This is a genomic window from Marinobacter sp. F4216 (assembly GCF_019931195.1).
GTDB classification, from domain to species: Bacteria; Pseudomonadota; Gammaproteobacteria; order Pseudomonadales; family Oleiphilaceae; genus Marinobacter; species Marinobacter suaedae.
Genome location: NZ_JAIOUO010000007.1, coordinates 115,344 through 173,014, shown reverse-complemented (window position 1 = coordinate 173,014; position 57,671 = coordinate 115,344). Strand labels below are relative to the sequence as shown.

Annotated in this window: 51 protein-coding genes and 2 tRNA genes (2 of these 53 cut by a window edge); 22 read left to right on the top strand and 31 right to left on the bottom strand. The window is 56.3% G+C overall.

What is annotated here, in order from left to right; all coding sequences use genetic code 11:
* A protein-coding gene (locus K8I84_RS14615; RefSeq protein WP_223795515.1) for a hypothetical protein crosses the window boundary here: on the bottom strand, window positions 1–56 show its 5' end (the start). 523 nt of this gene lie to the left of the window's left edge; only the first 56 of its 579 coding nucleotides appear in the window; it begins with the start codon at window positions 54–56; its stop codon lies off the left edge, out of view.
* A gap of 1 nt (window position 57) precedes the next feature.
* Window positions 58–303: a PilZ domain-containing protein gene (locus K8I84_RS14610; protein WP_411722688.1), complete on the bottom strand. Its 246-nt coding sequence runs from the start codon at window positions 301–303 to the stop codon at window positions 58–60.
* A gap of 203 nt (window positions 304–506) precedes the next feature.
* On the opposite strand from K8I84_RS14610, the gene K8I84_RS14605 reads away from it, so the two are divergent.
* Window positions 507–1,523, top strand: coding sequence for a Fe(3+) ABC transporter substrate-binding protein (locus tag K8I84_RS14605; protein ID WP_223795513.1), 1,017 nt, complete (start codon window positions 507–509; stop codon window positions 1,521–1,523).
* Window positions 1,524–1,637: 114 nt separating this feature from the next.
* A complete protein-coding gene (locus K8I84_RS14600) occupies window positions 1,638–3,326 on the top strand; it encodes an ABC transporter permease (protein WP_223795512.1) in 1,689 nt (562 codons plus the stop codon).
* Between the two features lie 20 nt (window positions 3,327–3,346).
* Here K8I84_RS14600 and K8I84_RS14595 read toward each other — a convergent pair whose 3' ends face one another.
* Window positions 3,347–3,832 (bottom strand): YiiD C-terminal domain-containing protein, encoded by a 486-nt coding sequence (locus tag K8I84_RS14595; RefSeq protein ID WP_223795511.1) that lies wholly within the window; start codon window positions 3,830–3,832, stop codon window positions 3,347–3,349.
* 126 nt (window positions 3,833–3,958) lie between these two features.
* The gene (locus K8I84_RS14590; RefSeq protein ID WP_223795510.1) at window positions 3,959–5,626 is read right to left on the bottom strand and encodes an AMP-binding protein; all 1,668 of its coding nucleotides are present in this window, start codon (window positions 5,624–5,626) and stop codon (window positions 3,959–3,961) included.
* Between the two features lie 253 nt (window positions 5,627–5,879).
* Here K8I84_RS14590 and K8I84_RS14585 point away from each other — a divergent pair, with 253 nt between their 5' ends.
* The 5 genes from K8I84_RS14585 to K8I84_RS14565 all read left to right on the top strand — a co-directional run bounded on the left by K8I84_RS14585 (window position 5,880) and on the right by K8I84_RS14565 (window position 12,044).
* Window positions 5,880–6,854, top strand: coding sequence for an ABC transporter substrate-binding protein (locus K8I84_RS14585; RefSeq protein ID WP_223795509.1), 975 nt, complete (start codon window positions 5,880–5,882; stop codon window positions 6,852–6,854).
* Between the two features lie 76 nt (window positions 6,855–6,930).
* On the top strand, window positions 6,931–7,833 hold the full coding sequence (locus K8I84_RS14580; RefSeq protein WP_223795508.1) for an ABC transporter permease: 903 nt from the start codon (window positions 6,931–6,933) through the stop codon (window positions 7,831–7,833).
* A gap of 9 nt (window positions 7,834–7,842) precedes the next feature.
* Window positions 7,843–8,637 (top strand): ABC transporter ATP-binding protein, encoded by a 795-nt coding sequence (locus tag K8I84_RS14575; RefSeq protein ID WP_223795507.1) that lies wholly within the window; start codon window positions 7,843–7,845, stop codon window positions 8,635–8,637.
* A 544-nt stretch (window positions 8,638–9,181) separates the two neighbouring features.
* A complete protein-coding gene (locus tag K8I84_RS14570) occupies window positions 9,182–11,320 on the top strand; it encodes an adenosylcobalamin-dependent ribonucleoside-diphosphate reductase (protein WP_223795506.1) in 2,139 nt (712 codons plus the stop codon).
* Between the two features lie 28 nt (window positions 11,321–11,348).
* Window positions 11,349–12,044: an NrdJb gene (locus tag K8I84_RS14565; RefSeq protein ID WP_223795505.1), complete on the top strand. Its 696-nt coding sequence runs from the start codon at window positions 11,349–11,351 to the stop codon at window positions 12,042–12,044.
* Window positions 12,045–12,146: 102 nt separating this feature from the next.
* Here the strand turns inward: K8I84_RS14565 and K8I84_RS14560 are convergent, their stop codons facing one another.
* Window positions 12,147–12,377: a ChaB family protein gene (locus tag K8I84_RS14560; RefSeq protein ID WP_223795504.1), complete on the bottom strand. Its 231-nt coding sequence runs from the start codon at window positions 12,375–12,377 to the stop codon at window positions 12,147–12,149.
* A gap of 217 nt (window positions 12,378–12,594) precedes the next feature.
* Here K8I84_RS14560 and K8I84_RS14555 point away from each other — a divergent pair, with 217 nt between their 5' ends.
* Window positions 12,595–13,839 carry a permease gene (locus tag K8I84_RS14555; protein WP_223795503.1) on the top strand — a complete coding sequence of 415 codons (1,245 nt, stop codon included), beginning with the start codon at window positions 12,595–12,597 and terminating at the stop codon, window positions 13,837–13,839.
* Between the two features lie 169 nt (window positions 13,840–14,008).
* The gene (locus K8I84_RS14550) at window positions 14,009–14,584 is read left to right on the top strand and encodes a hypothetical protein (protein ID WP_223795502.1); all 576 of its coding nucleotides are present in this window, start codon (window positions 14,009–14,011) and stop codon (window positions 14,582–14,584) included.
* 87 nt (window positions 14,585–14,671) lie between these two features.
* Here the strand turns inward: K8I84_RS14550 and K8I84_RS14545 are convergent, their stop codons facing one another.
* Window positions 14,672–15,028 (bottom strand): RidA family protein, encoded by a 357-nt coding sequence (locus K8I84_RS14545; RefSeq protein WP_223795501.1) that lies wholly within the window; start codon window positions 15,026–15,028, stop codon window positions 14,672–14,674.
* A 155-nt stretch (window positions 15,029–15,183) separates the two neighbouring features.
* Window positions 15,184–17,268 carry a dehydrogenase gene (locus K8I84_RS14540; RefSeq protein WP_223795500.1) on the bottom strand — a complete coding sequence of 695 codons (2,085 nt, stop codon included), beginning with the start codon at window positions 17,266–17,268 and terminating at the stop codon, window positions 15,184–15,186.
* Window positions 17,269–17,427: 159 nt separating this feature from the next.
* Between K8I84_RS14540 and K8I84_RS14535 the strand changes: the two genes are divergently transcribed.
* The gene (locus tag K8I84_RS14535; protein WP_223795499.1) at window positions 17,428–18,441 is read left to right on the top strand and encodes a class I fructose-bisphosphate aldolase; all 1,014 of its coding nucleotides are present in this window, start codon (window positions 17,428–17,430) and stop codon (window positions 18,439–18,441) included.
* 3 nt (window positions 18,442–18,444) lie between these two features.
* On the opposite strand, the gene K8I84_RS14530 is transcribed toward K8I84_RS14535, so the two are convergent.
* From K8I84_RS14530 to K8I84_RS14500, 7 genes are all read right to left on the bottom strand, one after another.
* The gene (locus tag K8I84_RS14530; RefSeq protein WP_223795498.1) at window positions 18,445–19,437 is read right to left on the bottom strand and encodes an MBL fold metallo-hydrolase; all 993 of its coding nucleotides are present in this window, start codon (window positions 19,435–19,437) and stop codon (window positions 18,445–18,447) included.
* Window positions 19,438–19,545: 108 nt separating this feature from the next.
* On the bottom strand, window positions 19,546–20,523 hold the full coding sequence (locus K8I84_RS14525; RefSeq protein ID WP_223795497.1) for a tRNA dihydrouridine synthase: 978 nt from the start codon (window positions 20,521–20,523) through the stop codon (window positions 19,546–19,548).
* Between the two features lie 23 nt (window positions 20,524–20,546).
* Window positions 20,547–20,663, bottom strand: coding sequence for a hypothetical protein (locus tag K8I84_RS14520; RefSeq protein WP_302910643.1), 117 nt, complete (start codon window positions 20,661–20,663; stop codon window positions 20,547–20,549).
* A 126-nt stretch (window positions 20,664–20,789) separates the two neighbouring features.
* Window positions 20,790–22,682, bottom strand: a complete 1,893-nt coding sequence (gene htpG, locus K8I84_RS14515) for a molecular chaperone HtpG (protein WP_223795496.1) — start codon at window positions 22,680–22,682, stop codon at window positions 20,790–20,792.
* A 226-nt stretch (window positions 22,683–22,908) separates the two neighbouring features.
* Complete coding sequence (locus K8I84_RS14510) at window positions 22,909–23,343, bottom strand: PaaI family thioesterase (RefSeq protein ID WP_223795495.1); 435 nt, start codon at window positions 23,341–23,343, stop codon at window positions 22,909–22,911.
* The gene (locus K8I84_RS14505) at window positions 23,340–23,810 is read right to left on the bottom strand and encodes a PaaI family thioesterase (RefSeq protein WP_223795494.1); all 471 of its coding nucleotides are present in this window, start codon (window positions 23,808–23,810) and stop codon (window positions 23,340–23,342) included. The genes K8I84_RS14510 and K8I84_RS14505 overlap by 4 nt, the downstream gene beginning before the upstream one ends.
* A 34-nt stretch (window positions 23,811–23,844) precedes the next feature.
* Window positions 23,845–24,573: a DUF599 domain-containing protein gene (locus tag K8I84_RS14500; protein WP_223795493.1), complete on the bottom strand. Its 729-nt coding sequence runs from the start codon at window positions 24,571–24,573 to the stop codon at window positions 23,845–23,847.
* A gap of 202 nt (window positions 24,574–24,775) precedes the next feature.
* Here K8I84_RS14500 and K8I84_RS14495 point away from each other — a divergent pair, with 202 nt between their 5' ends.
* From K8I84_RS14495 to K8I84_RS14485, 3 genes are all read left to right on the top strand, one after another.
* On the top strand, window positions 24,776–26,047 hold the full coding sequence (locus tag K8I84_RS14495; protein ID WP_223795598.1) for a M48 family metalloprotease: 1,272 nt from the start codon (window positions 24,776–24,778) through the stop codon (window positions 26,045–26,047).
* Window positions 26,048–26,204: 157 nt separating this feature from the next.
* The gene (locus tag K8I84_RS14490) at window positions 26,205–26,753 is read left to right on the top strand and encodes a hypothetical protein (protein ID WP_223795492.1); all 549 of its coding nucleotides are present in this window, start codon (window positions 26,205–26,207) and stop codon (window positions 26,751–26,753) included.
* Window positions 26,750–27,937 carry an iron-containing alcohol dehydrogenase gene (locus tag K8I84_RS14485; protein WP_223795491.1) on the top strand — a complete coding sequence of 396 codons (1,188 nt, stop codon included), beginning with the start codon at window positions 26,750–26,752 and terminating at the stop codon, window positions 27,935–27,937. The genes K8I84_RS14490 and K8I84_RS14485 overlap by 4 nt, the downstream gene beginning before the upstream one ends.
* 168 nt (window positions 27,938–28,105) lie before the next feature.
* On the opposite strand, the gene K8I84_RS14480 is transcribed toward K8I84_RS14485, so the two are convergent.
* From K8I84_RS14480 to K8I84_RS14470, 3 genes are all read right to left on the bottom strand, one after another.
* The gene (locus K8I84_RS14480) at window positions 28,106–30,010 is read right to left on the bottom strand and encodes a DUF3604 domain-containing protein (RefSeq protein WP_223795490.1); all 1,905 of its coding nucleotides are present in this window, start codon (window positions 30,008–30,010) and stop codon (window positions 28,106–28,108) included.
* A gap of 147 nt (window positions 30,011–30,157) precedes the next feature.
* Complete coding sequence (locus K8I84_RS14475; protein ID WP_223795489.1) at window positions 30,158–32,644, bottom strand: ABC transporter permease; 2,487 nt, start codon at window positions 32,642–32,644, stop codon at window positions 30,158–30,160.
* Window positions 32,644–33,363, bottom strand: a complete 720-nt coding sequence (locus K8I84_RS14470) for an ABC transporter ATP-binding protein (RefSeq protein ID WP_223795597.1) — start codon at window positions 33,361–33,363, stop codon at window positions 32,644–32,646. Before K8I84_RS14470 ends, K8I84_RS14475 begins: the two co-directional genes overlap by 1 nt.
* Before the next feature lie 69 nt (window positions 33,364–33,432).
* Between K8I84_RS14470 and K8I84_RS14465 the strand changes: the two genes are divergently transcribed.
* Window positions 33,433–34,062 (top strand): arylesterase, encoded by a 630-nt coding sequence (locus K8I84_RS14465; RefSeq protein ID WP_411722686.1) that lies wholly within the window; start codon window positions 33,433–33,435, stop codon window positions 34,060–34,062.
* 13 nt (window positions 34,063–34,075) lie between these two features.
* Here the strand turns inward: K8I84_RS14465 and K8I84_RS14460 are convergent, their stop codons facing one another.
* Window positions 34,076–35,080, bottom strand: a complete 1,005-nt coding sequence (locus tag K8I84_RS14460; protein WP_317848219.1) for a YheT family hydrolase — start codon at window positions 35,078–35,080, stop codon at window positions 34,076–34,078.
* A 137-nt stretch (window positions 35,081–35,217) separates the two neighbouring features.
* Between K8I84_RS14460 and K8I84_RS14455 the strand changes: the two genes are divergently transcribed.
* Window positions 35,218–35,293 (top strand) — tRNA-Asn (locus K8I84_RS14455).
* Window positions 35,294–35,348: 55 nt separating this feature from the next.
* Here K8I84_RS14455 and K8I84_RS14450 read toward each other — a convergent pair.
* A complete protein-coding gene (locus K8I84_RS14450; protein WP_223795488.1) occupies window positions 35,349–36,638 on the bottom strand; it encodes a M18 family aminopeptidase in 1,290 nt (429 codons plus the stop codon).
* A 116-nt stretch (window positions 36,639–36,754) separates the two neighbouring features.
* Between K8I84_RS14450 and K8I84_RS14445 the strand changes: the two genes are divergently transcribed.
* A complete protein-coding gene (locus K8I84_RS14445) occupies window positions 36,755–37,237 on the top strand; it encodes a hypothetical protein (RefSeq protein WP_223795487.1) in 483 nt (160 codons plus the stop codon).
* Window positions 37,238–37,348: 111 nt separating this feature from the next.
* Entirely contained in the window at window positions 37,349–37,981 is a 633-nt protein-coding gene (locus K8I84_RS14440) for an outer membrane beta-barrel protein (protein ID WP_223795486.1), read from the top strand.
* 2 nt (window positions 37,982–37,983) lie between these two features.
* Here the strand turns inward: K8I84_RS14440 and rlmKL are convergent, their stop codons facing one another.
* Entirely contained in the window at window positions 37,984–40,158 is a 2,175-nt protein-coding gene (gene rlmKL, locus K8I84_RS14435; RefSeq protein WP_223795485.1) for a bifunctional 23S rRNA (guanine(2069)-N(7))-methyltransferase RlmK/23S rRNA (guanine(2445)-N(2))-methyltransferase RlmL, read from the bottom strand.
* A 319-nt stretch (window positions 40,159–40,477) separates the two neighbouring features.
* On the opposite strand from rlmKL, the gene rmf reads away from it, so the two are divergent.
* Window positions 40,478–40,690, top strand: coding sequence for a ribosome modulation factor (gene rmf / locus K8I84_RS14430; protein WP_223795484.1), 213 nt, complete (start codon window positions 40,478–40,480; stop codon window positions 40,688–40,690).
* A gap of 206 nt (window positions 40,691–40,896) precedes the next feature.
* On the opposite strand, the gene K8I84_RS14425 is transcribed toward rmf, so the two are convergent.
* Window positions 40,897–41,934 (bottom strand): quinone-dependent dihydroorotate dehydrogenase, encoded by a 1,038-nt coding sequence (locus K8I84_RS14425; protein ID WP_223795483.1) that lies wholly within the window; start codon window positions 41,932–41,934, stop codon window positions 40,897–40,899.
* A gap of 410 nt (window positions 41,935–42,344) precedes the next feature.
* On the opposite strand from K8I84_RS14425, the gene K8I84_RS14420 reads away from it, so the two are divergent.
* Complete coding sequence (locus tag K8I84_RS14420; RefSeq protein ID WP_223795482.1) at window positions 42,345–43,499, top strand: cation diffusion facilitator family transporter; 1,155 nt, start codon at window positions 42,345–42,347, stop codon at window positions 43,497–43,499.
* Window positions 43,500–43,505: 6 nt separating this feature from the next.
* On the opposite strand, the gene K8I84_RS14415 is transcribed toward K8I84_RS14420, so the two are convergent.
* The gene (locus K8I84_RS14415) at window positions 43,506–45,005 is read right to left on the bottom strand and encodes a RimK family protein (RefSeq protein ID WP_223795481.1); all 1,500 of its coding nucleotides are present in this window, start codon (window positions 45,003–45,005) and stop codon (window positions 43,506–43,508) included.
* A gap of 195 nt (window positions 45,006–45,200) precedes the next feature.
* Here K8I84_RS14415 and rimI point away from each other — a divergent pair, with 195 nt between their 5' ends.
* Complete coding sequence (gene rimI, locus K8I84_RS14410; RefSeq protein ID WP_223795480.1) at window positions 45,201–46,319, top strand: ribosomal protein S18-alanine N-acetyltransferase; 1,119 nt, start codon at window positions 45,201–45,203, stop codon at window positions 46,317–46,319.
* 1 nt (window position 46,320) lies between these two features.
* Here rimI and uvrB read toward each other — a convergent pair whose 3' ends face one another.
* Window positions 46,321–48,381, bottom strand: coding sequence for an excinuclease ABC subunit UvrB (gene uvrB, locus K8I84_RS14405; protein ID WP_223795479.1), 2,061 nt, complete (start codon window positions 48,379–48,381; stop codon window positions 46,321–46,323).
* A 195-nt stretch (window positions 48,382–48,576) separates the two neighbouring features.
* Here uvrB and K8I84_RS14400 point away from each other — a divergent pair, with 195 nt between their 5' ends.
* A complete protein-coding gene (locus K8I84_RS14400) occupies window positions 48,577–49,761 on the top strand; it encodes a pyridoxal phosphate-dependent aminotransferase (protein ID WP_223795478.1) in 1,185 nt (394 codons plus the stop codon).
* A gap of 70 nt (window positions 49,762–49,831) precedes the next feature.
* A tRNA-Asn gene (locus K8I84_RS14395) sits at window positions 49,832–49,907 on the top strand.
* 75 nt (window positions 49,908–49,982) lie between these two features.
* Here the strand turns inward: K8I84_RS14395 and pyrF are convergent.
* The 8 genes from pyrF to hisC form a co-directional block, all read right to left on the bottom strand.
* Window positions 49,983–50,690, bottom strand: coding sequence for an orotidine-5'-phosphate decarboxylase (pyrF, locus tag K8I84_RS14390; protein ID WP_411722687.1), 708 nt, complete (start codon window positions 50,688–50,690; stop codon window positions 49,983–49,985).
* A gap of 29 nt (window positions 50,691–50,719) precedes the next feature.
* On the bottom strand, window positions 50,720–51,889 hold the full coding sequence (gene lapB, locus K8I84_RS14385; protein ID WP_223795476.1) for a lipopolysaccharide assembly protein LapB: 1,170 nt from the start codon (window positions 51,887–51,889) through the stop codon (window positions 50,720–50,722).
* The gene (locus K8I84_RS14380) at window positions 51,889–52,191 is read right to left on the bottom strand and encodes a LapA family protein (protein WP_223795475.1); all 303 of its coding nucleotides are present in this window, start codon (window positions 52,189–52,191) and stop codon (window positions 51,889–51,891) included. The genes lapB and K8I84_RS14380 overlap by 1 nt, the downstream gene beginning before the upstream one ends.
* A 55-nt stretch (window positions 52,192–52,246) precedes the next feature.
* Window positions 52,247–52,543: an integration host factor subunit beta gene (locus K8I84_RS14375; protein ID WP_007154691.1), complete on the bottom strand. Its 297-nt coding sequence runs from the start codon at window positions 52,541–52,543 to the stop codon at window positions 52,247–52,249.
* A 137-nt stretch (window positions 52,544–52,680) separates the two neighbouring features.
* Complete coding sequence (rpsA, locus tag K8I84_RS14370; RefSeq protein WP_223795474.1) at window positions 52,681–54,372, bottom strand: 30S ribosomal protein S1; 1,692 nt, start codon at window positions 54,370–54,372, stop codon at window positions 52,681–52,683.
* 129 nt (window positions 54,373–54,501) lie between these two features.
* Window positions 54,502–55,182, bottom strand: coding sequence for a (d)CMP kinase (gene cmk, locus K8I84_RS14365; RefSeq protein ID WP_223795473.1), 681 nt, complete (start codon window positions 55,180–55,182; stop codon window positions 54,502–54,504).
* A gap of 2 nt (window positions 55,183–55,184) precedes the next feature.
* On the bottom strand, window positions 55,185–57,410 hold the full coding sequence (locus K8I84_RS14360; protein ID WP_223795472.1) for a bifunctional prephenate dehydrogenase/3-phosphoshikimate 1-carboxyvinyltransferase: 2,226 nt from the start codon (window positions 57,408–57,410) through the stop codon (window positions 55,185–55,187).
* A gap of 1 nt (window position 57,411) precedes the next feature.
* Window positions 57,412–57,671 carry the 3' portion of a histidinol-phosphate transaminase gene (hisC, locus tag K8I84_RS14355; protein WP_223795471.1) on the bottom strand. The gene runs 865 nt beyond the window's last position, so the window shows 260 of its 1,125 coding nt (coding positions 866–1,125); the start codon falls outside the window, past its right edge; its stop codon occupies window positions 57,412–57,414.

Genomic DNA, 57,671 nt, shown 5'->3' with positions numbered 1-57,671 from the left:
GAAGCACACCCCTGCAATACCAGGGGCACCATTAACAACACACCGCGATTCATCATGTCATCCATCACTCAACGTCAAGCCGTACCCATCGTTGGTCCGACGAACTAACTCCATAGACACGACCGGCACAGGTATTGGCAACCCCTGCACCTGGACAGTCACGCTGTACCGGATCCAGGATTCGACGTCCTGCTCTTCAACGACGATAAACACTCCACCATCAGAGATAGCCCGGGTCGTGGAAGCGAACTCATCAAACTCCGGATGCACGACCTTCACTCTTGCATTCATTCCGGCACGAATGTGCTGCCTTAGCTCTTGGCACGACCCAGAAAAGTCCTCTCTTTTCCTGATAGTTATAAAAACGTCCGAAGCATACAACCATTTCAATCAAAAATTGCGAACGAACGCTTGACTTAACAATGAACCTAAATGAGAATTGTTGGCGTTTCCAATTAACCACTCATACGACGGCTAGACAACGTCATGAAGTCAAGGAACCCGTTATGAAAAAGACCCTAGCGGCAACTGCCCTCGCGGCCTTTACAGCCCTTCCAATGGCCGCCTCTGCGGATGGCGAAGTCAACATCTACTCTTACCGCCAGGCTTATCTACTGGAACCACTGCTCGACGCTTTTAATAAAGAAACCGGTATCGAAGCCAATGTCGTATTCGCCAAGAAGGGGCTGGCAGAGCGCCTCGAGCGCGAAGGCAGGAACAGCCCGGCAGACGTGGTTATGACGGTGGACATTTCGCGGATCAACGAACTGGTCGAGCGGGATCTGGTTCAGGGTGTCGAAAGCGAAATCCTCAACCAGAACATTCCGGAGAACCTGAGACATCCGGAAGGCAAGTGGTATGCCCTCACCACCCGCGGTCGCCTGATCTTTGCGTCGAAGGGCCGTGTTGAAGAAGGCGAGATTACCACCTACGAGCAGCTGGCCGATGACAAGTGGGAAGGCCGGATCTGTACTCGCAGTGGGAAGCATCCCTACAACATTGCCCTGTTCTCCTCAATGATTGCCCACCACGGTGAGGCTGAGACTGAAAAATGGCTCCAGGGCGTAAAGGAAAATCTGGCGCGCAAACCCCAGGGTGGCGACCGGGACCAAATCAAGGCGATTGCCGAAGGTGTTTGCGACCTATCCATCGGTAACAGCTACTACTATGGCAACATGCTGCAGGACGAAAACCAGCGAGAGATTGCCGAGCAGGTTCGACTGGTGTTCCCCAACGCAGAGGGCCGCGGCACCCATGTAAACATCAGCGGTATTTCACTGACCAAGAGCGCTCCTAACAGGGAGAACGCCATCAAGCTGATGGAATTCCTCTCTTCCGAGAAGGCTCAGCAGGTATATGCAGAAGCAAATACCGAATACCCCGCCAACCCTGACGTCGCGCCATCCGGCATCGTCACCGAGTGGGGTTCCATCAACCCAGACGCTCTGTCCCTGCAGGAGATTGCCAACCACAGGGAAGCAGCTGTGAAGATGGTTGACCGGGTTGATTACGACGGAGAGTAATCGGCGTTACCCCTGCCGGGCAACCTACGGGCGGCCCGGCAGCTCAGTCATTGCAGCCCTGCAACGACCTGTCTACAATCCCCTCTCCGCTCACCCAGACCAGCCAGGATCACTATGACAGAGGCCGTTTCCAGCACAGACACTGGGCTACACCAGCCCCTGCTGGCCAAACGCACCTCCCGCCGATGGCTGTTCTCCGCTCTGCTAACCACCGCCATTGTGGCGCTGCCAGTATTATCAGTTATTTTCCTGGCCTTCTTCCCCGAGGAAAATATATGGCCTCACCTGCTGGAAACCACGCTACCGCGCTACCTGATCACCACTATTGAGTTGATGCTTGGTGTCGGGGTCCTAACCCTCGTTATCGGACTAGCGACGGCCTGGACAGTAACCATGTGCGAATTCCCGGGGCGAAAGTTCTTTGAATGGGCGCTACTTCTTCCATTTGCCGTCCCCGCCTATGTGATTGCCTACGTCTACACCAGCCTGCTTGACTACGCTGGCCCTGTACAAACCACCCTGCGGGAATGGTATGGCTGGAATAATGCCAGCGACTATTGGTTCCCAGAGATTCGGAGTCTCGAAGGCGCCATATTGATGATCGGGTTGGTGCTGTATCCCTATGTATACCTGCTGGCCAGAGCGGCATTCCTGGAGCAGTCGCCCTCTTTATTTGCCGTCAGCCGCAGCCTCGGACACTCAGCCGTCAGTACTTTTTTCAAAGTAGTGCTCCCCATCGCACGACCGGCGGTCGCCGTTGGTTTATCACTGGTACTGATGGAAACCCTGAACGACTTTGGCACCGTCGACTTCTTCGCCGTACAAACCCTCACCGCAGGATTGTTCGACACCTGGATGAACCTGGGTAATCTGGGTGGTGCCGCGCAGATTGCCACCACCATGCTCGCCTTCGTCGTCATACTGGTGACTCTGGAGCGCTACTCGCGCCGGCGCCAGCAGCAATTTGCCGCACGCGATAACCGCGACCCCATCCAACGATTCACCTTGTCTGCCCCGAGGCAATGGATTTGCGTTCTGGTATGCCTTGTACCAGTCCTCTTTGGCTTCCTGATCCCCGGAGGTACACTCGCGTTTTATGCCTGGGACTACTTCGAGGAGAGCTGGAATCCGGACTTCATACAGAACACCCTTAACAGCCTCTTCCTGTCTGGAACTGCGGCCATCACCACCCTGTTAATTGGTATCACACTGGCGTACAGCCGACGCCTTCACAATACCCGAAGCATGAAAATCCTGATGCGGCTTTCCAGCCTTGGCTACGCGATGCCCGGCGCCGTGCTCGCCGTCGGCGTTATTGTTCCACTGGCAGGGTTCGATAACTGGCTCGATAGCTGGTTCCGGGAAGCGTTCGGGATCAGCACCGGCTTATTACTGAGCGGGTCTGCCTTTGCCGTTGTATTTGCCTACACCGTACGGTTCTTAGCAGTATCGGCCGGAAGTGTGGAAAGCGCCTTGCAGAAGATCACCCCAAGCATGGATATGGCATCCCGCTCCCTGGGCCATTCGCCTGGAAAGACCCTGATAAGGGTACACCTTCCAATGTTGCGAGGAACACTGCTAACAGCTGCGCTCGTGGTGTTTGTGGACTGCATGAAGGAATTGCCTGCCACGCTGATCCTCAGACCATTCAATTTTGAGACTCTGGCAACCTACGTTTACCAGTTTGCCTCTGACGAGCGCCTCTACCATAGCGCGCTGCCGGCGCTGATCATTGTCCTGGCAGGCATCATTCCGATTATTCTGATGAGCCGGTCCATTTCCAATACCCGCTCCATCGGGTAGCACAGGTTTTCACTCCGCAGCTAGCCGAACAACTTAGAGCGGGCGTCCTGCACGACCAGCCTGGCCTCAAGTACGGCAACGGCATCGCTGGCTGGCCGCCTGTGAGGGTGGCCGCAATGCACTTCGGCAACGAGATCCAGGCGACCCTTCCCATAGCGCGCAAGGCTTTTCCGGAAACGATCGGACACCTCACCCCCTGGCAGACGACAGATAACGTAGAAGTCTGTATCTACCGGCAATAGGTAGTCGATACTCCCCTTCTGTATAACGACAACACCATCGAGCCCCAAATCCGACAATACCAGTTCCGTCAGCCCCCACGCGCCGGTCACAGCGACCGAATAAACGCTACCTCCGAAACCTGTTCCCTGATGGTTTCGATTTGGCAACAGCGGTGCGGAAACAATAAGGGTTTGTCCGTCCCAGAACTCCAAACGAACGCCGAGGGTCCGGGAAATTGGAATCTGATCATTTATCCGTCGTTGAAGAAGATCCAGCTGACTCATACAACCTCCCTGAACAAGCATTCAGCTTATGTCGCCTCCCGCAAACGACCAATGAGACTTATGTCGCCCTCCACAAAAAAGGCCCGACAATGCCGGGCCTTTTATCTTCCAATATCGATTATCTCATCACTGCCAGATAACCGGCTGACGTTTGGCGTACCAGGCGTCCACCTTCTCCTGATAGGCATCTTCCACCACGTTGCGCTTGAGCTTCATGGTCGGCGTCAGGAAGCTGTTCTCCACGGACCACTCATCACTCACTACCGTGATAAACGCCAGCTGCTCGTGAGGATCAACGCTCTTGTTTACTTCTTGAATCAGGTTCTTGAAGCTGGCTTCCAGATCCTTTCGGAAGCTCTCATCAGCGGCCCTCGGACGAACCTCCTCACCCAGAACCACCAGCGCATGAGGTTGAGTCTGGTTGGCACCCGATACACACACCATCTCAATCGCATCGTGAGACATCAGGCGGTTTTCAATCGGGGCCGGCGCAATGTACTTGCCCTTGCTGGTTTTGAAGATTTCCTTGATGCGGCCTGTCAGCTTCAGACGCCCCAGTTCATCCAGCTCACCTTTGTCACCGGTTTTCAGATACCCATCGTCGGTAAAGGTTTCCCGGGTTTTCTCTTCATCCTTGTAGTAGCCCATCATGGTGGCCGGGCTCTTGACCAGAACCTCACCGTCTTCGCTGATTTTCACATCAACGCCGGGCAAAGCCTCGCCAACGTAACCGGTCCGTGAGCGCCCCGGACGGTTCATGTGGGAATAGGCGAAGTTCTCAGACATACCGTAGCCTTCAAGCAACTCCAGCCCCAGCGCTCGATACCAGTCCAGAACATCGTTGGACAAAGGCGCAGAACCACTGCCGGCCAGCTTGACCTTATTCAGGCCAAGACCCTTGAGAATCTTCTTCTTGATCAGCCTGCTCACGACCGGCATGCGCATCAGACGCTCAAGCTTCTGCTTGGGAACCTTCTGCAGGACACCGTGCTGGAATTTCACCCACAGGCGCGGCACAGAGAGGAACAGCGTTGGGCGGGCGCGCTGGAGATCCTGAACAAAGGTATCGAGAGATTCGGCAAAATAAAGCTCGAAGCCCGCATAGAGGGAGCCCAGTTCAACGAAGGTCCGCTCGAACACGTGGGCCAGGGGCAGGTAGGAAAGCATGCGCTCTTTTGGCCCCAGGCTGAGAACCTGAGTCCCGCCGGCAGCGGCAAAGGCCATATTACGGAAACTCAGCATCACCCCCTTGGGTCGACCAGTACTGCCTGAGGTGTAAACGATCGTGGCCAGCTCATCCGGATCTCGCTGAGTTTTGCCCTCAAGCGGAGGGTAGGACGCAACGATATCATCCCAGCTCAGGAAATCATTGGGCGGACTGAGAGGATAGGAAATACAACGGACAGACTCCGGAACGCCCGGCTTCATCATGTCCCAGTCGTCCAACTTGCCGACAAACAGAACGTCACACTCGGCGTGGTCCAGAATATAGTTGACCGTATCGGCGTTCAGCGTGGGGTAAAGCGGCACAGAAATATGGCCCGCCATCCAGATCGCCCAATCCGTCATGATCCACTGGGCACAATTCTTCGAGATCAGACCAATCCTGCTTTTTTCCGGCAGATTGAGAGACTTCAGATACGTTGCAACCCGGCGGGCTTCATCAACCGCACGACCCCAAGTGTACTCTACGACCTTTCCATCGCCGATTGGCTGAGTCATGTAGAGGGAATCGCCAAGTGTGGCCTCCCTTTGGTAGACCAAATCCAGTGGGAGTCTGTTAGTGGTGTCCATGAATCTTCCTTGTATTCGTCCGCTAAAAATAAGTTCTGTAAGGGTTTGTTATAAGACGTTCGTAGGGTATTTGATCACAGCCTGAAAGCGCAAAATGTGATGAAGCCAGAAACTATTCAATTTAACCACCCCATTACAAAGCCGCTACCAATCCCTGCCCCCAAGCCTCAGAGGCTGTGGTAAACTTGCGCCCCGTCGTCGTTCTGAAGTTTTGTAAACCCAACCAACCAGACAAGAATTCGGAGACAGGCACATGGCCAAAAAAAACCTGCGCACCCTGATCGGTGCCTCACTGCTTGCAGCTGCAAGCCTGGTGCAAGCCCAGGAAGCTCGTACCGTTGCCATCACCCAGATCGTTGAACACCCTGCCCTGGACGCTGTTTATCAAGGCGTAAAGGATGAACTGGCGGAGCGTGGCTATAAGGAAGGCGAGAATCTGACCGTGATGCACGAGAGCGCACAGGGTAATTCAGCCATCGCAGCCCAGATCGCCCGAAAATTCGTTGGTGAAAGCCCCGACGTCATTGTGGCCATTGCCACCCCGTCCGCTCAGACGGTCGCAGCAGCAGCGCGTAACATCCCGGTGGTGTTTTCTGCAGTGACCGACCCGGTAGCGGCCAAACTTGTAGCCAGCCTGGAAGCTCCCGGCGCTAACATTACCGGCGTGTCCGATATGCTACCCATCGAAAAACACATCGACCTGCTGAAGCGCGCCGTACCAGATGCCACTCGAATTGGCACCGTCTACAACCCGGGCGAGGCAAATGCCGTTTCCCTGGTAAACCTGTTGGAAGAACGCCTCAAAGCCCGCGGACTGACGCTGGAGAAGGCCGCCGCCACCAAAACCTCCGAAGTGCTTGGGGCGACCCGCTCCCTGGTTGGTAAGGTTGATGCCATTTACCTGACCACTGACAACACCGTGATCAGTGCGGTGGAAGCTGTCATCTCCGTGGGTGAGCGCACCGACCTGCCGGTATTCGCTGCGGACACGGCAACCGTCGATCGTGGTGCGGTCGCGGCCCTTGGCTTCAACTACTACAATCATGGGCGCCAGACCGGTGCCATGGTCGCGCGCGTGCTTGAAGGTGGCGACACCGCCAGCATGCCCGTTGAAACCATGGAAACCCTCGACCTGTTCGTAAACCTGGATGCCGCTAAAGGCATGGGCATGACCTTGCCGGAAGATCTGGTCAAGGAAGCCCAGAAAGTTATCCAGAACGACGAGTAAAATCCGAACAAAAACGGGCGGAGTCCCATTACTGGGGCCCGCCCGTTTTTTTATTTACAGATAGTGATACAGACCCATGCTCAGTGAAATCGCACTCTACGGCGCCATTGAAACGGGCCTCATATACGGCCTGGTAGCGTTCGGCATCTACATCTCCTTCCGCGTGCTCGACTTCCCGGACCTGACCGTGGACGGAAGCTTCCCGTTGGGCGCAGCGGTTGCCGCCATGCTCATTATCAACGGCTGGAACCCCTGGCTGGCAACGGGCGCCGCCGTCCTGGCCGGCATGGCTGCGGGAGCCGTTACAGCCTTGCTGAACGTAAAACTGAAGATTCTGAACCTGTTGGCCTCCATCCTTACCATGATTGCGCTTTATTCCATCAACCTGCGCATCATGGGCCGCCCCAATGTGGCGTTGCTGAGCGAGGAAACGGTACTGACGCCATGGTACGACCTGGATCTAGCATTCCATCAGGTGCCGGTGCTTCTGTTCATTATCGTTGTGATGATCTGCCTGGTCCTGATGTGGCGCTTCATGAAATCCGAAACCGGCCTCGCAATGCGCGCCACCGGCGCCAATGCACGCATGGCCCGGGCCCAGGGCATTGCAACCGGCGCAATGATCGTACTGGGGATTGCGATTTCCAATGGCCTCGTCGGCCTGGCCGGCGCGCTGTTCGCCCAGAGCCAGGGCGCTGCTGACGTCACCATGGGCGTGGGCGTTATCATCATTGGTCTCGCATCCCTGATTGGCGGTGAAGCGGTAATCACCCCCTCCTCCGTGCTTCGCGCCCTGTTCGCCTGTGTCATTGGCGCCATCGTTTACCGACTGGCCATTGCCTTCGCTTTGAATGCAGACGTTCTCGGCCTGCAGGCGCAGGATCTCAACCTGATCACTGCCATTCTGGTTACCCTGGCGATCGTTCTGCCGGGCGTTCGCAGCTCCGTAGCCAGCAAATTCACCCGCAATAAGGCCTGAGGAGGCATCATGATTAGTGCAAGCGATCTCCGACTGACCTTTGGTAAAGGCACCCCACTGGAAAACCCGGCGCTGCGGGGCATGAGCCTGACCGTCAACCAGGGTGAATTCGTAACGGTTATTGGCAGCAATGGCGCTGGCAAGTCGACCTTCCTGAACGCGCTGTCCGGCGAGGTAATGGTGGACAGCGGTGAAATCATCGTCGATAACGTTGATGTCACCCGACTGCCAACCCATAAGCGCGCGGGCATGGTGGCGCGAGTGTTTCAGGATCCCCTGGCGGGAACCTGTGAAGCACTCAGTATTGAGGAGAACCTCTCCCTCGCCATCAAGCGCGGCCAGCGGCGGGGCCTGACGGCTGCGGTAAAGAAGCAGTACATGGAGCAATTCCGGGACAGCCTGTCCTCGCTCAAGCTTGGCCTGGAAAGCCGGCTCGGTGACAAAATGGGCCTGTTGTCCGGCGGTCAACGTCAGGCCGTGAGCCTGCTGATGGCCAGCCTGACTCCATCGAGCATTCTTCTCCTGGATGAGCATACTGCCGCGCTGGATCCGAAAACCGCCGCTTTCGTTCTGGAGCTGACCACCAAAATCATCGATGAGCAGAAACTGACCGCTTTGATGGTGACCCACAGCATGAAGCAGGCGCTGGAAGTGGGCACGCGTACCGTGATGCTTCACCAGGGACAGGTTGTTTTCGACATTCAAGGCAAAGAACGTGAAGGACTGGAAGTGAAAGACCTGCTCGGTCTGTTCGAAAAACAGCGCGGCCTCGAAGTGGATGATGACAGCCTGCTTCTTGGCTGACCAGAGCCTGAAGAGCGCTGAGGCGGGAGATTCTCCCGCCTTTTTTATAGGTGTGGCGGGCCCCCCGGTGTACAGCTCAATGTAACGATAACCCCTCCCTTTGTTGGATATTTTTTAACCACAACATGTAGTGGTTTTTACGATCAGGCCGGGAAGCCAGATGCCATCTGGTGTTTCAGACTTGCAAGCTCTCTTCGATTTATTTTTTTTGTTTCCAGCCGGAGTTCAATAGGTCTGACCTTCTTCACAGACCACTATATCCTGTTATACTTTCTCCCATCATGACCCATATATAGGGCCAGCAGCATTTCCGGACACAATCCTCAAACTCGCTGCAGAGACGGCACAGAGCCGACCGGCCCACACGATCCGGACCAGGATCATCGCCCGAGACGAGCCTTCCAAACCCAATATGTTGTGGTTTCGATTGCTGTCGGGCAACGAAAGATCGAACTTACTTGAAGTTAAAAGGGGTGCAGTACGGTCCAAGGTCGTACTGCCAATAAGAAACGCGTTACAGACTGGCATTATCAAAGGGGTGGCAATGAACGCTAAGGCACAAGCTGTGGTTACGACAATTCCGATGCAGGAAGCTTCGCTGGACATCTGGGGCAGCAAATACCAACTGAAAACCAAAACCGGCGAACCGGTCGACAAGGACATCAACGCAACCTACGAGCGTGTTGCCAAGGCTCTGGCCGAGGTCGAAAAGAAAGCGGACCGCACCAAGCACATGAAGGACTTCATCTGGGCCCTTCAGAACGGTGCCATCCCGGCTGGCCGCATTACCTCCAACGCAGGCGCGGAAGCCCACAAGCCGGCGACCTCCACCATTAACTGCACCGTTTCGGGTTCTATCAACGACTCCATGAACGACATTCTGGAGAAGAACCACGAAGCCGGCCTGACTTTGAAAGCCGGCTGCGGCATTGGTTACGAGTTCTCTACCCTGCGCCCGAAAGGCGCGTACGTCGCGGGTGCTGGCGCCACCACCTCTGGCCCGCTGTCCTTCATGGATATCTTTGACCGCATGTGTTTCACCGTGTCTTCTGCCGGTGGCCGCCGCGGCGCGCAGATGGCAACCTTTGACGTTCACCACCCGGACGTGATCGATTTCATCCAGGCCAAGCGTGAAGATGGTCGCCTGCGCCAGTTCAACCTGTCGCTGCTGATCACCGAAGACTTCATCGAAGCCGTTCGTAACGGCGACGACTGGCACCTGTCTTTCCCGGTGACCCAGAAGGAAGTGGACGACGAGCAGCTGGACCTGACGGACACCACCCAGTTCGTTTACCGTGACTTCCCGGTGCTAGATGGCTACGTCACAAACGACGAGGGCAAGGTAGCATGCCGTATCTACCGCACCCTGAAAGCCCAGTTCATCTGGGACACCATCATGACCTCTACCTATGACTACGCCGAGCCAGGCTTCATCCTGATCGACAAGGTCAACCAGATGAACAACAACTGGTTCTGCGAGGACATCCGCGCCACCAACCCGTGCGGAGAGCAACCCCTGCCTCCTTATGGCAGCTGCCTGCTGGGCTCTGTGAACCTGACCAAGTTCGTGGACTACCCGTTCACCGACAAGGCCAGCTTCAACTACGAGAAGTACCGCAAGGTGGTGGGCATCTTCACCCGCATGCTGGACAACGTGGTAGAGATCAACGGCCTGCCGCTGGAAGAGCAGCGCCACGAGATCACCCACAAGCGTCGTCACGGCATGGGCATTCTTGGCCTGGGCTCCACGCTGGCAATGCTGCGTATGCCGTACGGCTCCAAAGAGTCCGTGCAGTTCACTGAAGAAGTTGTTCGTGAAATGGCGGTAGAGGGCTGGCGCCAGTCCCTGACTCTGGCCGAAGAAAAAGGCGTTGCGCCGATCATGGACGAAGAGTTCGAAATCACGCCGAAGATGCTGCGCAAAGCTCCGGAACTGGCCAAAGACGGCTACAAGCTGGGCGACAAGGTGAAAGGCCGCGTTCTGCACGCCAAGTACAGCAAGTACATGCAACAGATCGCGAGCGTTGAGCCGAAGCTGATTGAAGAACTGGCGGAGAAAGGTGGTCGATTCACTCACCACACGTCTATCGCGCCGACCGGCACCATCAGCCTGTCACTGGCCAACAACGCCAGCAACGGTATCGAACCGAGCTTCTCGCACCACTATGCGCGGAATATCATCCGTGAAGGCCGCAAGACCAAAGAGAAGGTAGACGTATTCTCCTTCGAACTGCTGGCCTACCGTCAGCTGGTGAATCCGGGCGCCATGCCGTTTTCTGACGAAGCCGACAAGAAACTGCCCGAGTACTTCACCACCTCTGACGACGTGACGCCCCAGCAGCACGTGGACATCCAGGCGGCGGCTCAGAAGTGGGTAGATTCCTCGATTTCCAAGACGGCCAATGTTCCGACAGACTTCGCCTATCAGGATTTCAAGGACATTTACCTGTATGCCTATGACAAGGGCCTGAAGGGCTGCACCACCTTCCGCTTCAACCCGGAAGCGTTCCAGGGCGTACTGGTGAAAGAGAAAGACCTCGAGAACACGATGTACGAGTTCACCCTTGATGACGGCAGCAAAGTCACCCTGAAGGGCAACGAGCAGGTAGAATATGACGGTGAGATGCACACCGCTGCTAACCTGTTTGACGCGCTGAAAGAAGGCACTTACGGCAAGTACTGATCTGGGAACCCGACATAGGAACACGAACATGACAGTGAAAATCAGCAACAAAATCGTCGGCTACCGAGTCAAGAAAGCCGACGCTGAGAGCAACGCAGCAGCGGCACCGGATCAAACCGAACAGGCTCCGGTGAAGATGAACGAAAACATCGAGCGTCCTGATTTCTTGTTGGGCACCACCTACAAGATCAAGCCGCCGGTGGCAGAGCATGCGATGTACATCACCATCAATGACATCCTGCTTAACGAAGGCACGGACCACGAAAGCCGTCAGCCCTACGAAGTGTTCATCAACTCCAAGTCCATGGAGCACTTCCAGTGGGTTATCGCCCTCACCCGCGTTATCTCTGCGGTATTCCGCAAGGGTGGCGACGTAACCTTCCTGGTGGAAGAGCTGCGCTCTGTGTATGACCCCAACGGCGGCTACTTCAAGAAAGGCGGCGTATTCATGCCGTCACTGGTTGCCGAAATCGGCGCCGTGATCGAGAAGCACCTGAAGGCGATCGGCCTGTTGGAAAGCGAAGAGATGAGCGAAACCACCAAGCGCATCCTCGCCGAAAAGCGCGCCGAGTTCGAAGCCAGCCAGAGCTCCGCCACCAACGACGAGAAGAGCAGCGACTACCCTGCCAACGCCACCATGTGTGGCAAGTGCAGCACCAAAGCGGTCATCGTCATGGACGGCTGCGCCACTTGCCTGTCCTGCGGAGACAGCAAGTGCGGCTAAGCTGAACGCCTTGCGCTGAAAAAGGCCCGGAGCTTAATACTTCCGGGCCTTTTTTATTGGCTAACCGGAACGCTCAGGGCCTTTGATACCAGGTCAACTGGGTTAGTCCCCGTCCCGTACCCATCGATCACCTTCCTTGTGATATTCATTCTTAACGGCCGCCCAGGCAACCTTATGCGCGGTTTCCTCACGACCTGCCCCGCCCCTCCGGTCGGACGGGTCCTTGTATTCCTCCCACGCCGAGTTAAACGCTTTTCGGTAAATCTCCTGGGCGTGCTCGGGCAGGTTGTCTTTCACCCCTTTGGGCAGTTCGGAGTTCCGATCATAGGGCATTGTTCCGGCTCCTCTTTGTCTCCCATTCGGGAAGGGTTCTTGAAATCAATTTGACGGATTGACAGCAGCGACAGTAAGCCACACAAGGCCAGCCCTGACTGAGGACGAGCTCATCCTGTACTGAAGCACTTGCCCCTGCCAAGTTCAAAGTGTTCATAGATGTGGTTTTCCACGTCTGCTAGGGTGAATGGCACACTTTCCAGTACTTGAGTCCGATATGCAGAACTTCCTTCAGCTATGGAGTGAAGCGGCAACGACCAGTCTTGGGTTCTTCTGGATGGCCCTCTGGGCATTCATTCTGGGGTATCTGATCAGCAGCCTGATACAAGTTCTGATTACACGAAAGCGCATGCAGCAGGCGATGGGCAAGGACGGTCCACGCAGCATGCTTCTCGGAACGTTTTTCGGATTCATCTCCAGCTCCTGCAGCTTCTCGGCTTTATCCACCACCCGCGCAATTTTCGATAAAGGCGCCGGCCTCGCGCCCTCAATGGCTTTCATGCTGGCATCAACCAACCTGGTCATCGAGCTGGGAATGGTTATCGCCATATTTCTTGGCTGGCAGTTTGTGGTGGGGGAATACGTCGGTGGGATCATCCTGATTCTGGTCACCTGGTTTCTTATCCGGATCACTCGTCCCCGCCGCCTGGAGGCCCAGGCCCGCAGGAAACAGGATTCGGAACAAGAAAACGGAGATAACCAGGATCTCACCTGGAAAGAAAAACTGAAGAGCAAGCAAAGCTGGCAGAACATCGGTCAGACGTATGTCATGGAATGGCAGATGGTCTGGAAGGATGTACTTATTGGGTTTACGGTCTCTGGGATCATTTCCGCCATGGTACCGGAGAGTTTTTTCCAGGCTCTGTTCCTCGGTTCTGGCAACGAAGATGCCGCCAATCCGGGCTTTCTTTCGGTGCTCGCCCAGACCCTCATCGGTCCGGTGGCCGCCTTTTTCACCTTTATTGGCTCCATGGGGAACATTCCTCTGGCGGCGGTGCTGTTCGGGCAAGGTGTCACCTTTGCCGGCGTAATGGCATTCATTTTTTCAGATCTGGTGGTTCTGCCCGTCCTGCGTATCAACGCAAATTACTATGGCTGGAAAATGGCCCTGTACATCCTTGCGCTCATGCTGGCCGCCATTGTTTTCGCCGCTCTGACGATGCATTACGCGCTGGCATTTCTCGGTTTGCTACCGGACTTCAGCTCAGTCACCGCCCCGGGAGAGCGCGAGTTCTTCCAGCTGAACTATCAGTTTGTACTGAACCTTATTTTTCTTGCGATCAATGTGGGATTGATTTGGTTGTGGCACCGGGCCAAACATGCCCGCAACAAACATGACCACGGACACGAGCACCATCATCATGATCATGGCTCGCCGTCACTGACCGACAAGGTTCTGTCGGTGCTCGTGGTAATGGCGATCATCTGGCTCACGGCTGGTGTGACACTGACAGCACTCTGAGGGATTTCCTTTCCCTGTGACGAGTCGCAATAGGCTCAAAATTTCTCGACTTTACGCGCCCACATCGCATTCACGGGATAACAACTTCTGAAATGGAGCGTAATTTGCGCCCCACACCATCGCTACCTATAGTTTGGGTCCGATATCAGCCTCCACGGAGGTCATCGAAATGCGCTTTCTAATTGTCTCCGCAGTGCTTCTGGCACTGTTCAAGATTCCCCTGGCCATCGCGGACGATGGCGTCGGTCCCTGCAACGAAAATTACTATTTCAACTGTGACGAGGATGGCAATTGTACGTGCCTTCCCCTGCAGCCCATTGACGGAACTTTCGCCGTTGATTCAATAGACATGCTGCCGGGTGGGCAGGTCGCCAGCGAGGGGGGCAATCTCTTTGCCGTGTCGCCCGGCGATCAGGTAGAGGTGATTGCGGACTTTGTTCCCGTAGAAAATTCGGTGTGCACAGTTGAGATTGCCAGTTCAATCAACGCCCCCAATGGCACCGCAATCGGTGGGCGAACGTCCCGACTGGATTTCATCGCGCCATCGAGAATTCATAATTTCGCCGCACTCAACCAGAGATGGGTGAAAGTCAAGTTCTCGGCCGAATTCCAGGCAGGCTGCAAGTCCCGGGAGATTCACAGTTTCTCAGCCAAGGCGGCTGTCATTGCCGGCGGAAGTGGCATAGTGCGCACCCAGAGTGGTTTGCGCTTGCAGGGCGGGAACTTCGCTGAGCTGTTCGACTAGAGCCGTAAAACTTTCCACACCGATGATAGAACACCACTCACTGCGGATGCCTGATCCAAGTTCAGGCATCCGCAGTGAGATCGGTAATCAACCGTTGGCCGCTGCCACCACCGACATTTCAACAAGGATTTCGGGCCGGGCCATCCGCGCTTCCACGCAGGCGCGCGCTGGTTTTGGGTGATCCTTGATCCAGGCATCCCAGACCGCGTTCATGGCGGCAAAATCCTTCATATCGCGGACATAAATGGTGACGGACAAAATTCGGTCCACAGCACTGTCGGCGTCTGCCAGAAGGTTTTCAATCTTTTTGAGACACTCCTTGGTTTGCCGCTGAATATCCCAGTCTGCCTCACCGGCGGTCTGGCCGCACAGATACACGGTCCCGTTGTGTTTAACAATACGGCTCATTCTGTCTGTGGAGTGAATGCGCTCAATATCTGACATGGGTGCTCCCCCGTTGGCTGAGTGTGAAATGGAAGCGCAAGTTTACACCGGTGCCGTCCATGTAACCATTTCACCAGGAGGCAGACGCAAAGAAGGCAACAGGTACATCACGAACCTGCTGCCACTACGTAAGAATGATTGATACGTCGGGTCCACTACACCTTCGCTTTCTTCCGCAACGGCGCCTTGGCTGGCTTATCCTTTTCCGCTGCCAGCGTACGTACCCGATCGAAATCTTCTGCACTGAACACGCCATTCACGCCGGAGATGGCTGCCAGCTTCATGCCGTGCTTCAGGCCCATCTTGTAGATTTCCCGCACCTTCTCCCATTCGATGTTTCGGCCCAGAGTGAAGTTCTCGAACCGCCCTTCCAGGGCCAGCACGATGGTTTCCGCCAGGCAGGCATAGGCAATACCCTCTGGCAGGCCGATGTCTTTCATTCTGACATGGCCCGGCAGCTGAATTTCACCGGATTCAATCACCAGAACATCCGGGCGTTTGGCCACGTCTTCAGCGGGGATATCCAGCGGGCGAGCTACGTCAGTGATTACGCAACCGGGCTTGACCTTCATGATATCCAGAATCCGCTTACCCGCTCCGGACGTGGCAGTCACGATCATATCCATGTCAGCCAGGTGCCGATTGGCTGAGCCGGCAATATGGACGATGGCGCCGGGCGTTTCAGACTCGATGCTTTCTTTCAGCGCCAGCAGCTTGGCGGGCTCGGGCGCCGCCAGATAGATCTCGTCCGCAGCCTTGGCCAGCAGGCGCGCACATACGGAGCCGATGGCACCGGTGGCTCCGACCACCATGGCCTTGCCCGCCATTTTTCCGTTCTTGCCAACACTCACACGGCCGATTTTCTTCACGGCCTCGTGAGCTGCCCACAAGGCACCGGAGGCGCTGTAACTGTTACCCGTAGTGATTGGCAGCGGAGCGCGTTTGGCCACGGTGATGCCAGCATCCCCCACCACCTTGGTGAAGGCGCCGAGACCCATGACCTGAGCCCCAAGCTTTCTAGCCAGCCTGGCCGCCTGCAACAGACGTTTGTAGGTAAACTCCGGATCGTGGGCCATGATTTCTTTTGGCGTTCCACCCACGGTAATCAGCCAGCCCTCCACTTCGTCCCCCGTGGGAGAGGCAATACCCGTTACCTTGGAATAGATAAAAGGCGGCGTGTAGGCGATCGCCTTTTCAACCAGGTTCATCACCCCTTTTGGCGAAACTTCGGCAATCCAGTCCAGCGGTGGGGTCTTGGTCAGGTACTGCTGGGACAGGGGATGAATAACGAAGGCAAACCGGTTCACCCGGCGGTACTCATTCGGGTAGATGATTCGTGGCTCGATGCCGAGTTTCTGGATGACACTCAGATAATCATCGGCCCCCAGCTGCTCGGGGGTGCGTGCCAGCGAGGCGCTGATCAAGGCCTCCATCACGTTGGTTCCTACTGGCCGCCCTTCCAGCCAGGGACTGTAGTCCACCACCATGGCCACATTGCGGGCCTTCAGCCAATCAAGGGCAGAATCGGTTACGCGGGAAGTAATGATCGTCTTGCCATCCAGCTGCTTCTGCCCCATGCCCTCGAGGTCAGCGATGGACGCGACAATGACATGGGCAGACTCCACTGCCTCACTGAGCGACGTCTTCACCATGCCTTCTGCAAGGCGATAAAGCGGGTTATGAAGCGCAATTTCCACCGCACGGGCGGCCGCCGGCCGATACATAAACGGCGAAGTAATGCGGGTATAGGTTTCCAGATGGCTGAGGGACGTCAGCAGGTACGGAACACCGAAATCGGTGTAGGGATCGGCGAAAAACAGATTGTCCGTATGTTCCGCCAGCGCGCGGGCAATGCGGTAACTGGCCTGGCCGTTAAAACACAGAATCCGCGCGTTATCAAAGAAATGGCCCAGTTCTGACTGGGTGTGGCGAACCGCCCACTCCTGTAGAATCCCACGTAGGCCAGCACCGGTGGTAACCGGCTTGTCCGGTATGCAGTCTTCCAGGCGCGCTGTGTCCGGATGAAGGATCTGCTCTTTACCGACCTGGTAATGGTCGTGAATCATGCTCAGCCCTATCGCGTCAGCCTGTTCACGCACTGAGTCCAGAATGGATTCCGCGCGTTCCAGGTCGCCGTCCGACCCCAGACGAATCACCCGGAAAGGCTGGCCCAAAAATTCCGTTTCAAGCTGATAGTCGAACTCCGATGATCCCTGGCTGACGCTGACAACCGTTTTCATAGTGCTTACCTGTCCCTGAATTGTTTGTTGTGCTGACCGAAGGGTAATCCACTGCGCTGCTTCTTTCCTTTGCTCAGATCAAATTTCACCCCTTTCAGATAGGTCTACAATGAAAGCGAAAATTCGATTACCCATTTGCCTCACAAGCAAGGAGCTGGCATGACCATCCAGGAAGAGCTTGCATCAACCATCGAGGATCTCGTGGGCCCGGATCGAGGGATTCTGGCCGCCGACGAAAGCGCACCGACCATCGAAAAACGTTTCCGCGCCATTGACGTGGAATCCACCGAAGACAGCCGCCGGGAATACCGCAGCCTGATTCTGTCTGCCCCGGGGCTCGGAGAGTTCATCAGTGGCGTTATTCTGTTCGAGGAAACCCTCGGTCAGTCGAGCCTGGAGGGCCAGCCCATACCCGAGCTACTGAAGAGCCAGCACATTGTACCGGGCATCAAGGTGGATAAGGGCAAAAAGCCAATGGTCAATGCGCCCGGTGATGAAATTACCTTTGGGCTGGATGGGCTGAACGATCGGTTGGAAAGCTATAAGGCTCAGGGTGCCCGCTTCGCCAAATGGCGTGACGTGTTCCATATCTCCGACACCCTGCCCTCGCGATGCGCCATTGAAGCGAACGCCGAAGTGTTGGCCCGCTACGCTGCCGTGTGCCAGTCCTGCGGAATCGTCCCCATTGTCGAGCCCGAAGTACTGATGGATGGCCACCACAGCATCGAGCGCTGCGCCGACGTGAGCGAAGAGGTGCTTCGTGCAGTATTCAACGCACTTGCACGGCACAGAATCCAGCTCGAACACATGATTCTGAAACCGAGTATGGTGACGCCTGGAAAGGCCAACCCTCACGCTGCACCCAGCGAGGTGGCTGACGCCACGCTCACCATATTCAAGCGGGTGGTGCCAGCGGCGGTTCCCGGAATTTTCTTCCTGTCCGGTGGGCAAACGCCAGAAGAAGCCACGGCCAATCTGAATGCCCTTAATAGTCATGGCCCGCAACCCTGGGCGCTCAGTTTTTCCTACGGCCGGGCACTACAGGAACCCGCCCAGAAAGCCTGGGCAGGCAAATTGGAAAATGGCGAAGCGGCTCAGGAAGCCTTGCTGAAGCGAGCCCGCCTGAATAGCGGCGCCCGCTCTGGCAAATATCAGGCCGCGCTTGAGGGCTAGCCCCTAGTCGCACCCTTCCGTGCAACGACCATTGCCGTCAAAGGCCATGTTCCTGCCACTCAGAGGCACGTGTACGGGCACTTGGACCATCTCGCGGAACCGGGCGGTTCGGGTGCCCTCGATGACGGCACCGCCTGAGGTCGCCGCTTCATTGGCATGGGAGGCAATCACCGCTTTCGGTTTGATCAGGTCATTGATCACGTAAGCGGCTTCTTTAGGCCCGGTGGTATAGGTATCGCCGATGTTCATCACCACCAGCTCAGCCCCGTAATGATCCCTGACCACCAGCTCCTGCTCGGCGGTAATCCCGGTATCCCCGGACAGGTAGACGACCAACCCATTGGTGAACGTCAGAACATAGCCGGTGGGCGGCCCCACACTGGCACCCACGCCGGCCGCTTTCAGATGTTCTGCCAGCGGACCAGTCAGGAAGGAAGGCGCTACACCGTTACTGTGAACGGCAGGTACGGTGGTCATGGCGACCTCGCCAACTTGAACCTCGGCCCCAAATCGAACCAGCATCGAATTCGCAGGATCGCCCCCGGCGCTCTTCAGCTTGGCAGCAAAAAAGGCGGGCATTTCGCTACCAGTGACAATTTTCGCCCCTTTGCCGACGGCGATATCCACGGTATTGGATTGGGGCAAGGTTGCTACAGAAGTATCCGGCGCGCCGCAACTTCCCTGATTGGCCTTGGCAATACGACGATCACCCACGTGGTCCCCGTGCATGTGGGAAACGAGCAGCACATCGATATTGCCGAGCCGTGGGTCATCAGGTCCCGCTACCGTCCGGCCGGCGTCGTATAGAATCCGGGTACCATTTGGGTCCTCAAAGATCAGGGCGCGGTCGCGCCCGCAAAACTCCCCTTCGTGGCTTCCCAAGGGGGTAACAGTGACCACCCCGTCATCGGCAAGTACACTGGCACTGAATATGCTGATCAGGCATGCGGCAGCAGCGACGAACCCATTGCTTCTTCGGGTCGATCGTGTAGACATCGGTTTCTCCTTCCAGTCCTCGAAATGTGCCCATCGTCGGGTCACGACGCACAGTCGTTTACTTCCAATGTAGTTGGCAAATAGGGGCTGGAGGGAAAATAACGAAGCTCAGGCGGCTTCGATGGAAGGATCAGATCTCTGCACGCCTTGCTCCAGGCAAGCCAACATCGGGGTCACCTCACGGATCTTCCGGGCCTGAGGCCACAGGCTTTCGGCTTCATTAAAGCCCTGACGAAGGAAGTTCATCCATTGCTTTATGCGGCCTGTCACGTAGCGATCTTCCAGCCAGCCCTGAAGCACCTCGGCGTATTCACGCACCAGCGCCACCGCTTCGGCCCAGGTCATATCCGGGATGTCTTCACCAGCCTGACTGGCTTTGATTTTGCGAGCCAGATCCGGCCGTGCAATCAGGCCCCGACCGATCATCACATCGTCACAACCGGAAACTTCTCGACAACGCCAGTAGTCGTCCACAGTCCAGATGTCACCATTGGCAATGACGTGGCTCTTAACCGCCTCACGGACCTTGGCGATTTCTTCCCAGTAAGCAGGCGGCTTGTAGCCATCCACCTTGCTTCGGGCATGAATGACAATCTCCGCCGCGCCGGCCGCTTCCAGCGCCTGGCCGCAGGCTACGCCCATGGAGCGGTCATCGTATCCCAGCCGCATTTTGGCGGTCACCGGAATATCAGCGGGTACGTGCCTGCGCACGGCTGCGGTGATGTCATGCATGAGTTCAGGCTCACGCATCAAAACACAGCCACCCTTGTGGCGGTTCACGGTCTTGGCCGGACAACCGAAATTGATGTCCACCTGGGATGCGCCCAATTCCGCTGCCCGAGCGCCGTGAAGCCCCATCTGTTGCGGATCGGAGCCCAGTAACTGAAGCGCCACCGGCGTACCGACCTGCGTCAGAGACCGGTTATGAAGTTCCGGAGCGTACTTGTAGAAAACCCGGGGCGGAAGCATGCCATGGGTGACCCGGACAAATTCGGTCACGCAGCGGTCGATGCCACCGACGGTCGTAAGTACTTCTCGGATAGGTGCATCAACAAGCCCTTCCATCGGGGCAAGGATGATTCGCATGTCGGCTCCGGACTGATCAATCTTTAAGCGGGGCCGGCATTGTAGTCAGTTTGAGGAGTGGATAGAAGAGTACGCGGGTAGCGACTTTTACGTGGAAAGCTGCCCCGCACACCATCGTGCAAGGCAAACGTTGACAGGATTCGGGCCGGGAAGCGGACGGAACGCCCGTCCCGGGCCCTGGGTGATCAGCCTGAGCAGCGCCCTGATAGAGTTTTTCCCACTCATCAGGGCAATCCTCAGGTCCACCGCGATTTGCTGCCTACCACTTAGTTAGCCAGTTCCAGCAGCAGACGGTTCAGGCGAGTAACGTAGGCACCCGGATCTTTCAGCTGCTCGCCGCTCGCCAGTGTGGCCTGATCCAGCAGTACGGCTGCCAGTTCACCGAAGCGCTCGTCGCCCTTTTCACTTTCCAGGCGCTGAACCAGCGGATGCTCTACGTTGATTTCGAAGATCGGTTTGCTGTCCGGCACCTTCTGGCCAGCCGCTTCCATGATCTTCTTCATCTGGGCACCCATGTCGAACTCGCCAACCACCAGACAAGCCGGTGAATCGGTCAGACGATTGGTCGCACGAACGTCCTGGACCTGATCTTCCAGCACCTTCTTGATGCGCTCCAGCAGATCCTTGTGCTCTTCAGCCGCAGCTTCCTTCTGTTTCTTGTCCTCTTCGGTTTCCACCTCACCGAGGTCAAGATCGCCACGGGCAACGTCCTGGAACTGCTTGCCGTCGTATTCGCTCAGGTAGCCCATCATCCACTCGTCGATTCGATCGGACAGGATCAGGACCTCAATGCCCTTCTTGCGGAAGACTTCCAGATGCGGGCTGCTCTTGGCGGCCGTAAAGTTGTCAGCAGTGATGTAGAAGATCTTCTTCTGGCCATCTTTCATGCGGCCAATGTAGTCGTCCAGAGACACGCTCTGGGTTGCTTCACCGGTGTGGGTGGATGCAAAGCGCAGCAGGCCAGCGATTTTCTCGCGGTTGCTGAAATCTTCCGCCGGGCCTTCTTTGATAACGGTGCCAAACTCGCCCCAGAACTTCTGGTATTCCTCAGGATCCTTCTTGGCCAGCTTGGACAACATATCCAGCACACGCTTGGTCAGCGCGGTGCGGATGCTCTCCACGGTGCTGTCGTTCTGCAGGATTTCACGGGAGACGTTCAGGGACAGGTCGTTGGAATCCACCACACCCTTGGCAAAGCGCAGGTACAGCGGCAAAAACTGCTCGGCGTCGTCCATGATGAACACGCGCTGAACATACAGCTTCAAGCCACGGGGCGCCTCACGGTTGTACAGATCAAACGGTGCACGGGCCGGGATGTACAGCAGGCTGGTGTAGTCCAGCTTGCCCTCAACCTTGTTGTGGGACCAGGTAAGCGGGTCCTCGAAGTCGTGAGCAATGTGCTTGTAGAACTCTTTGTACTCTTCGTCCTTGATCTCGGTACGCGGCAGTGTCCACAGAGCGGTCGCGTCGTTGACGGTTTCGTCTTCGTCCTTCCTGTCTTCTTCCTCGGATTCGGACTTCATCACCACCGGGAAGGAGATGTGGTCGGAGTACTTTTTCACAAGGCCGCGCAGGCGGTAGCCATCGGCAAACTCGTTTGCCTCACTCTTCAGGTGCAGAACGATTTCGGTACCGCGCTGCTCACGGTTAACCTGCTCGATGGTGAACTCGCCATCGCCCGCAGATTCCCAATGGACACCTTCGCTGGCGTCTGCACCGGCGCGCCGAGTGAACACCTCTACCCGATCCGCGACGATGAACGCGGAGTAGAAGCCCACACCAAACTGACCGATCAGCTTGCTGTCTTTCTTTTCGTCGCCGGAAAGCTGCTTGAGAAACTCCGCTGTACCGGATTTGGCGATGGTACCCAGGTTCTGAACCACGTCTTCTCGACTCATGCCAATACCGTTGTCCGCAATGGTTACGGTGTTGGCGTCTTTGTCATAGGAGAGACGGATTTTCAGTTCGGAATCGCCTTCGTACAGGCTGTCATCCTTGAGCGCTGCAAAACGCAGCTTGTCTTCGGCGTCGGACGCGTTGGAAATCAACTCCCGAAGGAAGATTTCCTTGTTGGAATACAGGGAGTGAATCATCAGGTGAAGCAGTTGCTTCACTTCCGTCTGAAAACCAAGCGTCTCTTTTTTGGACTCAACCGTCATGGCGTCTTTATCTCCTGACTTAATGCACAGTTCAGAAAAAGCGGTTACAGGAAGGCTGCTTGAAGGGAGCCACCGCGGGGGCACAAAGCGCCTTGCGACAGGATTTCCAGACAATTCGCAGCAACCTTTCCGTACCCGCTTCAGTACGGATTCATTACCTTGCTGCAAAAAGTGGGGTCATGCCGGCGCATTTCAAGCCCCTGCAAGAAGGGGATTTGATAGAGATTCAACCTTCAATGAGGAAATGAGCCCGGGCGGTGGCTATCGGTTGGGAACGGGATTTCTGCCAGGCGGTAATCATCACGTTGGCGACCCGATTGCCCTGGCGGGTCAGTCTACATTCGGCGTAGGTTTCACGGTCCAGCCCGGCGCGCAGGTAATCCAGAGAAAAATCCACGATTCGGGGCATCCGGGGCGTTTCCTGGGACATCATCAGATAAAAGGCTGCCGACAATTCCATGAAGCCACCAATCACACCACCATGAATGGCCGGCAAGATGGGGTTGCCCAGGTTCTGCTGCTTCCTGGGCAGACGGAAAATCAGGTCATCCCCGAAGCGATCACATTCCAGGCCGATGAACCGGGCGTAGGGAATGCTGCTCAGCATGCGTGAGAAATCGCCAGTATCCCGGGTGTACTGCAGAAGTTCCGCGTCGGTCATACTTCACCTCCGGTAATCAGGTCCCGGTAACCCTTGGGAGTGGCTTCCTTACCGATGCGCATAAAGGTACCGACGCAGTTGGCAATCGTTTCACCACCTTCCTGATAGGCCTGACAACGGGTGAAGATGATGTTGCGGGTCACTTTGTAGGTTTCAGCCCGGGCATAGACCGGCTTTCGCGGTTCAGCCGGGCGCATGTAATCCACCCGAAGATCCAGAGTTGGGCAAAGCTCAAATTCGTCCAGCGCACAAATGATGACGGAGCCGGAGGCGGTATCCATCAGGGTAGTAATAGCACCACCGTGGATGACGCCGGTTTCCGGGTTGCCGATGATACGGTCACTATAAGGAAGGCAAAGCACCAGCTCCCCTTCCTTTGCGTCTTCCACACTCAGCCCCAGTTCACGGGCCTGATTCAGTGTTTCAATAAACCGGGTTACCCGGTCTCTGCGAGTATCATCGTTCATTCAGGGCCAGCCTGTTGGTACTTGAAGTTTGGAATTACTGATTCGAGTCTGTTGCCGCGGGCGATGGTTCTTCGAACACCTTTCCGGACCGCAATGCCGTCAATGCATCCGAACAGAATTCCCGCCGATACAGCACCACAACCACCAGGGTTGAGGACGCCATAAACACCACCGGGTGAATAAACCAGCCAACCACCGCCAGCGCGTAGTAATAGGAACGCAATCCCAGGTTGAAGGCATCACCGGCGAGGTTACAGATGTTACCGGCGCTGCGGGCAAACGCTTCACGGGCCGCGGGGCTGGTTTTGGTATCGTCCGGAGGCGGCGCACTGCCCACCATCACCGACACGAAATTGTACATCCGCATAGACCAGGTGAACTTGAAGAAGGCGTAGATGAATACCACCAGCAGGATGACCATCCGCAGCTCCCAGACCTCCCGGGTTGGCAGTGTGCCGAACGGCAAGGTGCTGAATACCTCCATCACCTCCTGGGTATAACCCAGCGCGGTAATGATACCGGCCAGGATCAGCAAGCAGCTGGAGGCGAAAAAGGCACCGTTCCGTTCCAGATTTCCCACCACCGAGGCGTCCGCGATTCGGTTCTCACGGCGCAGCATCACCCGCATCCAGTCCTCGCGATACAGGTCCAGGGTGTTGGACAGGCACGGACGATCACCGGCCCGGCGCTTGGAATACTGGGTATAGCCCACCCAGCAGGTCAGAAACCAGAGCAATGCTATGAGTTCAAGGACAATGCCCATGATGGCCCCACGAATAATTGAGCGGAACGAAAGTGCGCAAGAACAGTCAGTTATGATACGCGAAGGGGAATATTGTCACCACATTCTATGGCCTGACACACAGTCGTCCCTGCCCCTTCCTGTGGTATAACATCATGGCACACCACGAAAGGGACAACGTACCCGCTGACGGATCAAAGGGGAGTTTTACGTGATTCACTCCATGTTTTTTCGCTGCCTTGGCCTCGCCATTCTCGCACTGACACTGACTGGCTGTGCCAAAAATCCGGTTACCGGCGAAAGCCAGCTATCTCTGATCGCCGAAGACCAGGAACTGGCGATGGGCGCGGAGCAATACACACCCACGCAGCAGACCCAGGGCGGCCAGTTCTATCTGGATCCGGAACTAACCCTTTATGTTCGCGACGTTGGCCAAAAACTCGCCCGCGTCAGCGATCGACCGGATCTGCCCTATGAGTTTGTTGTGTTGAACAGCAGTGTACCCAACGCCTGGGCCCTGCCCGGCGGGAAAATCGCCATCAACCGGGGCCTGCTCGCCAAACTACAGGACGAAGCCCAACTCGCCTCGGTCCTCGGCCACGAAATCGTACATGCAGCGGCACGCCACAGCGTCCAGCGTATGCAGCAAGGAATGCTGATCAGCGCGGGAGTCGCTGGTCTGGGGATTGCCTTGTCGGACAACGAGTGGGCTGGCTTGCTCATGGGTGGCGCCGCGGTCGGAGCGCAGCTGGCCCTGGCCCAGTACAGCCAGGGCGATGAACTGGAATCCGACTATTACGGCATTCTTTACATGCGCCGTGCCGGCTACGATCCAACCGCCGCTGTGGAACTGCAGCAGATTTTCTTTGAGCTGTCCAAGGGACAGAATCCGGACTTTATTCAGGGCCTGTTTGCCACCCACCCGCCATCGGCTGCCCGGGTAAAGGCCAATCAGGTACTGGTGAACAAAGTGGGTGCCGGCGGCTACCGTGGCAAGGATGTGTATGACCGAAAACTGGCGACGCTGAGAAAACTCCAGCCCGCCTACGATGCCCATGACAAGGCTCGTAAACTGGCTTCGGAAGGCAAAACCTACGAAGCCCTGGAGGAAATCACCAAGGCCATCAAACTGGCACCGGACGAAGCCCTGTTTTACTCCCTGCGCGGGCAGATTTATAAACAGCAGAAAAAGCCGGACCAGGCTTCCAAGGATTTCGACAAGGCGGTCTCCCTTTACCCGGAAATGTTCCTGTATCGCCTCTACAACGGCATGAACGCCCTGGAATTGAACAATCTGGACGAGGCCCGTGAAAACCTGACCCAGGCGAACCGGGTGGTTCCGACATCCATCGGATTCTTGCGAATGGGAGACGTTGCTGCCAAACAGGGCAAAAAGGATGAAGCCGCCGGTTACTACCGCAAAGCGGCCGAAGCCGGCGGTGACGTAGGCAATGAAGCCAGGCAGAAACTGGAAAACCTGAGTCGACAAGGATGACCGACCGACAAAAAACCGAGGCCCGAAAGCCTCGGTTTTTTTGTGCCTTGCTCATCAGTTTGCTGAGGTGACTCACATTCACTGTTATGCTCTGCATTGACATTTAGAGCAATAACTCTAAAAATCAGAAAAGACCAACAACCAACGGAAAACGGCAATGCTCACAAAACGGATTCAGCCGATGATCTTCCAGGCTCGCCGACTCTACGTAGAGGTTATGTTCCAGGTGATGGGACGCGCCCTGCAGGCGGTCAGCGAAGTGGATAAAACGGTTAACAAGGAAGCCGCAGCCCTGCCCGACGGGTTTCTGTTCGAAATGATGGTGATGCCCGATGGCGCACGCCTGATCGTCGAACACACCGGGCTTGGGCGCTTCAAATACCACGGGGATTCAGCGCCCCGGCCAGTGGATCTTTCCATCCAGTTCAAGCACATCGCCCATGCGTTTCTGGTGCTCTCCTTCCAGGAAAAAACCTCAGTGGCCTTTGCCAATGACCGGATGCTGGTGGATGGTGATATCAGTTACGCCGTGCGCATGACGCGGGTTCTGAACCGACTCGAGTCGTTCATTTTGCCGAAGCTGATTGCTGAACGTGCTGTGAAGGAATACCCCGCAGACCTCGGCCTGCCCGAAAAACTGATCAGCGCCGCCCGAATCTACCTGAAAGTTGCAACTAACTTCGTCGAGACCGTGAGAGCATCATGACCAACAAATATTACGAATTCTTCTGCCCGGTCAAAGTCATTGCCGGAAAGTCCGCCCTTGAGCACATCCCTTACGAACTGACCGGCCTGGCGGCCAAGCGCCCGATGATTGTCACCGATAAAGGTGTTCGTGCGGCAGGCCTGCTGGACCCGGTGATTGCAGCCTGTGAAGAGAGCGGTCTGGAGATCGTCAGCATTTACGATGACGTTCCACCCGATTCATCCACGTCTGTGGTCCGCGATATCGCCGGCGTTTACCGTCAGGAAAAGTGCGATTCCATCATTGCCGTCGGGGGTGGTTCCGCCATTGATACCGGCAAGGCCGTCAATATTCTGGTCTCCGAAGGTGGAAACGACCTCTCCAAATACACTGGTGCAGGCGTTCTGAAGCATCCGCTCAAGCCCTTCTTTGTGGTGCCCACCACCGCTGGAACCGGCTCGGAAGTCACCGCTGTGGCAGTCATCACGGACGAATCCAAGGGCGTGAAGCTGCCCTTCTCTTCCTCGTTCCTGCTGCCCAACGCCGCGATCATCGATCCGCGCATGACCTTGACGCTGCCAGCGCACATTACCGCTGCAACCGCCATGGACGCCATGACCCACGCCACCGAGGCGTTCACCTGCATGGCCAAGAACCCGCTAAGTGACGCCTACGCGACCGCTGCGATCAAGAAGATCAGCCAGTCCCTGCTGCAGGTAATGGACAATCCGAAAGACGCCGAGGGCCGCCTTGAACTGGCTCAGGCATCGACCATGGCTGGTATTGCGTTCTCCAACTCCATGGTTGGCCTGGTGCACGCCCTTGGCCACGCCACGGGCGCGATCTGCCACCTGCCCCACGGCCTGTGCATGAGCCTGTACCTGCCTTACGTGTTGGAGTTCAATCTGGAAGATATTCGCGAGCCACTGGGCGAGTTGTTGCTGTACCTGGAAGGCCCGGAAGTCTACGCCAACACCCCGGCCAGCCGCCGTGCAGAAGCCAGCATCTCAGCGATTCGCAAGTTGCGCGACCAGCTTTACCGCCATTGCAAACTGCCACGCACACTCAAAGAGACTGGCAAAGTTGATGAGGCCCAGCTGGACCAGATTGCCGAAATGGCACTGGATGACGGCTCCATTATGTTCAATCCGAAAGAAGTCACCCTGGACGATGCCAAAGCGGTCCTCCGACGCGCCTGGGCATAATCACCAACGGGTCCGCTTTACGGAGTAGCCCGCTGAAAAGAAAAACCAGCGACTAAAATCGCTGGTTTTTTTGTCTTACTGAACAATTTCTTTCCCGCAAACATTACTGCCTTTAACAACTATTGCCCAAAACCAGTCCTTGGCAATTCGTCCATGCGGTCCCGATCTTTAACCCTCTGGCGTGTACCAGATGGGCGATGAGTAAGCCCGGTCAATCACTTCCATCGCGGTTCCTTCAGGCATTTCCACATCAAAAAACTTGGCGTCGTAGGCGGTCCATCGGGGCGTGGGGATTTCAAGAACCCGAATGTAGTAAACAGCCCGCTGATCAGGATCAAAGTCAGGATCCATCCAGTGGCCAGCCAGGAAGGCATCGCCAATATTGTTGGTGTAGGTCGCCTCGGCCACGTTGACGGTGTTGCCCACATCGCCATCACAACGATCGTCACTCACCTCTCGACCGTCTGCACAGGCGACATCCCAGATTTTCTCCATGGTCTCGCCATCCGTGCCTATCCAGCCTTTGACCATCTGAATCCGATCCAGATTGGCGCCGTCCGGATCACGCAATGCCCGAACCAGGAAGGTGGGCGCTTTAGCACCGTCTGGGGCGGTTCTCAGGTCACTGCCCATGGGAACGCCTCTGGAGTATCCCTGAGTGGCAAAGTCCGCCAGTTGAGCCTCCTCTGGTTCGAAGTCCCATCCTGCAAACATACGCAGGCGAATCCGCGACCCGGTCGTTGCAAAAACTTCCTTACGCAGCATGGCGTCAAAAATGGCTTCTCGGGTGTTTTCTGTCGCCCAGACGCCCATCAAACCAGCTGCAGACAAATCCGTCGCATAGATATTGAGCTCTGGATTTTCTGCCTCGATCAACACATCTTCAAAACGATGCTTCGAAGGCTCCACAATGTGGGCCTTACCGAACCAGTTGTCCTCACGGGTGGTTGGCAGTGCGGTATGGTTGTCGGTCGCTCCAATCATGCCAAACTTGAAAGGGTTAACGCCGAGTTCTTCCTCGTAGGCCAGGCCCCGAATCAGCGCCGGGCGTGCATACTCTCGCGGTAGCATGTCAGGTTCCTTCGGTTCCGAACCCGTAATGTTCCCGGCATCAAGAAGCTCCTGACCGGCAAACTCATCGTCGGGCGAAACCAAGGGATGCGCTTCTCCTGTTCCCTTGGCCTGGGTCATCTCGTAGAGGGGCTCCCAGCGCATACGACGCTTGGCGTAGTCCGCATCCAGCTCATCACCGGACAGGGTGACATCGTCGAACATAAATCCATTGGACAGGTTGCCGTTGTGGGGAATCGCGAGCATGGATCCGCCGGTTTCATCCTCATAGGCCTGCATGTATTTCCAGAGCGCTTCCGGGTCGTCGCTATCGTAGGCAGAGAACGGAACCACATTCATGGCACGCTCTTTACCGTCCCGGAAAACCACGACGCGGTGCAAATTGTTGCCTTTGGGCTGCGAAGTCCATTCAAACCCGACAAAGGTGGTGAACACACCGGGTTGGTAGAAGTGATCTGCCCGTGTTGTAGCTGAATCCCACGCAATCCGCTGCATCTTGATGCTATCGATGCCATCGGTCCCCTCTGCAGTCAGGCGCAACCAGTCGATAAACGCGTCATAGCCCTTTCCGGACTTAACCAGCTTATACCACTCCCGACCCTTCTCAGTGTCCTGAACAACGGGCGCATCCTGCCGGATAAACTCGGCGAGGCCAAAATTCTCTGCGTGGTCGGCAAGGACAATAAAATCGAGGGGGCGATTCAGCTTTACCGGGTACCCAAGATGGCTGATAACCTCCTCGCCTCGCGAAAAGCGATAGGCCTCTTCAGGTCCCAGGGTGGCCCCTGCCATTCCGGCATCGGTAGACCAGGAAGAATGAAGATGGGTATCACCGAAATACACGTTCTGGGGAAAGTCCTGCCCCACAAACGGGGAATAGGACTTCTGGATGGCGGTGTTTTCCCCTTCGGGTGGGCGTAAATCCTGTGCCAGTAAAGCCGTTGCGGGCAGGCAGGTTAATGCGATGGCTGAGAACAATCGAAAGCAGGGTGAGCGCTCCATGGCTGCTGTCTCCAATCTGGTATCAGATTAAGACTAGCAGCACCTGAAGAGAGCGCATGATTGAAGCGAAGTTGGCCTGGATTTACACCCCGCCCGAGCGGGGTGCGACCGTTCGGGAGCCAGGCCGAGAACAAATGAAGTCCCGTATTATTCCAGCCGGCGCAGTAACAGCATCGGCGATACATTCAGCACAGGCCCCAGTTGCCAGCGACCAAACAGCGCCAGGACCATCGCACTGACCAGCGGTACTGAAATCACAATTGGCCAATGCCACTGGAAGCTGCCCTCGAACATGCCATATTGCAGTGCCCAGACCGCAGCCTCGGCTGCAGCAACCCCGATTAATCCCGCGAAGCCACCCAGCAGCGCAAATTCCATCATGGTACTGCGTACCAACAGGGACTGACGGCCACCCAGGGTTCGCAACAAGGCGCCTTCGCGCTGTCGATCTTTCAGCGTGGCACTGACCACCGCAGCCATTACCACCAGCGCCGCCGCCAGTATGAGAGCGAGTATGGCCTCAATCGCCCGGGTCACCTGACCGACAATCAGCTGTATACGCTCGATGATGTGGTCAATCTCCAGCACTGAAATCGTTGGGAACCGACGGGAAAACTCGTTCAGCGCCTGCTTACCCTGGTCCGGCAGGTAAAAGCTGGTTATCCAGGTGGCCGGCATATCCGTCAACCCGCCGTTGGGAGGAAACGCCATATAGAAATTGGGTTTCATGCTGTCCCACTGGACGGTACGGATACTGGTCACCGGCTCGGTCACTTTGGCCGAGCCAATAGTAAAGGTCAGCCGATCACCAATCTGAAGTCCGAGCCGTCCGGCGAGCTGGGATTCAACGGATACGCCCTCCGTCTGTCCCTCCTTGAACCAGGCACCCTCGATGATTTCGTTATCCGCTGGCAACGAGGCCATCCAGGTCAGATTCAGCTCCCGATTCAGCGCATTGATGCGCTCGTCCTTACTGACCGCCTCCTTAACCGGTCGGCCATTCAGCTCCGTCAACCGGCCCCGCACCATAGGATAGAGTTGGCTCAGAGGCTGGCCGTTTTCCTGCCAGTATTCGCTTACCTCTTCCACAGAGCCCGGTGATATGTTGATCAGGAAATGGTTCGGGGTATCCTCTGGTAACTGCGCCTGCCAGTCATCCAGCAGCGAGGAGCGAACCAGAACCAGTGTCGCCGCGAGCATCAGCGTCATGGAAAAAACCGCCATCTGGGAGAGGCTCGCACGACGGTGACGATACAAACCTACGAGCGCCAGACGCCATGCGCTGCCGCCGCCTTTCACATGACGAAGCAACGCCATTAACGCCCATCCAACCAGGCCAAGCACCGCCAGCAACAACACCAGGCCACCTAGCAGGGATACCACAAGAACCAGTTCGCCAGCATAGAGCCAGACCAGCCCGAACACCGCGAGAATGGCCACTACAATGTCCGGAATCGCCTCTCGACCACTCTCCCCAGGCTGACTCCGCAATACCCGCATGGCGGGTACTTGCCTAAGCCGCCGAATGGGCGGATACGCAAAAGCAAACAGAGACACCAGCGCAGTCAGTAAGGCAGGCGCTAACGCAGCGGGATCAAGGTAGAAATCCACTGGCCGCTCCAGCACATCACTGAGTATTCGGGTCAGCAACCAGAACAACGGAAGAGCGACCAAAAGCCCACCGACGACACCAGCCAAGCCCCACAAACCGAGACGGCGAAGGTAAAGCCTGCCAATGCCGGCGCCATTGAGCCCGAGAGTCTTTAGCAGTGCGACGGTATCTCTCTGGGACAGCGAATATTGTCGACTGGCGACCGCCACGGCCACCGATGCCAAGAGAACCGCCAGGCTTCCACCCAAGAGAAGGAATCGCTCGGCTCGCTGGAGTGAGCGGGAAAAGGTTTCTCCGTCCCGAACCCCTTCCCATTCGTGACTGGGGTGAAGCTGGGGTTTCAGCCACTCGTGGTACTCGTCCAGAACCGGTTCCTCGCCAGCAAACAGGTAAACATATTCGACCCGGCTACCTTCCTGAATCACACCAGTCGAGGGCACGTCGTCTACGTGCATCATCACCCTGGGCGCCAGCGCCGAAAGCCGAAAACCGCCGTCCGGTTCGCGGATCAGTAGTCCAGACACCGTCAGGCTGCGACTACCCACATCCAGTGAATCGCCAATCTCCAGCTCGAGCAAACGAAGCAGTCGGGGATTGATCCACACTTCACCGGGAGCTGGCCCGCCACTGGCCAGTGTTCGGGTACCGTCTGGTGAGGCCTGGAATTCAATTTCACCCCGCAGCGGGTATTCGTCACTGACGGCTTTGACCGACACAAGCTGGAAGCCCCCGGTGCCAAACACCATCGTGGAGAATTCGATCATGCGTCCTGTTTCCAGGCCGCGGCGGGTTGCCTCATGCATCCATTCCGGGGGGATTTCCCGGCCGTTTTCTGCCTCCAGTTGGCGATCCGCCGCAAGGAAGGAACTGGCGGACGTCACCAACGTGCGCTGAAGCTGGCTGGCAAAGAGGGCAATGGTGGCCACAGTGGCTACGGCAATGATCAGTGCCACCAGAACCACCCGTACATCCCGCTCGCGCCAATCCCGGCGCACGGACATCAGTTTCTCAGCGGCAACCATCAGTCAGCGGCCTCCCGGGCCGATCCCGGCTCTGTCAATTCGCCCGCCTCGATGTGAAATTGACGGCCACAGCGTGCCGCCAACTGTTCATCGTGGGTCACCATGACCAGGGTCGTGCCCTGTTCCCGGTTCAGGGCCATGAGCAGGTCCGAAACAGACTGGCCGGTTCGGTTATCCAGATTGCCCGTCGGTTCGTCGGCAAACAGGACGACTGGATCCGACGCAAAGGCCCGGGCGATGGCCACCCGTTGCTGCTCGCCGCCGGACAGCTGGCGGGGCGTATGGCCCAAGCGCTCCCCCAGGCCAACACGCTCAAGCAACTCCCTGGCGCGGGCTTCGGGTTGTTCGATACCCGCCAGTTCCAACGGGAGCATGACGTTTTCCAGAGCCGTCAGGGCCGGCAGCAACTGGAAAGACTGGAAAACAAACCCGACTCGTCGTGCCCGAAGTTGTGCCCGCGCATCCTCACTCAGATCACTGATGACCGAACCATCGAGTTCGACCTTTCCTTCACTGGGCGTATCGAGGCCCGCCAGTAATCCCAGCAACGTGGTCTTCCCGGAACCGGAGCGGCCAACAATCGCCACCGACTCGCCACGATTGATTTCCAGATTGACCCCCTGCAAGATCGTTAACGTATCGGTTTCAAGGCTGACCCGATGGGTCAGGTGGGACACCTTGAGCATGGGCTGCCTCTGGTCGGAATTGGGATGGGCCATCTGATTCACGAAAACTCCCGGTTTTGAAAACGAATGTATTGAACGCCACACAGAGTAAATAATATTTCTATGAATACGGCACAAGTGACCGCCAGATCAATAGTTTTTCTCCTGTTCATGTGTTTCGTTGCTCCGCTCTCCGCCAGCGCGAACACCATACTCATCCTTGGCGACAGCCTGAGCGCCGCCCACGGTGTGCCCACGGAGCGGGCCTGGGTACAGTTGCTGAAGAAACGGCTGGACGACGATGGCCTGCCCCAGTGGCAGGTGGTGAATGCCAGCATCGGAGGCGAGACAACTGACGGCGGTGCCCGTCGTCTACCCGGGCTGCTGGAGGAGCACGATCCGGACGTGGTGGTCATTGAACTCGGCGGAAATGATGGGCTCCGGGGGTTTCCGCCTAACGTCATCGAGTCGAACCTGGCGGATATGATCAGTCGGGTACAAGCATCAGGGGCTGAAACTGTGCTGGTCGGCATGCAAATTCCGCCAAATTATGGCCAGCGGTACACGCAGATGTTCGCCGACATTTTCCCGAAGCTTTCTGAGCGTTTTGACACCGCACTGGTGCCCTTTTTCCTGGATGGCATCTACGACCAGGAAGGCTTTATGCAGGACGACGGCATCCACCCAACCGCCGAGGCCCAACCCCGCCTACTGGACAATATTTGGCCCGCCCTGCGCCCCAGACTGGACTGAGGTCCGACGGACCTCAGACTTCATTTTTAAGGAAGGATATGGCTCGGCGCTCTGACCAGTAGTAGCCGTCCCGGGCGTGTTCGACGAAACCGACATGCCCTCCCCAGCGGGGATACTCTGCCCTTACATAGCTGCCCAGCACGCTTCGCGCTTCCGGGAAACAATGCCTGGACAGGAACGGATCGTCAGCGGCGTTGACCATCAGCGCCGGCACACGAATGTCCTTGAGACGTGGCAAGGCGGATGCCTGAGCCCAGTAGTCGTCGGCGTCCCGGAAGCCGTGCAAGGGCGCCGTGTAGAGATCATCAAACTGGCGGAAATTCTGAATCTTCTCAAAGCCGGAAATATCGATGATTTCCGGGTATCTTTCGGCCTTTACCTGCATTTTGGTCTGAAGATCCTTCAGGAATCGCCGCATGTAGATCTTCCGGCTTGGCCGGGCGAGTACTTCCGCGCTGCCAGCGAGATCACAGGGCACAGAGTAGGTCACTGCGCCACAGATACGACTATCAACCCGTTCGCCCTTCTGAGCCAGGTACAGCAGCGTCAGATTGCCGCCCATACTGAAGCCAGCCAGAGAGATTTTCCGATAGGACTTGAGAAGGACATGCCCCAGCACTCGCTCCAGATCTTCCGTGGCGCCGCTGTGGTAGAAACGGGGCTGCCGATTCATCACGCCGCCACATGAGCGATAATTCCAGGCCAGCACATCCCAGCCCGCACTCATCAGAGCCCGAGCCAGGCCAAGCACGTAAGGCCGACGGCTATGTCCCTCCAGGCCGTGGGAAATGACAGCGAGGCGGTCGCTGCCCTGCCGGTACCAGTCGAGCTGGAGTTCGTCGTCGTCATCCGTGGCCAACGCTTCCCGGTGGGGCTCGGTCAGGCTTACCGTTCGGAACAACGTAGGCCAGACCGATTGCACGTGACCACTGCGTAGCCAATGAGGTGGTCGATACGCCATGCCATCAAACCAGAAGTTTTCGGGTAAAGGGTGTGGAGCCGATTCCATAGCTGTCATATCAACATCTCCCTGTCGCTTTTTTCCTGCCACTACAAGCGCCTGAACAGCAAAAGAAGTACAATTTTTAACCTGCCAATTCAGGGGGTTGACCCGGCCTCTTAAAGCCCTTAATATGCGCGCCACTTCGACGATGTTCCCCGATAGCTCAGTTGGTAGAGCAACGGACTGTTAATCCGTTTGTCGCTGGTTCGAGCCCAGCTCGGGGAGCCACTTATTCCTAAATGCCGCTCTTCCATACGGAACAGCGGCATTTTTCGTTCAGGCCCTACAGAACCTGTTCCCGCTGCATGAATTCGGTCAGCACCCGATAAAGAGTATAGCCATCTTCTGAGCCGACAAGCTCACGAATGGAGTGCATGCCGAACTGGGGAACACCAATATCGAGGGTGGTTACTCCCAGAGTACCCGCCGTCAGGGGACCAATCGTGCTCCCACAGGCCATGTCACTACGCACCACAAAGCTCTGATGGGGCAACCCCAACTCATCACTGATGTGGCGGTAGACGCCTGCAGAACGACTATTGGTGGCATAGCGCTGGTTGTGATTGATCTTGATAACCGGTCCCTGGTTCAGGATCGGGCCATGGTTCTGATCGTGCTTGTCCAGGTAGTTCGGATGGATGCCATGGGCATTGTCCGCGGAGATCATCATCGAATGAGCAACCGCCCTCGCCTTCGCAGCTCCGCACCAGCGGTCCAGCACCGCTGACAGAAACGGCCCCTGAGCACCCTCGGCGGAGACACTGCCCACCTCCTCGTGATCATTGCACACCAGCAGCGCGGCCTCGTCCCCGGAGGTATTCAGCAGCGATTGCAGGCCGATGTAGCAGCTCAACAGGTTGTCCATACGGGCGGAGGCAATGAACTCATCCCGAAGACCCACAAAGGCGGCGTCTGCCGTGTCGTAAAAGCTCAGCTCATACCCCAATACCTTACTGACGCTCAGGCCGGATTCATCGGCAATTTGCTGCTTGAGCAGGTCCACAAAACTGACCTTATCACCTTCAGCCACCTGCATAACCACGGGCGGCAGCTCCGTCTGCGGATTCACCGTTTTGCTGATGTTCGCCTCTCGATCCAGATGGATGGCCAGGCTTGGAATAAACGCAACGGGCTTTTTGAAATCGATCAGGGTGTCACGAACCTTGCCGCTGTCATCCAGCACAGTTACCCTGCCGGCAAGCGAGAGATCGCGGTCAAACCAGGGGTTCAGCAGAACGCCACCATAGACTTCAACACCGAGCTGGAAATACCCTTTGCTGCGCAAATCCGGATTGGGCTTCACTTTCAGGCACGGACTGTCGGTGTGGGCGCCGACCATACGGATGCCGGATGTGGTGACATCCTTCGACCCGGTCCGGAACGCAACGATGGAGGTGCCATTGCGGGTCACGAAATACCCCTGACCACTGTCCAGCGACCATTCCTCCCGCTCGTCCAGCTCCCTGAAGCCAGCCTCCATGAGCTTCTTCTTCATGGTTTCCACGGCATGCCACGGCGTCGGTGAGGCATTCAGAAACGACAGAAGTTCTTTGTTAAATTCAGCGTGTTCCATGATGTTCCTGATTGATTGATAATGACGGACACAGTATCGCATGAAGCCGTTTCGCCTTAATACCGGTTCAACGGACATCCACTACCCTTAGCGGTATTAAGCCTCAGGAGCCAACTGTGTCCACACCCAGATTTCTCGATATCGAATACTGCCAAACCGACGATGCCCTGTTTCCTACGGCAATTGCCTGGTCCCTGGGCGATGGGCGCATGAAGACCGTCATCATCGCGCCCGACGACGATTGGCTGCCCGCCGATGGCGATCTTGGGGATGTCGACCTGAACTACCTGGAAGAACAGGGTGTCCCGCTGCTGGAATTGGTTCGCGAACTCCACCAGGACCTTCCTGACCAGACGGTTTACGTCGACGGTTTTGATCCGGACGAAATCCTCATCGATAAGCTGTTCAGTGCCGTAGGCCAGGAACCACCGTTTGAAATTGCCCCGATTGCTGAACTCATTACCGGACTGGACATCGACACGCTGGAAGACCAGCGCCGGCAGCTGATGATCGATGAAGGGCTTGAACCTCAGCTGCCGGAAAACGGGGTATATGCCCTGCTGCTACTGGCGCGTGAAGAAGGCCTTCTGGACGGATAACCCCAACCAAACCCGCCTGGCACAGGGAAGTGTGACACGGGTCGACGTAACAGTTGGTTACACAAGGCAAAATCGGGCCCGTATCCGCTGAAGTCAGGAAGCCCGACAACAATGAACAAGGTCCTGCGAACATCCCTGCTCGCTGCATTGATCACACCCACATTGACTGCCGCTCCGCTTGCATCCGCACAGGAAAAATTCCGTGAGGATCTGTACTACGTGGGTGTTTTGGGATCACTGTTCAATTATCGGTCCGTACTGGAGCGAGTCCCTTTAGAGGGGGGCGGGCGCACGCAGCAATACAACGATGGCTGGGGCAGCGGCGTGACGCTGGTCGCTGGGGACCATATCAGCGAACTGTTCCATGTAGAGCTTCGACTGGGCGGCGGCTTCAAGGAAGCCGACATAGGTAATACCGGAGCATCCCTGAACGTTGATTTCTTCGCCAGCTGGTATATTGGCCTTCACTACCACCTTGGCGAAGGCGCCAATATCTACGGGCAATTTGGCTTTTCGTACATTGGCGGTGACGCCGATTTGCCCAACGAAGAAGCCCGGTACGCTTTCCCACAACTCCAGGAGGAATTCCCCGAAAGTGCCTTCAGCAAGAGCTGGATTGCCGGCCTCGATTACGAAGTTTTGGACAACGTTTACTTTGTACTGGAAGGCGGCAACCTGTTCGAGGACACCCTCACCGAAGTCAACACCTTCCAGTTCAACAGCGGCGTTCGCTACGAATTCTGAGCTCAGCCCTTGTGACGAATATGCCAGCACCGATGGATTTTCTGGTTTCGCTGGAAATCCCGATCGATGGTACTGGCACTTACCTCCTGGACTTCAAACTCGCTCTCAATCGACTCATCCAGCTTAAAGCGCCGGAAATTGTTCGAGAAGATCAGCAGCCCGTCCGCAGAAAGCCGCGCCATCGCCTGCCGCACCATGGCCCCGTGGTCCTTCTGAATATCCAGCACACCCTCCATGCGTGCAGAGTTTGAGAAAGTGGGCGGATCCATGAAGATCAGATCGAAGATCTCCCCCTGAGCCGGTTTCGCCGCAAGCCAGGCCATACAATCAGCAGGCTCAACCCTATGCTTCCTAGTGTCCGCGCCATTCAGGGCCAGATTATCCCGCGCCCAGTTCACATAGGTTTTGGACATATCCAGACTCAGTGACCGGCTGGCCCCACCAACCACTGCGTGGACGGTAGCCGCGCCGGTATAGCAAAACAGATTGAGAAACCGTTTGCCATGGGCATGCTGCTGGATCCAGTGCCGAACGGGTCGGTGATCCAGGAAAAGCCCCGTATCCAGATAATCCTTCAGGTTTACCTTGAATCGACAGCCGTGCTCATGAACCTCGAAATATTCATCACTGGCCGCCTGTTTTTCATACTGCTGGGTACCGGCTTGACGCTGGCGCTGCTTCAGGACCACGAGCTCCGGATCAGCGTCGAGAACCTCGGGAATAACCGCCATCGCTTCAGCCAGACGCTCCCGAGCCGAGCGCTCATCGATGGATTTGGGAGCGGCGTATTCCTGAACGTGCACATGCCCCTCATAGAGATCAATAGCCAGCGCGTATTCCGGCATATCGGCATCGTACAGACGGTAACAGCCGATACCCTGTTTGCGCGCCCATTGCCCGATCGCTTTCAGATTCTTCCTGAGCCGGTTACGAAACATCGAGGCCCGCTCTTCGTTGGCAATTCTTGGTGTCAGCTTGCCGGGTTCATGTGGTTCCCGCGGTGTCACCTCACTGGCCTCATCCACCGAGAACAGCAGAAGCTGCGCAGGCAGCTTGCCGTTGAACAGCTTGTACTGCTTGTAACTGCGCAGACCAATAGAACGGCCAAACTCCGGGGCGCCAGTAAAGACCCCCAGCCGCCAGCCCTGGGCCACACGCTTCACGGCATCGCCCAGTGACCGGTACAACGCCCCCAACTCACGGCGTTCGCTCAAACGCTCCCCATACGGCGGGTTAGCCAGAACGAGTCCTGTCTCAGACCAGTCACCATCCAGAGAAAGGGACTCGACAGCCCGACATTCAACATGAACGATGCCTTCGAGGCCGGCTCGCTGGATGTTTTTCCAGGCGGTGGAAATCACCCGGCTATCCATATCGAACCCCGCAATGCGGGGTATCCGCCCTTGTTTACCCTCATGGGCTCGGCGCTCGGCTTCCTGCCTCAACTCCAGCCAGATCTCGGGCTGATGGCCAGGCCAACGCTCGAAGCCAAACCGGTCGCGCTTCCGGCCGGGCGCCATGTCCAACGCCATCATTGCTGCCTCTATAGCGAGCGTTCCAGAACCACACATGGGATCAACGAAATCGCCGCCCTGCCCGACAATATCAGGCCATCCCGAACGCAGCAGCAGCGCTGCCGCCAGGTTCTCCTTCAAAGGCGCCAATCCCTTGTCAGTCCGATAGCCCCGCATGTGAAGGCTCTGGCCACTCAGGTCAATACCAAGGGCCAATCGCCCCCGGTTTAACCGGGCAGAAACGGTCACATCCGGCGTTTTGGGGCTGACTTCGGGCCGCTTGATGCCCGCAGCCCGGAAGGCATCCACGATGCCGTCTTTGACTCGCTGGGCGCCGAACTGGGTGTTGCGAATCGCGCTGTTCTGACCGAGAAAGGTCACCTTGAAGCTGCCATTAACCGGGATGTGCTGGCTCCAGTCGACCCCAAGGACACCCTCGTACAGCTGGTCTCCACTGCCAGCGGAAATTTCCTGAACATGCAGGATGACCCGGTTCGCGAGCCGGGACCACAGGCATGCCCTGTAGCCGGACGCCAGCGAGCCCTCGGCCCACACTCCGGCAGGTGCATTACGGGTGGGGGTCATACCAAAAGTACGGAGTTCGTCCTCCAGAAGGTATTCAACACCCTTCGGGCAGGTTACGAAAAAGACACACGTGGACAAGGCTGGCTCCCGGTCAGAAGAGGGTTCTCGTAAGTTTCTGGAATAAAGACTTTTTTGCTTAGAAGGCTGAAAAGTTTATTGCATGAAACTATAAGAATTACGTCACATAGATTAAATAATTAGTGTACATCGGCACGACGTTGGACTTACCTTTTAGGTGACGCGTCGTTCAGGAGGAAGGTATTTTCCTCCGTTAACAGGATCCTGACTGCTCTGGCTTGTAATGACAATAAGGACTTATCCCGCAACGGGTAGCCATTGTCGCAGCCACTGCAGATGTGTACACGCTTGTTCTGTTAATCCATTAGTGAGGAACGGCATGAAAAGACAGAAAAGAGATATGTACGCACGTGCATACAAGCGGGGTTATCTCGCTGGCGTGTCAGGTAAGCCGAAAGACAGCTGCCCAAATGAACAAGCCGAAGTTCGCCAGGAATGGCTGAACGGCTGGCGAGAAGGTCGCACCGATAATTGGGAGGGTATGACCGGCGTTTCCGGCATTCACAAACTCTCCAACGTCACGTCGGCATGACGCACAGACTCTAAGCCCCGGATCTTAATCTGGTTTTTCAGTACACAAGACAAGCTAAGGCAAACGACAATCTAGTGAAGTTCTACGAATAACCGAAACGGGGCCTCCCGCCCCGTACCATGCGACGAAGCGCAACGGGGTTTATTCCCCGCACGGGCCCGCTAAGCGGGCCCATTCTATTTCTGCGCAAGCACGCCCGGATCACCTCAGGACCGGCTACCCACCACCTGCTCCTTCCGGATCGCCTCAACCGCCTCACGAATCAGTTCTGGTCCGCGGTATATAAAGCCTGTATAGATCTGAACCAGCTTCGCTCCTGCCCTGATTTTCTCCGCGGCGCTCTCGCCATCGGTAATGCCGCCAACCCCGATGATGGGCAGGCTCTCTCCAAGTTCGGCGTGCAGCGCTTGTATCACCCTCACCGACGCCTCGCGGACTGGAGCACCGCTGAGCCCGCCCGCCTCTCCGGCAAAGGGATGGCCAGTCACAGCATCCCGGGAAATGGTCGTGTTGGTGGCAATCACACCGTCCAAACCGGAGTCCCTGAGGGCGTGGGCGACAAAACGAATACCTTCATCGTCCATATCCGGAGCGATCTTCACCGCCACCGGCACGTAACGTTCGTGCTTCTTTTCCTGCACTCCCTGCTCGTCCTTGATGGCGTCCAGCAGATTCTTTAACGAATCGCCGAACTGGAGGTCACGCAAGCCCGGCGTGTTCGGCGAAGACACATTGACGGTGATGTAGTCGGCCCGATCATAAACCGCTGCCATCCCCTTTCGGTAATCCGATTCGGATTGGTCGTTGGGGGTATCCTTGTTCTTCCCCACATTGATACCGAGGATGCCGGCGTAGCGTCGCTGGTCGACCTGCTCTACCAGATGTTCCAGACCATCATTATTGAAACCCATGCGATTGATAATGGCCTGATGCTCTGGCAACCGGAACATTCTTGGCTTCGGGTTTCCCGGCTGGGCCAGCGGAGTGACTGTGCCTACTTCGATGAAGCCAAAGCCGAGTGCCCCCAGAGCATCCAGGTGATCTGCATTTTTATCCAGACCGGCAGCCAGCCCGACAGGATTGGGGAAATCCAGCCCCATGACGCGCACGGGCAGTGGCTCAACCTTCGCGGAAAACGGGCCGAGCAATCCCAGGCGATATAACGCATCCAGGCCGCCAAGTGCGAGATTATGAGCCTGCTCTGGAGGCAGACGAAACAGCAGGCTGCGAATCAGTCCGTACATCGAAGAAACTCCTTGCAAAATGGTGGGCGGAGTATACCGAAACTTTTCCACAGCATCGCACGGAAAAGGCGAAACGCATCTAACTTGTTATACCACGGGGGTCTCAGATGCTTTTCCACGAAATCTGTGGATAACTCTGTTGAAAAACTTGTAGCAACCTCGCCCATCCCTTGATAACTGCGCCAATCTACAAATTGATCATTTTTTGACCAGTTATTTTTATCTTTAATTTCAATGGGTTATAATTTTTTTGGCAGACCATTGCCGTTAGATGAACAAAATGTTAGCCAGGCATCTTTTGGTCATATTGTGCATAAATGGTGCAGCGCCACCCTGGTTTTTGGTACAGATGCCCAAGTTTCAGCAATAAGGTTATACTGAAATTCCCGCCCCGGTTCGGAGCATTTTAAATGAACGATTTGCCTCAAGCAGATTCTGCTCGGCGAGATAACTATTCCGCCGAGGCCAGGGCTGCTTCCAAGGTCACAATCATCGGCATGATTCTTGACGCTGTGCTGGGCGTCATCAAAGTCATCGCAGGTGCCGTTTTTCACTCCCAGGCGCTGCTTGTCGACGGCATACACTCCTTTAGTGATGTTGCCTCCGACCTCGTTGTGCTGGGTGTCATGCGGGTTTCCCGACAGGAACCCGACGAGGACCACCCTTATGGTCACCAGCGAATAGAAACTCTGGGGACTCTCGTACTCGGCAGCATTCTGATCGCCGTGGGTGCAGCCCTGGCCTGGGAAAACATCCTTCGCTTGTGGCAAGGCCAGGCCGATATAATTCCCGGTTGGCCAGTACTTGCTGCGGCAGGACTCTCTGTGGTCGGAAAAGAGTGGATCTACCACTACACCCGGCGAGTGGGTATCCAGATTCGTTCAGACCTGATCATCGCTAATGCCTGGCACAGCCGGACCGATGCGTTTTCCTCCGTCATCGTTGTGGTCTCAACGCTGGGAGCAATGTTCGGTCTTGCCTGGCTGGATGTTGTAGCGGCTGTCGTTATCGCCGTCATCATTATTCACATTGGCTGGAAATTTACCTGGGACAGCGTAAAGGAACTGGTTGATACCAGCATTTCCCCGGAAGACACCGAAATGCTGAAGTCCATCGCCCGCAATACCGACGGGGTGCGCAACATCCACGAATTGCGCAGCCGCAAAATGGGTCAGGATATCCTGCTTGACGTCCATCTGGTGGTGCGACCGGATATCAGCGTATCGGAAGGCCATCAGATCGGCGTTCAGGTCGCCAGTGGCATGAGAGAGGCCCTGGAGAACATTCGGGACATCAACTTCCACATTGATGCCGAAAATGATGAAGAGCTATCCCCCACGTCGGAAGAACTTCCATCACGTGGGGATATCCAACGCACGCTGGAAAAACACATCAGCGATTATCCGACCAAGACTCGCCTTCGGCTTCACTATCTCAAGAACAAGGTTCATCTGGAGCTCTTCCTGGATTCCGATGCGGACACCCTGAATGAGGCAGAAGTTCACAAAGCAATGACGGGCTATCCCTGGTTCGGGAGTGTGCGGGTATGGGTCAAAAACTCCTGATCACCTCTATTTTTCCCTCTTTTGTTCCATTCGCTGGAGGAACTCCTGCATTACCAGCGTATAAAGCTCCCCACCAAGGAACCGATCTTCGATCCCGGCATCAATGCTGGGATTATCATTTACCTCAATCACCGCCACCCGCTTTCCTGACTGTTTGATGTCCACTCCGTACAAGCCGTTACCGATGAGTCTGGTGGCCTTGAGCGCAGCCTGAATTACCTTTCTCGGAACCTCATAAGTAGGCAGGGTTTGAAAGTCGCCACTCTCGCTGCTTGATTCGCCGTGCTGGTAAATCTGCCAGTGCCCTTTCACCATCATGTACTTGCAGGCATAAATCGCTCGTCCGCCCAGCACCCCGATGCGCCAGTCATAGTCGGTATAGAGGTACTCCTGAGCCAACACCAGAGCCGACTGTTTGAAAAGCGCTTTCAGGCCGGCTCTCAGCGAAGCTTCGTCTTCGGCCTTGGTAACGCCTCTCGAAAACGCACCATCCGGAATCTTGATGACCACCGGAAAGCCAATCTCCTCGATCACCTGCTCCACCGCCCGCTTCTGATCCTTTGAGAGAATCAGTGTCTTAGGTGTCGGCACCTTGTTGGTTTTCAGCAAATCCGCCAGAAAAACCTTATTCGTGCACCTTAAAATGGAAACTGGATCGTCGATCACCACCAGGCCCTCCGCTTCGGCCTTTCGGGCAAAACGATAAGTGTGGTGATCAATTGCCGTGGTCTCGCGAATGAACAGACCATCGTATTCAGGCAGGCGGAGAAAATCCTTGCGGGTAATCTGTTCCACATTTATACCGAGTTTTCGGCCCGCGCGTTCAAAGCGCCTCAACGCCTCCTGATCACTAGGAGGCATTTCTTCCTCCGGATTGACCAGCACGGCCAGATCAAAGCGATACCGCTGCCGGCTTCTGGGTTTACGCCAGACCATACTGCTGAACCGGTCCAGTGCGGTGGCGAACAGATCCTGCTCTTTCTCGGTCAGGTCCGCGGGCGAGGCCGGTTTCATGGAATCAATCTGCCACCCCTTTCTGTAACGGAACACCACCTCCAGAATCGGACAAGGAAATCGCTCGAACACCAGCCGGGCCACAGGCTTCAATGCCGGCTGGTCTACCTGACCGAAGAAGGTGCGAATGCGCAGTTCGCGGGTAGCCTGCCGTTCATCGGACGCCGGGTCTATTGTACAGCCGGCACGATCCAGCCAGTTGACCACGCTCTCATCGAGCTCATCCAATTGCAGGGAAAACAACCCCTTTCGACTGAGATCGTTCAGTGTCATGACCGACGGCACCACGTTGTGCCCGCGGGCTTCTGCCAGCAAAGAGCAGTAATACCCGCGACTCAGGTACTTTGCGCTCTGGCACAGGTTGATGACACGAACCCTGCGGGACGCGGGCTCGGACAATTCAAGATACTGATCAAAGGTAAGCACATCCTCGCTGGGGTAGTAAGGAGCCCAGTCTTTGGATTGGTCAACCACAATAAGTAAGCGGGACATGCAAGAGTCTCCTCCGTGAAGACACCAACGTTATTTTGCGAAACGATATTCCACACTGAGAACAACCACAACCAACTGATAATCAGTGCTTTTACGCATAACACAATGCCTTGTCTGAAAACGGATTTCACCGATAATGAGCTCAATGGAGCCCCTCAAACTGGCCTCTTACCCTACTGATTGAGCCCCGATGCCATGTCAGAACTGATGCTTCGCCCTGCCGCACTTGCCGACCTTGATTCTCTGGTTCAGCTAGAGCAACTGTGCTTTCAGGAAGACCGATTATCCCGGCGCAGTTTTCGCCGGTTTCTGGAACAGCCGCAGGACCGGCTGATCGTTGCCTTACAAGGGACGGAGCTTTTGGGCTACGGCCTGGTGTTGATGCATGCGGCCACCCGACTTGCACGCATCTATTCGATTGCTGTATCGCCCCGAGCCAGGGGTCAGGGTGCAGGCGAAGAACTGATTCGCCGAGCCGAGCAGGAAGCGGTTCGCGCAGGCCGGATCATCATGCGTTTAGAAGTGCGGGAGGATAATGTTCATGCCATCAGGTTGTACAAGCGGCTGGGATACCGGCAGTTTGGAACCTACCGGGACTATTACGAAGACCACGGCAACGCCCTGCGTTTTGAGCGCAGGATCCTGTTCTACGCGCCAGCGCCCGATGTACCAAAGGTGCCCTATTACCCCCAGACCACCGAATTTTCCTGCGGGCCGGCAGCATTGATGATGGCGATGGCAACCCTCGACGAGCACCAGCCTCTGACAACCCTCGAAGAGCTTAGGATTTGGCGTGAGGCCACGACCATATTCATGCTGTCAGGCCATGGCGGATGCGGACCCCATGGTCTGGCACTTGCTGCCTGGCACCGGGGCTTCCATGCAAGAGCATGGATCAGCAAGGAAGGGCCGCTGTTCAAGCACACGGTCAGGAGCATAGAAAAGAAGAAGGTTCTGGAACTGGTCCACGAGGGCTTTCTGCACGACATTGGACAGACAAACATTGAGCTTCATCACGACCCACTCACCCTGACGGGTATGGAGGCTGCCCTGCAGGAAGGCTGCATTCCCATCATCCTCATCAGCACGTGGCAACTGAACCGGAGTCGAATTCCTCATTGGGTGACGGTTTGCGCCATGGATAAGCAGTTCATCTATCTGCACGATCCGGAAATCGACACCGAAAACGGAGAAACGGTAGCCGACAAACAATACCTGCCCATCGACCGCCGGGTATTCGAGAAAATGTCACGCTACGGGAGCCAGCACCCATTGCAGGCAGCGGTGATCGTCGGCCCGAAACGGGCCGACTGACTCAAGCCGTTCTGATGGCCGCCTCTTTAAGTTCGGCGATCTCGTCACGCAAGCGCGCAGCCGTCTCAAAGTCCAGATCCGAAGCCGCTTTATACATCTCATCCTCCAGCCTGGATACTTCCTTGAGCACCTCTTCCGGCGACCGGTTGCCGGCCTTGACCCGGTACTCTTCCGCTTCCTCGGCAGCCTTCTGACCCGGCCGTTCTCCCTTACGGCGGCCACGACCACCCCCTCCGGCTGCACCTTCCATGATGTCCGCGATTTTCTTATTCAGCCCCCGGGGCGTAATACCATGTTCCTTATTAAACGCCATCTGCTTGGCGCGGCGGCGCTCCGTCTCATCGATCGCCTTCTGCATGGACTTGGTGATCTTATCACCGTACAGAATCGCTTTACCGTTCACGTTCCGGGCGGCACGACCGATGGTCTGAATCAACGACCGCTCGGAACGGAGGAAACCTTCCTTGTCCGCGTCGAGAATCGCCACCAGGGACACTTCCGGCATATCCAGACCTTCCCTGAGCAAGTTGATACCGACCAACACATCGAACTCGCCCCGCCGAAGGTCGCGAATAATTTCGACCCGCTCCACGGTATCGATGTCCGAATGCAGGTACCGAACCCGAATATCGTGCTCCATCAGAAAGTCCGTCAGGTCCTCGGCCATCCGTTTGGTGAGCGTGGTCACCAGAACCCGCTCCTTTACCTCCAGGCGAGCATGGATTTCTGACAGCAAATCATCCACCTGTGTGGACGCAGGCCGAACCTCAATCTCGGGGTCCAGCAACCCGGTGGGGCGAACCACCTGTTCAACCACCTGCCCCGCGTGGTTAGCCTCATAATCCGCAGGGGTTGCTGAGACAAAGATCATTTGCGGGGCAATGCGTTCCCATTCTTCGAATCGCATCGGGCGGTTATCCAGCGCCGATGGCAATCGAAAACCATATTCGACCAGGGTTTCCTTGCGGGATCGGTCACCCTTGTACATGGCACCGATCTGGGGAATGGTGACGTGGGATTCGTCCACCACCAGCAAGGCATTAGGTGGCAAATAGTCGAACAATGTTGGCGGGGCCTCTCCCGGACGCCGACCGGACAGGTAGCGGGAGTAGTTCTCAATGCCATTGCAGTACCCCAGTTCCAGCATCATCTCCATGTCGTATCGGGTCCGCTCTTCAAGACGCTGAGCCTCTACCAGGCGGTTGTTATCCCGTAACTGTTTCAGGCGCTCTTCCAACTCAACCTTGATATGCTCAACCGCATCCAGCACGGTCTGCCGGGGTGTTACATAGTGGGACTTCGGATAAATCGTGACCCTTGGAACGCGACGAAGCACTTCCCCGGTGAGCGGATCGAAATAACTGAGGTTTTCCACCTCATCGTCGAACAGCTCTATACGGATCGCTTCTTTCTCGGATTCTGCCGGAAACACATCAATCACATCACCGCGCACCCGGTAATTGGCTCGGTGAAACTCAATGTCGTTACGGGTGTACTGCAGCTCGGCGAGACGGCGCAGGATGTAGCGCTGGTCAATCTGGTCACCCCGATCCAGGTGCAACATCATCTTCAGGTAAGACTGGGGATCCCCCAGGCCGTAGATCGAGGACACCGTCGCTACAATGATGGCGTCCGGCCGCTCCAACAAAGCCTTAGTGGCAGAGAGACGCATCTGCTCAATGTGCTCATTGATGGAGGCGTCCTTCTCGATGAACGTATCCGATGACGGCACATAGGCTTCCGGCTGGTAGTAGTCGTAGTAAGACACGAAGTACTCAACCGCATTGTTCGGGAAGAACTCCTTGAACTCGCCGTAAAGCTGCGCTGCCAGCGTCTTGTTGTGGGCCATAATGATGGTTGGACGCTGCACCTGCTCCACCACATTGGCAACCGTGAAGGTCTTGCCAGACCCAGTCACCCCCAAGAGGGTCTGATGAGCCAGGCCTGAATCAATACCATCCACCAGGCCTTCGATCGCTTTGGGCTGATCGCCGGCCGGCTGGTAGGAAGAATGGACCTTGAATACGCCTTCGCGCGTGCCGGAGGAGTCTTTTTTCGCCATCGTAATCCAACTACCTTGAGGAGAATGTGAGAGCCAGCCATTGCGCAGCTCCCTTATAGACATTTAGCGATGATAACGCTTCATGATAACATCACCGGGTTCGCTAGGCGGTCCGAGACAACCCACAACCCGAGAACAGTGGCGCACAGGCCCGTCGATCGCAACCCATCAAATGCAGCTTTAAGGAGCGCAAGTTTGGACCTTCAACTTTCCAGCCGAGTACAGGCTATCAAGCCCTCCCCCACACTCGCCGTCACCAACAAAGCAGCCGAGCTTCGCGCTGCTGGCCAGGACATTATCGGCCTTGGCGCTGGCGAGCCCGACTTCGACACCCCGGATCACATCAAGCAGGCCGCCATTGAGGCCATCCAGAATGGCCAGACCAAATACACCGCCGTTGATGGTACGCCAGCCCTGAAAAAAGCGATTATTGCGAAGTACAAACGGGACAACGGCCTGGAATACGAAGCCAACCAGATTCTGGTATCCAGTGGTGGCAAACAGAGCTTTTTCAACCTCGCCCTGGCCACCCTGAACCCGGGGGATGAAGCCATCATCCCGGCCCCCTATTGGGTATCCTACCCGGACATGGTGCTGGTTGCCGAAGGCAAGCCGGTCATCATTGAAACGACTGCGAAAACCCGCTTCAAGATCACGCCAGAGCAACTGGAAAATGCGATCACCGAGCGCACCCGCCTGTTCGTGATCAACAGTCCGTCCAACCCCAGCGGCATGGCTTATACCCTTGAAGAACTCAAGGCTCTGGGTGAAGTGCTGAAAAAGCATCCGCGCGTCATGGTCGCTACTGACGACATGTACGAGCCCATCCTCTGGACCGGCAAGCCATTTTGCAACATCCTGAACGCCACCCCGGAGCTGTATGACCGTACCTTTGTGCTCAACGGCGTGTCCAAGGCTTACTCGATGACTGGTTGGCGCATTGGCTATGCCGCGGGCCCTGCCAAGATCATTGGCGCCATGAAGAAAATCCAGTCCCAGAGCACCTCCAATCCGTCATCCGTGTCCCAGGCGGCTGCCGCGGCTGCTCTGGATGGATCTCAGGATTGCGTCTCCGAGATGGTCAGCGCCTTCAAGGAACGGCACGACTGGCTCGTCGAAGCACTCAACGGGCTGCCCGGTGTTGAATGCCTGTACGGTGACGGAACCTTCTACGTTTTCCCGAGCTTCCAGGGTGCCATTGATGCCGACAGCAGCGTTTCCACCGACGTTGAATTCGCCGAAAAGCTGCTGACCGATGCGGGTGTGGCGATCGTTCCCGGCTCCGCATTCGGCGTTCCCGGACACATGCGCCTGAGCTTCGCCACCAGCATGGAAAACCTCCAGAAGGCGGTCGAGCGGCTGCAAAAAGCACTAGGATAAAAATTTAAGAAGAGGGGTTGACGAGGCGCTATCACCCACTTAATATACGCGCCTCGTCACACGACGACGTTCCCCGATAGCTCAGTTGGTAGAGCAACGGACTGTTAATCCGTTTGTCGCTGGTTCGAGCCCAGCTCGGGGAGCCACTATTCTGAAAGGCCGAACATTCACAGAATGCTCGGCCTTTTTCTTTTCCAACTCCCATGAAAAGAAAAGGCGACTCAGAGAGCCGCCAGTTCGCTGTAAATCGCATTCATCGCCGCCAAAGGGTCCGGCGCCTGGGTAATCGGTCGACCAATCACCAGATAGTCACTACCCGACTGAACCGCTTCCACCGGGGTCATAACCCGTTGCTGATCACCCCGCTCCGCGGACGCCGGACGGATACCAGGAGTAACCAGCTTGAAATCCTGGCCCTGCTCAGCCTTGAGCTTCGGCGCCTCCTGGGCAGAACACACCACCCCATCAAGGCCACAGCGTCGAGTCAGGGTCGCAAGCCGAGCGACATGCGCCTCGGGCGAACCTGAAATACCAATGCCCACCAGATCATCCACCCCCATACTGGTCAAAACCGTTACTGCGATCAGGAGTGGACGTTCGCTGCCAAAGCGCTCAAGCCGCTCCCGACAGGCGGTCATCATCCGCTCACCGCCGGACGCGTGAACGTTGACCATCCACACCCCAAGATCCGCTGCGGCCTCCACAGCGGCCGACGTGGTATTGGGGATATCGTGGAACTTGAGATCAAGAAACACCTCAAAGCCCTTGTCATGCAGATTGCGAACCAACTGTGGACCCGACCTGGTAAACAACTCCTTGCCTACCTTGAGCCGACACTTGGCCGGATCCAGCTTATCAGCGAGCATCAAGGCCGGATTCTCGGACGGAAAATCCAACGCCACTACGATCTTGGGATCGGATGATTTAATCACGTTAACTACCCTGGAAACTTGAAAATTTATTCTGCTTCAACACCCTGAATGGGCCGAACCGTCTCCCACTCTTTGCAACTGGGGCAAAGCCAGTGCAACTGCTGACCGGAAAAACCACAGCTCACACATTGATAAACCGGGCGGTTCTGCAGGATAAGATGCCCTATTCGACTGACCAGACGCCCCTCATCCGTGGTCATGCCTTTTTCATACCCAGCCAGCGCAACCAGACGAAGCAGCCCCCGAACACTGGGCCGAACCTCCAACTCCTGCCGCAGCAATTCGATTGCTGCCGGACGTCCGGAAGATCGCTCAACGGAATCGGCCAACGCCAACAAAAGACTGGTACTGGGGTAGCGCTCATAGAGCTTACGCAACTTCCTGCCAAGGCGCCCCACATCACCATGCTCATTTTCCAGACGCATCAGGCGATCCACAGCCTCCGGTCCGAACTCGGGATTCTGGTCGAATACTTTCAGGCTCTGGTTGCTGGCATCGCGAAAATTGCCCTGACGTATCTGCAACTTCATCAGGATCAACGTTGCCCTCACGCAAGAGGGGTCGTACTCCAGCGCTTCTTTGCAAAGCTTCTGAACCGACCAGCGATCATCCTCTCTAAAAGCCTCATCCGCAAGCTCACAAGTGATGTAGGCCAGCGACTTGGATACCGAAGGGTCAGCCCCGGCCTTTGCGAGCGTCCGCGCGACATCCGCTGCCTTATGCCACTCTTTTTCCTGTTGATACACCTCGATCAGCTGCAATGCCGACCTCTGACCGTATTCGCGATCCCCCATCAACTCCTGCAGCAAGGCTTCGGCCCGATCAAGAAGTCCGGCGTTCAGATAATCCTTGGCCAGCTCCAGCGTCACTTGCGGGGAAAACCGGGAAGGCAGATCTGGCCGAGCCAACAGATTCTGGTGAATAAGAATGGCCCGCTCAGTCTCCCCCTTCAGGCGAAAGTGGCTTCCAATGGAAAGGTGAAGGCTGACAGTGTCCTTGTTGACCGCCAGAGATTGAACGAAGTTATCAACGGCCTGATCGGAATAATTGGTAAAAAGAAACTGAAGCCTTTCTCGTACAGAACTTTCGTCGGAAATACTCTTTCGAGACCGGGAGGCAGGGTTACTGAGCCGCGCTAACGCCCACCCTGCGGCAACGGCTGCAGTCAAGAGCAGCCACTGAAGAACTATATCCATTAAATCGTCCGGTCGTTCTGAACCTGGGATTTCTCCAGCGCCTGTTCGGCACGAGTGAGTTTTTTCTTGAGGCTACGCCGCGAAACAGACGTGCCAAGAGTGGCGAGAGACGTGAGAAGCACACCAACCAGCGCACCAATCACGAACGACATGATGATCCAGACCGCGACTCCATGTGGTGCTGTTTCAAACAGCAAGAAGTTGAGCGATACCGCCATCTGATTATTCAACGAGAACACAAGCGCCAACAGCACGAGGGCCAGAACCAACAGAATGATTAAAATTTTCCGTAATCCCGCCATAAAAAGGCACTCCTCGAAGGGCGTTCAGATCGCCCGTTTTCCCTGATTCAACAATCTAGAAACCTTTCTTCAGACTGTCGTTCACCTGTTCCCGAAGCTCTTTTCCGGGCTTGAAATGAGGCACAAACTTGGCAGGCAGCTGAACCGCCTCACCCGTCTTCGGATTACGGCCGGTACGGGCTGCCCTGTGGTGAAGGGAAAAACTACCGAACCCCCGAATTTCAATTCGCTGACCATCGGCGAGCGACTGGGACATATGCTCGATGATGGTTTTTACTGCCAACTCCACATCTTTAACGGACAACTGCGTTTGTTTCGATGCAATCAGCTCGACCAGTTCCGACTTCGTCATGAGGCGCTTCCCTCTATCTTTATTTTTCGACCGTCTTCTTACCGGGCTATTCTGACCACTAGTTTAGCCAAACCTAAAAAAAACACAAAAAAAACGGGCTCTTAGAGCCCGTTTTTTTAGCTTGCCAGACGAGGAACTCAGTCCTTGTTGGCGTTTTGCTGCTGCATCTGTTCCTTGATGAGATCACCGATGGTGGTCGCACCAGAAGCTTCCGCAGACTTACTCCGCACATTTTCAAGCGCCTGTTTGTCTTCTTCAACGTCCTTAGACTTGACAGACAGGTTGATGATGCGGTTCTTGCGATCGATGCTGATGATCTTCGCTTCAACTTCCTCGCCTTCCTTCAGCGCGTTGCGTGCGTCTTCCACACGGTCACGGCTGATTTCGGAAGCCTTCAGAACAGCTTCAACTTCGTCGTTCAGAGCGATAGTTGCCGCCTTCGCGTCAACAGCAGATACAGTACCCTTCACGATGGAGCCCTTGTCGTTCAGCTGAACGAACTCAGCAAACGGATCGCTCTCGAGCTGCTTGATACCCAGGGAAATGCGCTCACGCTCTGGATCAACAGACAGGATAACGGTCTCAACTTCGTCACCCTTCTTGTACTGGCGAACGGCTTCTTCACCGGTTTCGTTCCAGCTGATGTCGGACAGGTGCACCAGACCGTCGATGCCACCGTCCAGGCCGATAAAGATACCGAAGTCAGTGATGGACTTGATCTTACCGGAGATGCGGTCGCCCTTGTTGAAGTTGCTGGAGAAATCTTCCCACGGGTTAGAAACACACTGCTTGATACCCAGGGAGATACGACGACGCTCTTCGTCGATGTCCAGAATCATCACGCCCACTTCGTCGCCAACCTGGACAACCTTGGACGGATGGATGTTCTTGTTGGTCCAATCCATTTCGGATACGTGAACCAGACCCTCAACACCTTCTTCCAGCTCAGCAAAGCAGCCGTAGTCGGTCAGGTTGGTAACGCGAGCCGTGACCTTGCTACCTTCTGGGTAGCGGCCCTTGATATCAACCCAAGGATCTTCGCCCAGTTGCTTCAGCCCCAGGGATACACGGTTACGCTCACGGTCGAACTTCAGAACCTTAACGTTGATTTCATCACCAACGTTAACGATTTCGCTCGGATGCTTGATGCGCTTCCAGGCCATGTCAGTGATGTGCAGCAGGCCGTCAACACCGCCCAAATCTACGAATGCACCGTAGTCGGTCAGGTTCTTGACGATACCCTTGATTTCCAGACCTTCGGTCAGGGTTTCGAGCAGAGCTTCGCGTTCAGCACTGTTCTCAGCTTCCAGAACGGCACGGCGGGAAACAACGACGTTGTTACGCTTCTGGTCGAGCTTGATAACCTTGAATTCGAGCTCTTTGTTTTCCAGGTGCGCAGTGTCGCGAACCGGACGAACGTCAACCAGAGAGCCCGGCAGGAAGGCACGGATACCGGACAGATCGACGGTGAAACCACCCTTGACCTTGCCGTTGATGATACCCTTAACCACTTCCTCTGCTTCGAAGGACTTCTCAAGCACCTTCCAGGCTTCGGCACGCTTCGCCTTTTCACGGGACAGACGGGTTTCACCGAAACCGTCTTCTACCGCGTCCAGAGCTACGTCAACCAGGTCGCCGATAGCAACTTCCAACTCGCCTTTTTCGTTACGGAACTGGGAGGCGGGGATAACGCCTTCGGACTTCAGTCCGGCGTTAACGGTGACCCAGTCGTTATCAACATCAACTACGGTTCCCTGGACGATGGAACCTGGTTGCATATCGATTTCTTTCAGGCTTTCTTCAAAAAGATCCGCAAAGCTCTCGCTCATTATCTGTCCTATGCAATCAACGCAAGTGTATCCGTGATACCAGCAACACGGTCTGTTAATACTGTCCGGATGCAGCCAGTGGCTGGCCGTTAACGCCGCATCCGGCATTTCAACAACAAAAAGGTGCGGTCAGGCCTGGCCTGCAGCGACCATGCACCTCCCTAACACCTCCTCAATACTCAAACCTGTAGAGTCAATGACTTGCGCATCATCTGCCGGTTTGAGAGGGGCCGCGGAACGGTTCATATCCCGGTCGTCGCGCGCCTTTATCTCCTTTAAAAGGGCGTCAATGGTAACACCGGTGGTAGTGTCCTTCAACTGAAGATAACGCCGTCGGGCGCGTTCCTCGGCACTGGCGGTCAGAAAAATTTTGACCGGAGCATCCGGGAACACAACAGTGCCCATGTCCCGACCGTCAGCGACCAGTCCGGGGGCCTCCCGAAAGTCTCGCTGCCGTTGCAATAGCGCATCCCGCACTGGCTGCATGACCGCCACCTTTGAGGCATTATTGCCGCAGGTTTCGGTCCGGATTTCAGAGGTGACGTCCTCACCGGCGAGCATCACCCTTGCCGGCTCACCAGAGGGCGTGGGCTCGAACGCAACATCCAGTGACGCCGCCACTTGAACCAACGCTGCCTCGTCATCAAGGGAAACGCCCTGCCGCGCTGCCGCCAGAGCAGTCAGACGATAGAGTGCGCCGCTATCAAGCAAGTGATAGCCCAGCCGCTTGGCAAGCATCTGAGTCACTGTACCCTTACCGGCCCCACCCGGGCCGTCCACAGTGATAACCGGCACTGGATTGTCGCTCATGATCAAGCTCCTTCGGCAGCGATCTGGATACCACAATTTTGGGCCAGTTCAACAAAGCCCGGGAACGACGTGGCAACATTGGCACAATCCCTTACTTCGATCTCTCCCTCCGCGCGCAAGGACGCAACCGCAAAGGACATGGCAATACGGTGGTCTCCATGGCTATTCACCACACCGCCAGCAATTGTCTGCCCGCCATCAATGACAATACCATCGGCGGTAACGGTGGTTTTCACGCCCACCGCCTCGAGTCCATCAGCCATGACCTGAATGCGATCACTTTCTTTTACCCTCAGCTCCTCAGCGCCACGGAGTACCGTCCGCCCTTTTGCACACGCAGCTGCGATAAACAGCACCGGGAACTCATCAATGGCCAGAGGCACCTGATCCTCCGGAATATCAATACCTTTGAGCTCCGCCGAGCGAACCCGGATATCGGCTACCGGCTCACCGCCAATCTCCCGCTCATTAAAGATATCGATGTCCGCACCCATGAGCTTCAGGATGTTGATCACCCCGGTGCGCGTGGGGTTAATCCCTACATGGCGAAGAACAAGCTCCGATTCAGGAGCGATACTGGCAGCGACGAGGAAGAAGGCGGCCGAGGATATATCGGCGGGCACATCGATATTGGTCGCAGACAATTCGCCGCCACCGCTCACACTCGCCGTCGGGCCATCCCGGTATACGTGATAACCAAAACCGGACAACATCCGCTCGGTATGATCCCGGGTTGGGGCGGGTTCGGTGACTGACGTGCTGCCGTCGGCATAGAGACCAGCCAGCAGCAGGCAGGATTTTACCTGGGCGCTGGCCATGGGCATTTCATAGTGAATCCCGGTGAGCTTTTGACCGCCTTTGATCCGCATAGGCGGACGACCGCCCTCTTCGGTATCGATCACGGCCCCCATGGCCCGCAGTGGATCGGCTACACGCCCCATTGGGCGCTTGGACAGACTTGCGTCACCGGTGAGCTCGGAATTGAAAGACTGAGCAGCCATCAGCCCCGCAAACAGGCGCATAGCAGTGCCGGAATTACCAAGATACAGCGGGCCGCGAGGAGCCTGCAGCCCCTTCATGCCAACACCATGGATGCGCACAAAGCCATTATCCGGCCCTTCAATGGTGACGCCCATATCCCGGAACGCCTGAAGAGTGGCCAGACTGTCTTCGCCCTCGAGAAACCCGGTCACTTCAGTCACGCCCTCGGCGAGAGCACCCAGCATTATGGAGCGATGGGACATGGATTTATCGCCCGGAACCCGAAATTCTCCGGATACAGCGCCTCCTGGCTGGAGACGGAAGGTTACCTGTTTGTCGCTGTGGTTTGTCACGAAAGCCTGTCCTGAAAGTATCTTGGAAAAATGTTCCCGCGCCGCCTTGGCGCGACTAAAAACTCGCAACAGCTTGGCGCTATCCTGATCCGCAATGGCCGATCTGAGCTGATCAAGGTCGTGGGTGAAATGATCAATCACCCGCAGTACCGCCTCTCGATTGGATAGAAAGATATCGTGCCACATCACCGGGTCGCTTGCGGCGATACGGGTAAAATCCCGAAACCCTCCGGCAGCATAACGAAAGATATCCATATTTTCGTCTTCACCCGCCAGGGTATCGACCAGTGAAAACGCAATAAGATGGGGCAAGTGACTGGTCGCCGCCAGAACTTCATCGTGGTATCTGGGCGACATGGTCAGCACATTCGCGCCACAGCCCTCCCAAAGCGACCTCAAACTTGACAACGCCTGAGGATCCGCATCGTCTCCCGGCGTCAGAATAACCTTGTGATGGTTGAAGAGATCGGGGTTAGCCGCACGGATGCCACTCTTTTCGGAACCGGCAATGGGGTGCCCCGGAATGACAGATGGCGACACCGAACCAAAAACCGATTTTACGTCTTCCACAAAGCTGGTTTTGGTGCTCCCTACATCCGAAAGCACGGCCGCATCATCCAGCCAGGGCTTGATCTCCTGAAGAACCGCCCGCGTCGCTCGAACGGGTACCGCCAACACTACAAGGTCACTGCCTTTTACCGCTTGTTCAAGCGAGTCAGCGGCTTCATCGATCACCCCCAGGGATTCGCCCAGAGACAGTTCATCAGGCCGTTTGTCGTAGCCGACCACTGAACCGGCCAGCCCGCGACGTCGAACCGCACAGGCCAGTGAACCGCCAATCAGGCCGAGACCAATCACGGCGACACGATTGAATACAGGCGGCTGGGCAGACATGTCAGCCTCCTTGCCGGATCTTGTTCAGGGAATGTTCAAGCGCCTCGACGAAGCGATCGTTCGCTTCAGACAAACCGACTGACACCCGCAGATGGCAAGGCATCCCATAACCAGCGACCGGCCGAACAATTACACCTTGCGCAAGCAGCGACTGAAACACTTCCTGAGCCTGCTCTCCCACGTCCACGGCAATGAAGTTTCCAACGGAGGGAATGTACTCAAGGCCAAGACGTTCGAATGCCGCCTCCAGTTGCCTCAGGC

Bases quoted from the DNA above. Each gene is read 5' to 3' on its own strand.
- K8I84_RS14595 (WP_223795511.1), bottom strand. From the start codon at position 3,832: ATGAGTCAGCTGGATCTTCTTCAACGACGGATAAATGATCAGATTCCA.
- K8I84_RS14375 (WP_007154691.1), bottom strand. From the start codon at position 52,543: ATGACGAAGTCGGAACTGGTCGAGCTGATTGCATCGAAACAAACGCAG.
- rmf (WP_223795484.1), top strand. From the start codon at position 40,478: ATGAAAAGACAGAAAAGAGATATGTACGCACGTGCATACAAGCGGGGT.
- K8I84_RS14490 (WP_223795492.1), top strand. From the start codon at position 26,205: ATGCTCACAAAACGGATTCAGCCGATGATCTTCCAGGCTCGCCGACTC.
- K8I84_RS14530 (WP_223795498.1), bottom strand. From the start codon at position 19,437: ATGTCTACACGATCGACCCGAAGAAGCAATGGGTTCGTCGCTGCTGCC.
- K8I84_RS14555 (WP_223795503.1), top strand. From the start codon at position 12,595: ATGCAGAACTTCCTTCAGCTATGGAGTGAAGCGGCAACGACCAGTCTT.
- cmk (WP_223795473.1), bottom strand. From the start codon at position 55,182: ATGAGCGACAATCCAGTGCCGGTTATCACTGTGGACGGCCCGGGTGGG.
- K8I84_RS14545 (WP_223795501.1), bottom strand. From the start codon at position 15,028: ATGTCAGATATTGAGCGCATTCACTCCACAGACAGAATGAGCCGTATT.
- K8I84_RS14480 (WP_223795490.1), bottom strand. From the start codon at position 30,010: ATGGAGCGCTCACCCTGCTTTCGATTGTTCTCAGCCATCGCATTAACC.
- lapB (WP_223795476.1), bottom strand. From the start codon at position 51,889: ATGGATATAGTTCTTCAGTGGCTGCTCTTGACTGCAGCCGTTGCCGCA.
- K8I84_RS14605 (WP_223795513.1), top strand. From the start codon at position 507: ATGAAAAAGACCCTAGCGGCAACTGCCCTCGCGGCCTTTACAGCCCTT.
- K8I84_RS14485 (WP_223795491.1), top strand. From the start codon at position 26,750: ATGACCAACAAATATTACGAATTCTTCTGCCCGGTCAAAGTCATTGCC.
- htpG (WP_223795496.1), bottom strand. From the start codon at position 22,682: ATGACGGTTGAGTCCAAAAAAGAGACGCTTGGTTTTCAGACGGAAGTG.
- K8I84_RS14380 (WP_223795475.1), bottom strand. From the start codon at position 52,191: ATGGCGGGATTACGGAAAATTTTAATCATTCTGTTGGTTCTGGCCCTC.
- K8I84_RS14495 (WP_223795598.1), top strand. From the start codon at position 24,776: ATGTTTTTTCGCTGCCTTGGCCTCGCCATTCTCGCACTGACACTGACT.
- K8I84_RS14415 (WP_223795481.1), bottom strand. From the start codon at position 45,005: ATGTCCCGCTTACTTATTGTGGTTGACCAATCCAAAGACTGGGCTCCT.
- K8I84_RS14450 (WP_223795488.1), bottom strand. From the start codon at position 36,638: ATGGAACACGCTGAATTTAACAAAGAACTTCTGTCGTTTCTGAATGCC.
- K8I84_RS14425 (WP_223795483.1), bottom strand. From the start codon at position 41,934: ATGTACGGACTGATTCGCAGCCTGCTGTTTCGTCTGCCTCCAGAGCAG.
- K8I84_RS14535 (WP_223795499.1), top strand. From the start codon at position 17,428: ATGACCATCCAGGAAGAGCTTGCATCAACCATCGAGGATCTCGTGGGC.
- K8I84_RS14500 (WP_223795493.1), bottom strand. From the start codon at position 24,573: ATGGGCATTGTCCTTGAACTCATAGCATTGCTCTGGTTTCTGACCTGC.
- K8I84_RS14505 (WP_223795494.1), bottom strand. From the start codon at position 23,810: ATGAACGATGATACTCGCAGAGACCGGGTAACCCGGTTTATTGAAACA.
- K8I84_RS14420 (WP_223795482.1), top strand. From the start codon at position 42,345: ATGAACGATTTGCCTCAAGCAGATTCTGCTCGGCGAGATAACTATTCC.
- K8I84_RS14470 (WP_223795597.1), bottom strand. From the start codon at position 33,363: ATGGCCCATCCCAATTCCGACCAGAGGCAGCCCATGCTCAAGGTGTCC.
- K8I84_RS14550 (WP_223795502.1), top strand. From the start codon at position 14,009: ATGCGCTTTCTAATTGTCTCCGCAGTGCTTCTGGCACTGTTCAAGATT.
- K8I84_RS14560 (WP_223795504.1), bottom strand. From the start codon at position 12,377: ATGCCCTATGATCGGAACTCCGAACTGCCCAAAGGGGTGAAAGACAAC.
- rpsA (WP_223795474.1), bottom strand. From the start codon at position 54,372: ATGAGCGAGAGCTTTGCGGATCTTTTTGAAGAAAGCCTGAAAGAAATC.
- K8I84_RS14460 (WP_317848219.1), bottom strand. From the start codon at position 35,080: ATGACAGCTATGGAATCGGCTCCACACCCTTTACCCGAAAACTTCTGG.
- rimI (WP_223795480.1), top strand. From the start codon at position 45,201: ATGTCAGAACTGATGCTTCGCCCTGCCGCACTTGCCGACCTTGATTCT.
- K8I84_RS14510 (WP_223795495.1), bottom strand. From the start codon at position 23,343: ATGACCGACGCGGAACTTCTGCAGTACACCCGGGATACTGGCGATTTC.
- K8I84_RS14525 (WP_223795497.1), bottom strand. From the start codon at position 20,523: ATGCGAATCATCCTTGCCCCGATGGAAGGGCTTGTTGATGCACCTATC.
- K8I84_RS14600 (WP_223795512.1), top strand. From the start codon at position 1,638: ATGACAGAGGCCGTTTCCAGCACAGACACTGGGCTACACCAGCCCCTG.
- K8I84_RS14440 (WP_223795486.1), top strand. From the start codon at position 37,349: ATGAACAAGGTCCTGCGAACATCCCTGCTCGCTGCATTGATCACACCC.
- K8I84_RS14565 (WP_223795505.1), top strand. From the start codon at position 11,349: ATGACAGTGAAAATCAGCAACAAAATCGTCGGCTACCGAGTCAAGAAA.
- K8I84_RS14570 (WP_223795506.1), top strand. From the start codon at position 9,182: ATGAACGCTAAGGCACAAGCTGTGGTTACGACAATTCCGATGCAGGAA.
- K8I84_RS14475 (WP_223795489.1), bottom strand. From the start codon at position 32,644: ATGGTTGCCGCTGAGAAACTGATGTCCGTGCGCCGGGATTGGCGCGAG.
- K8I84_RS14360 (WP_223795472.1), bottom strand. From the start codon at position 57,410: ATGTCTGCCCAGCCGCCTGTATTCAATCGTGTCGCCGTGATTGGTCTC.
- K8I84_RS14575 (WP_223795507.1), top strand. From the start codon at position 7,843: ATGATTAGTGCAAGCGATCTCCGACTGACCTTTGGTAAAGGCACCCCA.
- K8I84_RS14585 (WP_223795509.1), top strand. From the start codon at position 5,880: ATGGCCAAAAAAAACCTGCGCACCCTGATCGGTGCCTCACTGCTTGCA.
- uvrB (WP_223795479.1), bottom strand. From the start codon at position 48,381: ATGGCGAAAAAAGACTCCTCCGGCACGCGCGAAGGCGTATTCAAGGTC.
- K8I84_RS14590 (WP_223795510.1), bottom strand. From the start codon at position 5,626: ATGGACACCACTAACAGACTCCCACTGGATTTGGTCTACCAAAGGGAG.
- K8I84_RS14540 (WP_223795500.1), bottom strand. From the start codon at position 17,268: ATGAAAACGGTTGTCAGCGTCAGCCAGGGATCATCGGAGTTCGACTAT.
- K8I84_RS14465 (WP_411722686.1), top strand. From the start codon at position 33,433: ATGAATACGGCACAAGTGACCGCCAGATCAATAGTTTTTCTCCTGTTC.
- K8I84_RS14580 (WP_223795508.1), top strand. From the start codon at position 6,931: ATGCTCAGTGAAATCGCACTCTACGGCGCCATTGAAACGGGCCTCATA.